The sequence below is a fragment of the Flexivirga sp. genome, from assembly GCF_035551235.1.
Classification (GTDB): domain Bacteria; phylum Actinomycetota; class Actinomycetes; order Actinomycetales; family Dermatophilaceae; genus Flexivirga.
The window spans coordinates 1-51,634 of the sequence record NZ_DASZNO010000046.1; the positions used below are offsets into that span (position 1 = coordinate 1).

The following is a 51,634-nucleotide window of genomic DNA, read 5'->3' on the forward strand; positions in this document are numbered from 1 at the left end:
TGCACCCGGAGCACTACCTGGTGGCCGTCACTCGGCCAGGGGGGTGTACTGGTTGGCGGGAACGCGGCACGGGCACCGGTGCCCTATCAGGGCTGCGCGTCCTTGACCTCACCTGGGTGCTTGCCGGTCCCTATGTCACCAAGACCCTCGCCGAGCACGGCGCCGACATCATCAAGGTCGAATCCGCCCACCGCCAGGACCCGACGCGGTTCGCGCCGTCGATGCGGCTCCGGTCCGGCGCGGGTCCCGACGACAGCGGCTACTTCGTCAACTTCAACCGCAACAAGCGCAGCCTTGCACTGAACCTACGCAGCGCCGAAGGCCCAGAGCTGCTGCGCCGCCTCGCCGCCGAGGCCGACGTCGTGGTGGAGAACTTCTCCCCCGGCACACTCGCCAAATGGGGGCTCGACCCCGCGAACCTGCGCCTGTTGAACCCGAACTGCCTGCTGGTGTCGATGTCCGGCGTCGGAGCGAGCGGCCCATGGCAGTCCTCGGTGACTTTCGCCGACACGCTCGCTGCCTGGTCGGGCCTCAGCCATGCGACGACCGGATCCGACGGTGTCCCACAGGGATTCACCTTCGGACTCGGTGACATGGTCGCCGCGAACGCCGCCGTCGTCGCAATCCTGGAGCACCTGCTGCGTGGCGACGGCGGGTATGTCGATCTGTCCCAACTCGAAGCGTTGACAGCCCACCTCGGTCCTGCGGTGCTCGGGATGCCCGCTCACAACGCCAGCGACACCATCGGTCCGTTCACCCTGCGCGCACCCGGTGACGACCGCTGGCTCGCCGTCGGCATCGCCGCCTGCGCCGCGCTCCGATCGCTCGCCGGCGACCGTGATCCGGTGTCCTGGCTGAGTGAGTATGCCGCCACGACCGATGCCGATGAGGCTGCAACAACGTTGCAGCAGCACGGGATTGCGGCCTACCCGGTCCGCGACGGCCGCGACCTGGTCGAGCTCGACCCACAACTGGCGGCCCGAACCTTCTATCCGACACAGCACCACCCGATCGCGGGCGACATACGTGTCGAGGGTCCGGTCCACCACCTCGCCGGCACACCCCCGGTGCTGGACCGACCCGCGCCGTTGCTCGGCGAACACACCGACGAGTTGCTCACCGAGCTGCTCGACCTCGACCACACGCAGCTGCGCCGGCTTCGTGACGAAGGAGTCCTGCAATGACTGAACCCGGCTTCCGGATCGAACACGATGGTGCCGTCGCCACGCTGGTGCTGGACAACGGCCCGGTCAACACCGTCGACCCGCCGCTCATCGAGGCGCTCATCGCGGGCCTGCCGGAAATCACGGAGGACCCGACCGTGCGCGCATTGGTGGTCCGGGGCAAGGGAAAGGTCTTCGTCGGCGGGGCGGACATCCGGGTGATGCGCCGGCTCGACCCCGACACCTACACCGAGATGCGCCGGTGGACCGAGGTGCAGCAGCTGCTGGCCCGCGCAGCCAAGCCGGTGATCGCCGCGCTCAACGGCCACGCCCTCGGCGGTGGAGCCGAACTCGCGCTGGCTTGTGACCTGCGAATCCTGCATGAACGAGCGCTTTTCGGCTTTCCGGAGTCGAACCTGGGCATCTTCCCCGGCGCCGGCGGCAGCCAGCGACTCCCCCGCCTCATCGGTGCGCATCGGGCCAAGCGGCTGATGATGGACGGCACCCGGCTGACCGCGGCCGAGGCCCTCGACCAGGGGCTCGTCGACCTCGTCGCCGGCGACGACTTCGACGAGGTGGTGCGGCGGGAAGCCACCCGCCTTGCCGCGCGGCCGACCGCCACCATCGGTCTGATCAAGCGGGTCGTCGACGAGGGCATCGAGTTGCCCCTGGAGGAGGCGCTCGCCTGCGAGGGGCGTTACGTGCGGCGGAACCTCGACGTCGCAGACGCGGCCGAGGGACTGCAGGCGTTCCTCGACAAGCGCGAGCCGTGCTTCGAGGGCAGTTGAGCAGGGCTGCTCAGAAACGCTGCGCAGAAAACTCTGATCAGTTCACCAGGTTGGACGAGGACAACCGCTGGCTCGCTTCCAGCAACGCTGCGGCGAACCGCTGCACGTCGGCACGGTAGGTGGGCGCGGTGATCGACAGAGCACCGAGCAGCAGCCGGGTGCCGCTGAACAGCGGCACCGCGACCGAGCAGTACCCGAGGGTCACCTCGTCCTCCTCCAACGCATAGCCGACCTCGCGGACCCGTTGGACCTGCTTGAGCAGCAAACCCGGTGCGACCGTGGTGTGCTGGGTGAAGCGCTCCAGTTCACGACTGACGACCTCCGAGAGCACCGAGGGCGGCGAGAACGCGATCAGCACCTTGCCGGTCGCAGTGGCGTGCAACGGCATCCGCCCGGCGATGCGGGAGGGTTTCGCCGACTTCTCGCTGGCAGCGACCTTCTCCAGGTAGATGGCCTCAAGACCGTCCTTCACGACCAGGTGGACCGCTTCGCCGGTCGTGAAATGCAGCCGCTCCATCGTCGGCCGGGCTGCGTCGCGCAGCACACGGAATCGCGGTACGCGGGACCCGAGCTCGAAAGCCCGCATGCCCAAACGGTATTCGAAGCCGGAGCGCTCCAGCATGCCCCACTCGACCAGTTCCTGCGCGAGCCGGTGCACGGACGCCTTGGAGACGCCGGTCCGGCGGGAGAGCTCGGAGAGGGACAGCTCGACGTCGTCGTGCTGGAAAGCCTCCAGGATCAGCCGGGCCTTGCCCAGCACACTGTTGGCACCGTGGCCCTGGCCTTCGCCGTAGGCCTTCTCATGAGAGGCGGTTGTCATCATCACTCCTGCCGCGATCCCCAGACACCCCTCACAGAACGCACCAGCACCTCGACGAGGCGCCGCATCTCCCTGACGTCGACGGCATTCATACCCAGCGTGAAATCGACCGGGCGGCCGTCTGGTCCCTGCTGGACCTTGGGCATCCCGACCCGTGCGGTCGGAACACCGCGCATCCGCAGGATGTTGGCGTCGGTCGCGCCGCTATTGGCAAGGACCGGCTCGTGGCGCTCACCAGCCACCGCTTCCCAGGCGGCAACCGTCGCTCGCACGACCGGGGCGGCCGGGTCGGTCCGGCTCGCCGGAACCGAGGCGATCTGGCGCACCGTGAAGCACGCACCCAGCTGGGTCTCCAAAGGTGCCAAGGCTGTTCGCACTTCGCGCACGACTGACGGTGCGGTCTGCTCCGGAGTCATCCTGATGTCCATTCGCACCCGAACGGACGCCGTCGTGGACGCGGCCAACCGCTCAAAGCCGCCGTGCACGGACGACACGACGCCCTGCGGCCGCATGGTGCCGGTCTCGTGATGCTCGGCATACGTCTCGCACCAGTCCTCGAGGACCTCGATGACGCGGGCGGCGTCGCGTGCCGCGTTGCGGTAGGGCATCCGGTGGCGGCTGCCGACGTAACTGTGCTGACCAGGGATCTCGACCTCGACCCAGGTAAGTCCGACCTCCTCGTGCGAGACGGTCCAGCCCGGCTTGGCGATGATCGCGTGGTCGGTGGCGAAGCCGCGCTCGAGCAGGAACGTCGCGCCGACACCGTGTCCGGTGTTGGCACGACCCGGAACGCCGACGCCGTCGACCGCGAAGCTGGGCATGCCGCCGGCGCCGAAGCCGGCGACGACATCACCGGGCAGGTCCACTCCCGCACGTCGCATCGCCTCGATCGCGACCAGGATGCAGGCGGCGTGGCCCTTGGGGTTGCCCGCGGCGAGGCCGACGATGATGTCGTCATAGACCGTCGCGTGCGGTTGCATATCCTCCCGCAGCCGCGGCCCGGCGTCGGGGATGTCGAGGGCTTCGATGCCCGTGGTGTAGGTGTCCAGCGGCGCGTAGAGCAGCACGGTGTCGCCGTCCGGGTCACCGGGGAGCACACCGACCGCATTGGCCTGCTCGTCGTCGATGACCTGCAGGGTGGCGTCCACCCCGGCGTCCGCCAGGTGGTCGACCAGCCAGGACGCGGCTGGTCGTTCGGCGCCGGTCGGGCTCGGTATGTCGATCAGCCCGCACACCGCGTCCAGCAGGTGGTCGCGGTCGACCTGCTTCATGACCTCGGTGACGAACTGCTCGTCCTGGACGGTCACGACGACACTCCGGCTTCGCGCGCAGCGACGCTGGAGCGGAACTGCACCGAGACCGGTGGCAAGTCGCCGATCACGGCGCTGAACGAGTCGTCCTCGTGCACGTCGACCATCGGTCCGAGCGCCCCGGCGAGCACGATCTGACCGGCGCGTAGCGACAACCCGCGCCGGTGCGCCTCATTCGCCAGCCACGCCAATCCGTGCAACGGGTCGCCGTGGAAGTTGTCGGCTCCGGAGCCCCGGGAGACCACCTTGCCGTTGCAGCGCAACTCCATGGCGAATTCTCCGAGCCTCAGATTCCCGATCGGGCGTCCCTCCGGCGCGAGTACGAACAAGCCCGCGGAGGCGTTGTCGGCAATCGTATCGACTCTGGTGATGTCCCACTCGTGGATTCTGCTGTCCACGACTTCGATACCGGCGAGTACCTCGGAAACAGCAGATCGGGCGCGGTCAGCATCGATGTCCGGCTCGTCGAGGTCTTCTCCCAATCGGAAGACGACCTCGGCCTCGACCAGCGGCTGCAGCAGCCGGCGCACCGGGACCACGGCACCGTCGTGGACCTGCATGGTGTCCATCAGTGTGCCGATGGTCGGCTCGTGCACCCCGAGCTGGTCCTGCACCGCACGTGCGGTCAAACCCACCTTGCGACCCACCACCCGATCGCCGCTGATCTCGCGCAGGGCCACCACGTGCTGCTGGACGGCGTATGCCGCTTCGACGTCGGTCCGGCCGATGAGGTCGCGGACCGGCGCGCAGGTGCGACGCAGGGTCTCGGCGTGCCGCAGCCGTTCGGCCGCCTGCCCCACCGCCGGGCTGACATCCCGGATCATGCCGGCGCTCCCTCCGGCGCGGCCGGAGGACGCAGCACCGCACGGCCGGTGAGATCACCTGTCGCCATACGGTCGAAAATCGTTGCTGCTTCGTCGAATCCGAACTCCTCCACTGTCAGGGTGAGCTCTCCGGAGACGAGCAGCGGCGCGAGCTCCTCGGCATACTTCCGGGCTTCGCGGTTGCGCCGCATCATGTTGGTGGGCAGCAGAGCGACGTCCTGCAACAGCCAGTTCGGCAGGTCCAGGGTGGCGTCCTCGCCGGCGACGTACCCGATCAGCACTGCTCGGCCACCGGCCCGGACCCAGTGCATCCGGTCGCTCAGGTGTTGTCCGCCGAGCGTGTCGACGAGCAGGGTCGCCGGGCGCTCCTTGCCCAGTGTGGCGGCCCGCTCGGCGTCGGCCAGCAGCGGCTCGACGCCGTCGGGCAGCCGGTCCGCCTGCGCCTTGTCCAGCACCAGGCCCAGAACGCGAGCGCCTTCGCGCAGCGCCAGCTGGGCGACCATCGAGCCGACGGCTCCGGCCGCGCCCGCGACGATGACGACCTCGTCGGCCGCGCTCTCGACCTCGGGCACGCCCCAGTCCCCGAGCCGGCCGATGGACTGCAGAGCACACGCCGCGGTCGTGAGCGGCACGAAGTACGTGGCACCGAGGGCGGGGCCCATGCCGTCAGGTACCACTACGAGGTTCTTCTCCGGCAGTCGCACGTATTCGGCCCAGGTGCCGTCCCGGGTGAGTCCGAGACCGCCGCCGCGCAGCATCACGCGGGTCCCCGCGGCGAGCGCTGCCGACGCGACGACCGTGCCGCAGCCCTCGACTCCGCCGACGTAGGGCAGCTGCGGCTTGACTCCGAAGTCGCCGCCGGCGACCGTGCGGTCGAGGTGTCCCACTGCTGCGGCCTCGATGCGGACGAGGGACTCGCCCTCCTGATGCTCGGGCGCCGAAACCTCTTCTGCGACAGGTGGTTTACCCCAGTCGTGGACACGGACGGCCCTCATGGTCGACATCAGTGGATCCGGTTCCGGCCGATGAAATCGAGACTGAGCGGGTTGTACTTGGCGGCCTGCTCGTGCTGCGGCCAGTGCCCGCAGTCCTCGAAGAGCACAAGCTCGGAACCCTTGATGTTCGCGTGCATCGCATCAGCCTCCGGTGTCTCACCGAACGGGTTGTTGCGCCCCCAGACGATCAGGGTCGGGACGTCGATCTTTGCCAGGTCCTCGGGCCGCAGGATGTTGCGTTGCCGCGTCTCCATGTCCTGCAGGCTCAGCAGGTTCTCGACGTTGGCGACGAAGTCGGGCTGGTGGTAGATGGCGTAACGGGTCGTCACCAGCTCCTCCGTCGCGTCGGCGGGGTCGGCCATCAGCAGTTGCAGGCGCTTGCGGGTCAACTCGACGTCGTTCGTCGACACCGCCTGCCGGGTGCTGGTCCGGATACGGTCCATCACCTTCGGGTTCGCGACCGTGCCACCCGCGCACAGTAGTTGCAGACTCGCGATGCGGTCGGGGTCGTCGATGGCGGCGCGGGCACCGACCCAGCCGCCGAGCGACTCGCCGCCGATGTGTGCCTTGTCGATGCCGGCGGCGTCGAAGTAGGCGAGCAGGTGGTCGCGGTACTTCGGGATCTCGTACGGGTAGTCCGGCTTGCCGGTGTAGCCGTGGCCCAGCATGTCGATCGCGTGCACCGTGTAGTGCTCCGCGTGCGCCCGTATGTTGCGGATGAAGGCCTCCAGGTGACCGCTGGTGCCGTGCAGGAACACCACGTGCTCGTCGCCGTGGCCGGCCTGCAGCGAGCGGGTCGGCACACCGCCTGCGTCGACGGTGGTGACCTTGAAGTCGAGCCCGGCGAGCTCGGTCCAGATGGTTTGCCCGAGTGTGTCGGGCAGATCGTTGCTCATGCGAGATCCTTTGCTGGTAAAGACGATTCAGTGCAGCTTCAGTGCAGCTTCAGAGCTGGTTCAGGGCTGGTTGATGCGGTGGACCTGGGTGTTCAGATGCGCGGTCAGCTGCGGCACCAACCGCTGGTGCAGGGCGAGCCGCTGGCTCAGACGCAGTAGTCCCGCCGCGCCGGCGACGCCGGCGAGTGCGACGTAACGGGTTTTCATCGGTTGCCTCTCGTGTCTTGCTCGTATGGCGAGTTACTGGTGGTCGACCGAACGGAGGAACCCGTCGACCACGGCGTGGTAGGCGGCTGGGCGCTCCTCCTGCAGGTGGTGCGACACGTGGTCCATCACGTGCAGGTTGCCGCGCGGCACCATCCGGGAAAGCATCAGCGGGTAGTCAGGCGTCAGGAACGCGTCCTCCCGGCCCCAGATGAACAGCGTCGGTGCCTGCACCTTGCCGAGCTGCTCGGTCAGGTCCTGCCAGTCGCCCCGCGGCGAGTCCGACATGGCGGCGAGTTCGCGCTCCTCCGGGTCCAGGCTCTGCTGGTAGCGCAGGTCGAGCGTCTCCTCGGGCAGCCGCTGCGCGTCATACCACTCGAGCCGGGTGATGAGTTCGCGCATCTTCTCCCGGGTCGGGCCCTCACCGCCGTAGTAGACGTCGCGTGCCGACCGGCCGCGGTGACCCTGCTCGGGCAGGGGGGCGAGTGGCCCGTAGAAGACCGGCATCGAGCCGGTGATGACCAGCGAGCGCACCCGGTCCGGGTAATAGGCCGCGGTTGCGAGCGCGATGGTGCCGCCCCACGAGTTGCAGATCAGGTCCGCGCGCTCGATGCCGAGCGCGTCCATGAACCCCACCGTCTTGGCGGCGTGGAAGTCCCACATCGGTCCGGTGATCCGGCACTTGTCCGACTTGCCGTACTGCAGCAGGTCCAGCAGGACACAGCGCCGGTCGGCGGCGAACAGCGGTGACACGGCACCGAAGTCGCTCCACGCGGTGCAGCCGGGGCCACCACCATGCAGGAAGATCGTGTCCGCTCCCCGGCCGACATCGTGATAGTGGAAGGTCACGCCGTCCGCATCGACGAAGTGACTCTCGGGAGCCGGTCCGGCGGCGGGCGAAGTCCGAAGATCTCGAGTAGAGCTCGTTCCGCGCCCCACTCGCTCCATTGGTTCGGTGGTCATGACTTTCCTCCTGCGGGCTCGATGACGGCTGCGCCCATGCCGGTGAGCCATTCGGGCATCGGCGAGTAGCCCAGGCTGGTTCCAGGTGCGAAGCCGAGGGCCGCGGCCATCACCAGCCAGGTGCGCAGCTCCTGCCCGCCGTTGCCGGCGATCTTCTCCAGCTCGGCGGTGGTCAGTTTCGTGTACTTCTCCAGGTCGCCGGCCTCGAGGTCGGCGAGGAACTGCACGTCGAACTCCTCGAAGATGCACGGCTGGGCAGCGACGATGATCTCGCGGCGGCGCTTGTCGTAGCGCTCCCATTCGCCGCGGCCGTTGAGCCAGGCGTCGACCATGAACTCCTCGTCGTCGTCCTGCGGCTGCGACCAGTCGCTCGGCCAGGGCAGCTGATGTGACAGGCCACCCGAGGCGATGACGACCACCTTGCGGCCGTCGGCGTTTGCCTCGATCGCTTCGGCCAGACGCCGGCCGAGCGCGGCACACCGTTCGATGGTGGGCAGCGGCTGAGCGAAGACGTTGACGACGAGCGGGACCACCGGGATGTCGATGCCGTCCAGCAGGTACTGGATGGCGTGGGACTGGCCGTGGTCGATCTGCAGGCGCGCCGAGATCGCGACCTCGGACCCGGCCTCCACCAGATGAGTGGCGAGCTGCTGAGCGAAGACCGGGTCGGTTTTCTGCGGGCCCTTCGGTGTGCCCGATTCACCGGATGCGATGACGTCACCGACGCCCATCGTGAATGACGGGATCAGGTCCAACCAGAAGCCACGGAAGTGATTGGAGCCGATGATCACCGCGATGTCGGGCTGGATGTCCCGCAGCCGACGATTGATGTGTTCCAAGGACTCGCGGAATGCCTCGGCGCGCTCGGTATGCACCACCTTGTCCCAGTGGGTATTCATCAGGGTGGAGTGAGATGCGCCTATTCCCAACGAGATTGCAGTCATGTATGTCGCTCCTCTCAGCTGTCTTCTTGTTGGGCGTCGGCCGGGGCGAGACCCAGCTCGGCCAGTCGCTCGATGCGCTCCTCGGTCACGTCCTCAGCCAGCTTTCGCCACTGCAACAACGACGCGTCCGGGCGATAGAGCTTCTCCGGCGGGGCGTCGGTCATCTCGACCATCCACTTGTCCTGGCTGGAGAACTGCCCGTGGAAGAGCCACCGCACGGCCCCGAGGTACTTCACGTAGAAGGGAATCGTCTGAATTCCCTTGCTGAAGTTGGCCATCACGCCGACATACAGATGGTTGTCCTCGTCGACCGGCGTGTAGAACTCGTAGTGGATGAAGGTCGGGTAGACGACCCGAAGGATGCCGGGCATCGCCACCGACACGAAGCCGGGGAAGCCCTGTTTCGCGATCACCGGGTTGGGCTCGCGCTGCGAGCCCACATTGCCGATGTTGGAGACCTTCCCGGACGGCTTCTGCTTGTACCAAGCCAGGCTCGTCCACTTGCCCACGCCCGGGAAGTCGGCCTCCCAGTGCTGCTCCTCCTGCACCCGGAAGATCCAGCGACCACGCTTCTCGATCCGGGTGATGTTCCAGACGGGCATCGCCTTGAAGAGCCTCCACAGGGCGGTGCGGTGCAGGAACTTGGCGTGCCCCTCGTCATACCCGTTCTCACAGGCGAAGCGCCAATTGCCTTCGCGCGGCTGGATTCTCGAGCCGACGACGGCCGGGTTCTCCACGAGCTCCTCGGGCAGCTGGTCGTCGATCGGGTGCGGCTCCTCGCCGTCGCCGACGTAAATCCAGACCATGCCGAGTCGTTCCTCGACGTCATACGTGGGCTGCGTGACCTTGCCGCACAGTCGCGACTCCGGACCATCGGTGATGACCGCGCACAGATCGCCGGACTTCAGGTCGAAGGTCCAGCCGTGGTAGACGCAGGACAAGGTCCCGGGGAACTGCTTGTTGCCGTAGGTCAATGGCACCCCGCGGTGTGGGCACCGGTTGGCGAGCGCGTAGACCGTGCCCTTGTCACGGACAATCGCGATGTCCTCGCCGAGCAGTTTGATCCGGACGGGCCGGTCCCCGACGTGGGACGAGTACGTCACCGGATACCAGTAGCCCCGGAAGCCTGCCTTCGCCGCGTTGTAGTGCGGCCAGGTGGACCAGTCCTGGCGGCCGGGCAGCTTGCCCGCCCGGTGTCGTGGTGCGGGCATTTCGGTGCGGCGATCGGCCGGGGATCCGGCAGCGCCGGCAGCCTCCGGATTCGCAGTCTGCGTCATGGTTTCACTCCAGTCCTCGTGGTCTGGACCGAGCAGACCACCGCTGTGGAGCGGGTCACAACCGCATCGGTTCGTCCACCGGAACACGACCTCGCGGAGGACGGGATCACGTCTCCGACCAGCGGGTATTCCGGTGAGCGGTCCACGCCGCGAGACGGCGGCACCCGCACCTTCTTACATTCCTGGTCTTCCACAGAACCAGGAGGTCAGCGTGAGCAAGGCTCAGAAACTGGCGACCGACATCCTCATCCTCGGGGCCGGCCCGACCGGGCTGTATGGCGCCTACTACGCGGGATTCCGCGGCCTGTCGACGATCGTCGTGGACGTCCTTCCCCAGGTGGGCGGCCAGGTGATGGCGCTCTACCCGGAGAAGCAGATCCGCGATGTCGCCGGGCTACCCAGCATCCGCGGTCGCGACTTCGTAGCCGCGCTCAAGGAACAGGCCGATGCCTTCTCCCCCACCTACTTGCTGGGTCGGCAAGCGGTGACCATCGAGTACCTGCAGGATGCTCCCGTCGTCACGCTCGACGACGGGACGCAGATCGAGGCCGGCGCGGTTGTGGTGACCGCCGGTATCGGCACACCGAAACCCCGTCCACTGGAAGCGGGTTCGGAGTGGTTGGAGCGAGGACTGTCGTACTTCGTCGTGGACCCGGAGGCCCACCGCGACCAGGACGTGGTGATCGTCGGCGGCGGCGACTCGGCTCTCGACTGGGCCGATGCGTTGTCCTCCATCGCGGCGTCGGTGACGCTCGTGCACCGACGTGCGAGCTTCCGCGGCCACGCCGCGACCCTGGCCCGCGTCGAGACTGCACCGAACACCACGGTGCTGACCGAATGCCAGGTGACCGCGATCGAGGGCGACCTCGCCGCCGGACAACTGCAGAAGGTGACGCTGAGCCACGTCTCCGGTGACGAGCAAGTGGTCGCGGCCGATCATGTGATCGCGGCGCTCGGTTTCATCTCCGACATCGGACCGCTGCGCCAGTGGGGTCTGACACTCGCAGGCCGGTCCATCTCCGTCGACCGGTCCATGCGCACGAACCTCCCCCGCGTCTACGCAGCCGGTGACGTCGCCGACTTCGACGGCAAGGTGAAACTGATGTCGGTCGGCTTCGGCGAGGTCGCTCTCGCGGTCAATCACGTCGCGGTCGATCTCGACCCGGAACTGAATCTCTTCCCCGGTCACTCGACCGACGAGTCCTGAAACCTCACGGATACCTCGTGAATCCCATTGTCCCGAAAGGAAATTGACATGGCCTACGTAATCGGACCCGGCTGCACCGACATACTCGACCGGTCGTGCATCGACGTGTGCCCGGTCGACTGCATCTACGTCGGCGACCGCAAGAGTTACATCAACGGCAACGAATGCATCGACTGCGGTGCGTGCGAGGTCGAGTGCCCGGTCGAAGCGATCGTCGTGGACCGGGTCGCGAAGAAGAAGCCGGAGCTGACACCGTTCCTGGAGGATCAGGTGGCGTTCTTCGCCGACGTGCTCCCGGGTCGCGATGCGCCGCTCGGCGATCCCAACGGTGCGACGCCGCTGGGCCCGGTCGGTGTCGACACTCCCCTGGTCGCAGCGCTGCCCTCGAATCAGTGACCCTCACAGCGGGTGACGGGCCGGTTCTGGTCACCGGCGGCACCAGTGGCATCGGCCTCGGCGTAGCTTCGGCGATCCTGCGAGCCGGTCGACCTGTCGCCATACTCGGGAGGGACGCGGAGCGTGCCGATGCTGCCGCGAAACAGCTTCGCGCGCAAGGGAATCCGGACCAGGTGCTCGTTCGGTATGGCGATACTACGTCGCCGGACGACCTTGCCGGGGCGGTGCACGACGTCGTTGACCAGTGGGGGCGTCTCGACGGCTTGGTCACCACGGCCGGTCGGCTGGCCCGCGGCTCGCTGCTCACGTTGTCGCCCGACGAATTCGAGCAGGCTTGGCGGGTCAACGTGCACGGCACCTGGCTGGCGATGCGCGCCTGCGTGCCGACCATGCAGGAGCAGGGGCACGGCAGGATCGTGACCATCGGGTCCGTGCTCGGCAGCACCGGTACGCCGGAACGCGGTGGCTACGCGGCAACCAAGGGAGCCGTTGCCGCGTTGAGCCGCTCCATTGCGCTCGAGCTGGCTCGCACCGGGATCACGGTCAATTGCGTCGCACCTGGCCCGGTCCGTACGTCGATGAACGCCGACGACGCGGCCGGCAAGTTCGACGACCTGATCCCCGCGGGTCGCTGGGGTCGACCCGCGGACATCGCGCACGCCATCGTGAGCCTGCTTGACGAGGCGGCCGGCTGGACCACAGGAACCGTTGTCCACGTAGACGGCGGATACACCGCTCGCTGAGGAGAAGCATGGCTCCGACACTGCCCTTGACCGGGACGGGACTGCGATATACCGAGTCGCACCAGGGCGATCCGGGGCGCGTCCCGGTCCTGTTGCTGCACCCATGGTTCGGTTGCCGCGCCTTCTGGGACCGCACTGCGGAACAACTGGCCGCACCCACCGTGGCGGTCGACTGGTATTCGCTGAGTGACGGCGACTGGGCGCCGTGGGCCAGCCCGGAGCGGCTCGCCGAAGCGGTGATCGTGCTGCTCGACACCATGGAGGTTCCGCAGGTCGACGTCGTCGGCAACAGCGTCGGCGGGATCGTCGCCCAGCTGCTGGCAGCCCGGCATCCCGAACGCGTGCACCGGTTGGCGCTGGTCGGCACCGGCGCAAGTCTGGATGGACCGCCCAGCCAGTTCGGCGAACTCGTGACGGCATGGGTGGAAGGTGCCGCCAACCGTCGTGAGCTTGCACCACGGATGGTCGACGCTTTGGTCGCGTGCCCCCTCCCCCGCGCCGACCGTCACGAATACGTACGCGCCGTACTCGACGCCGACCCCGACTTCATCAGTGCAGTGCTCGTGGCTGCGCGGCGGCTGGACCTCCGGCCGGAGCTTTCGCGAATCACCGCGCCAACACTCATCCTTCGCGGAGAACTCGACAGCGCGCGTAGTCCGGATCATGTCACCGAACTGCTCCACGGCATCCCCGACTCACGAGCCGTGGAGATCCCCGGGTGTGGGCATTCTCCGATGATCGAGCGCCCAGGCCTCTTCAACGCCCTGGTCGAGGGTCACCTGATGCTTGGCGCCGCTTCATCCGGCCCGAAGATTCCCAGCACCACGAAGAAATGGAAATGACCCATGTGGGCCCAAAAGCTTGTACGGCCAGGCGTGTTCGAGCAGGTCGACGTGGCAGCGCCCGACCTCACCACAGCTTTACCTGGCCAGACCATACTTCGAGTCGAAGCCGGCGCAATTTGCGGTAGCGACCTGCCCTACTTCAACGGCGAGACCTGCATCCACTTCGATGATGAGGCTCCGTTCGCCGCGAACGTGCCCGGCTTCCCTCTGCATGAGGTTGTCGGTGAGGTCGTCGCGAGTGATGACCCGGAGCTGCCGGTCGGCACCCGTGCGGTGGGCTGGGCGACCGGCTTCTCCGCGCTGGCCGAGTTCACCGTGACCGACAGTGACAGCTTGCTCGCGATTCCCGACGACCTGGATTCGGCACACGCGCTGACCCTGCAACCGCTCGCCTGCGTCACGGAGACGGTGCACTCGCTCGGCCCGGTCGACGGCCTGCGTGTCGCGGTGCTGGGGCTCGGACCGTTCGGACTGCTGTTCTCGCACGTACTCGCCGACGCGGGTGCAGCGGAAGTGATCGGGGTCGATCGCCTGGATCGCTCGGCCATCGCAGACGACTTCGGGATCGACACGTGCGTGCACAGTTCAACCGGCCGGTGGGCAGGTTCGCTCACCGACGACGAACGCCCGGATCTGGTCATCGAGGCGATCGGGCACCAGACGGCGACGCTCGCCGATGCTGTCGAAGCCGTGGCCGAGAACGGGCGGATCTTCTGCTTCGGTGTCCCCGATGAGCCGGTCTATCCGCTGCCGATGCAGGACCTGTTCCGCAAGCACGCCACGTTGACCGGTGGGATCGTCGCGGAGCGTCGTCGTTGCCTGCAGTTCGCCCTGGGTTACCAGCGCCGGTACCCCGAGCTGCAGAAGCAATTGGTCTCGCACACCTTCGATTTCACCGAGGCGCAGCTGGCGTTCGAGCTGGCTTCACGTCCGGCGTCCGGGCGACTCAAGGTCCAGCTCATCCGCTGAGATCACGCCCCGGCGGCGGTGGCCTTGCCGGCGTGCTGGGAGTACCAATCGCGGTTCATGATCGTGGCCAACTCGACGTCGCCGTCGACTGCCTTGATGGATTTCAAGAACTGCAGCAGGTCCCGGGTCGCCCGGAAGTCCGCGTCCGAGAAGCCACGCACGTCGAATTCGATGTCGGACACTGCGGATTCGGCGGTCTTCTTCGGCACGTCAACCTGCGCTGCAGTGGCCCGCACACCGAGTGCCGGCTCCTTGCGAACCCGTGCCGCGGCCTTGCCGAGCACGTCGACGACGATGCCGGCGGTCTTCTCGTTGCCCTTCAGCCAGGCCGCGTCCGCGATGATCCACTGGCTGTAGCCCGCGTGGAAGTCCTTGCTCTCGGCGACCACGCGACCGCCCTGCTTGACCGCTCGGGACACCCACGGGTCGAAGATCACGCAGCCGTCGGCATCGCCCCTGGACAGGATGGCGTCGAAGTCCGGCGGGGCCGCCTGCACCATCTTGATGTCGCTGGCCTGGCGGCCGATGCTGCGCATGTACTTCCCGGTCATGTACTGGCCGAGGCCCGGGAAGTAGACCATGCTGCGGATCGTCGCGGGCTTGACGCCCTTGCGCAGGACCACCTTGAAGTAGGTGTCCGAGTGCTCGAAGCTGGCGATGGCCGCGATCTTGTCGCTCTTGGCGGCAACCGGGAGCACCGTGGCGTCGGCGTTCACCGACAGCTGGGTGGTGCCGGCCGAGACGTTCTGCACACCGGCCGCACCGCCCTCCACCTGCACGAATTCGACGGACACACCGGCGTCCTCGAACATGCCGTCCCGCTGCGCCAGATAGATCGGGGCGTATGACGGGTCGACACCGACCGAGAGCCGAACCTTCGGCTTCCCGGCCTTGCCGCCGCTCGTGCTGCCCGAAGAACATGCCGCGAGGCCGAACGCGGTCGCGGCGAGCCCGGCCGAGCGCAGCACGCCGCGCCTGGTGAAAGTGCTGGTCATCATGCTCCTTGAAGGTTTGTTCAGAACAGACAGGCGGGGTGCCGGCGCGGGGTCAGACCTTGACGCCATACCGGCGCAGGGGCCGCACGCACAGTCGCAGCACCCGGTCGAAGAGGAAGCCGAGCGCACCGAGCACGATGATGCCGACGAAGACCCAGTCGATGTGTCCGTAGTTGCGCGAGGTCCAGATCAACGCACCCAGGCCTTCCTGCGCGGCCACGATCTCTGCGGACACGATCGTCAGGAAGCTGTTGCCCATCGCCAGGCGAGCGCCGGTGACGATGTGCGGAATCGTCGAAGGCAGCACGATGGTCCGCAGGATCTGCACCTTGCTGGCGCCGAGGCTGGCCGCCGCCCGCAGCTTGGTCTCGTCGGTCGACACCGCGCCCGAGATGGTGTTGATCACCACGACGAAGACCGAGGTGTAGAAGATCAGCACGATCTTCGACGACTCGCCGATGCCCAACCAGATGATCGCCAGGGTCACGAACGCGATCGGTGGGATGAACCGGAAGAACTCGATGTACGGGTCGAGCAACTCGCGGACGATGGTGATGCGTCCCATGAGCAGGCCGAGCGGAGCACCGACCACGACACCGAGTGCCCAGCCGATGAAGATCCGTCGGCTCGAGGCCCAGATCGACTGCCACAGTGTGCCGTCCGACCACAGATCGACGGCGCCGTGCCACGTCTCGGAAGGAGACGCGACCAGCGCCGGCCCGAAGTGTGAGGCCAGCAGCTGCCAGACCAGCAGCCCGAGTGCGATCGAGACGACGAAGAGTCCGGCGCGACGCAGCGGCCCGGTGAGCTTGGACTGTTGCCCACGCCGGCGTGCCTTGTCCGTGGCCGGCGTCGTGGTCGCCGGCTTGGTCTCTGCGAGTGTCATGACTCCTCCTGGGTCAATCCCTGGCCCTGCAATGCCTTGCGCACCTCGGCGCCGATGTCGTCCCGCAGTTTTCGGTGCAGGGCGATCGCCTGGTCACTCGCTTCGTCGCGGGGGCGTGGAATGTCGACCTCGTAACTCGACTTGATGGTGGCTGCCGGACCTGCCGTCATCACCAGAATGCGGTCGGCGAGGACGATCGCCTCGTCGATGTCGTGCGTCACGAAGATCACCGTGCAACCGCTGCTGCGCCAGATCCGGTCGAGCTCCTGCTGCATGACCTGCCGGGTCTGTGCGTCGAGGGCGCCGAACGGTTCGTCCATCAGCACCACCCGAGGCTCGTTGGCGAGCACCCTTGCGATCTGGGCACGTTGGCGCATGCCGCCGGACAATTGACGTGGCAATTTGTCCGCGGCATGGGCCAGCCCGACGAGCGAGAGGAACTCATCGGAGATCGCCTCGCGTTGCTTCTTGCCGACGCCGCGCATCTTCGGCCCGTACTCGATGTTCTGCCGAATGGTCAGCCAGTCGAACAACGCTTCGCTGCTCTGGAAAACCATCCCGATATCGAGGCTCGCGCCACGTATCTCGTTGCCCTCCAGGTGAATCTGTCCTTCGGCAGGCTTCTCGAACCCCGCCACTGCGGAGATCAGCGTGGACTTTCCGCAACCGCTGGGTCCGAGCAGGCAGACGAACTCACCCGCCCGGACCGAGACATCGACACTGTCGACAGCCGTGAAGTCGCCGAATTTGATCGTCACGCCGTCCAGCTCGAGGGCTGCGCCCCGGGCCTCGACATCCGGGGCGGTCGAGGAGGGTGTGTCGGGTTTCGCTGTGCTTACAGCCATTTGTTCACTCACTCAATTCCGTCGGTCGCTCAAGGCTTCGCGACGTGCTCGTCGTACCAGCCGTTGAGGATGTTCGGCTTGATGTCCAACGCCTTGTTCAGCGTTCCCTTCTTCACGAAGTACTTGATCTGGTCCTGGTAGGACGTCATGTCCTTGCCGTTGAAGTCACGCACCTTCCAGTCGACGAGTTCGATCGCCTGCTTCGCATCGGCCTTCTTGATCTTGGCTTCGGCCTGCACGGCCACAGCCGCACGATCGGGGTCCTTCGCGGTGATCTTGGATGCCTTGTCGAGCACCTTGGCCACCTTGGCTGCCTCCTTCTCGTGTCCCTTGAGCCACGTGGAGTCGGCAACCGCCCAGTGGACGTAGGAGTAGCCGTATGAGCCGGTGTCCGTCAGTTCCTTCAGGCCGAGCTTGACGCCGTTCGAAGGCCACGGCTCCCAGAGGAGATAGGCGTCGACCGTCCCCTTCTTGGTGAGCGCAGGAAGCGAGGACGGGTCCGACTCAACGAACTTCACCGAGTCGAGCGGCACCTTGTTGGCCTCGAAGTACTTCTGGGCCATGTAGTCGCTGAGGCCCTGCGTCACGCCCATCTTCTTGATCTGGCTCGCCTTGGTGATGCCGGGCTTGGCCACGACCTTCAAGTACTTGCCGGACTGTTCGTAGATGAACATCGCCCGCAGGTCGGGGTTCTGCTTCAGCAGGGTGAGGGTCGTCGTGTCCGAGTTGCCGGCCATCTCCACCTGGTCACCCGCGATGGCCTGCACGGCGTCACCGCCTCGGCCGAACTGCACCAGCTTCACATTGAGTCCGGCGTCCTTGAACATCCCGTCCGTGTCGGCCAGGAAGAACGGCGCGTATGCCGCGTCGATCCCGACACCGATACGGATCGTGTCGCCACTGCCTCCGCCCGCTGCACCCTTGCCGCCGGCACCGGATCCGCCACACGCGGCGAGCCCCACGGCCGCGCTCATCACGATGCCGACGCCGATCCAACGTCGATTGCTGGCTCGTCGCATGTCTACCTCTTTCTCGCGTGGAGCGCTGCTGCCGCGTCCATGTGCGTGGTGACGCTAGTCACGTTCCGGGGGCCGGCCTACTGTCCAGGTTCGCTGAGCGAACCACCGTCGGATCAGCCGTTCAGCACGCCGGGGTCCACGCGCGGATCCGCCCGGACATCGATCACCACGGGCAGTTGTCCCTGCGCCACGAGTGCCGCCGCTTCGCGCAGTTCGGCCACGCTGGTGGCCCGCACAGCCGTACAGCCGAGGCTGCGCGCGACGTCATACAGATCCGGCGAATCCAGCAGCGAATACTGCGGATCCAGACCCGACTCCGCCAGCTTGGTGTACTCCGCGCCGTAACAGCCATCGTCGAGGATCACCACGACGAGCGGCAGCCTCTCCCGTGCGGCGGTCGCCAGTTCCATGTACGACATGGCGACTCCACCGTCACCGGCGACCGCCACGGTCAGACCGCTTCGGTCCGCGAAGGCGGCCCCGAGCGCGGTGGCCAGACCGAGCCCGATGGAGCCGAAATTGACCGTGTGGTGGAACCGTCCTCCGCCACCGGTGTGCAGGTACTTCCACGGCGCGCCCATGAATCTGCCGGTGTCGGTGACCACCGACCGGTCGCTCGGCAGCGCCTCATCCAACTCGATCATCGCTGTACGCATGTCGAGCACACCCTGCGTGCCTGCATCGGTGAACTCGCTGCGGGGATCACGCTCCTCGAGGCGACGCCGCAACTTCTCCGAGTTGAAACCGCGCGGCGCGATCTCGGCCTCCGCGAGCATGCTGCGTATGGCGGCGGCGGTGCCCTGCGCGTCGCCGACTATCCCGGCGTCCACCGGGAAGTGCCGACCCAGGGCGGCGGGGTCCACGTCGCACTGCACGATGGCCTTGTCACGGACGAGGTCACCATGCGCGGCGGTGTACTGGTTCAGACTCGCCCCGAAGACCACCAGACAATCGGCCGAAGAGATGGTCTCGATGCCGACGTCGTGCGACACCGTGCCGCACACACCGACGTGCCCTGGCACTCCGGCGAAGTAGTCCTTCGCCAGCAACGTGGTGGCCAGCGGTGCACCCAATTGCACTGCGAGCGCAGCGAGTTCGTCGCGCGCACCCGAGCGCACCGCGCCGGCGCCGGCGAGCACCAGGGGGCGCTGCGCCGCGGCGAGTATGCCGACGGCTCTGTCGAGCGAGTCCTCGTCCGCCGCGGGGCCCGATGGCACGGCCCGGGACGTGATGAATCGTGAGATTTCGTAGTCGATTTCGACGTTGAGTAGAGCGTAGGGAATATCGAGCAGCATCGGCCGGCCAGCCGTCTCGACCGTGATCAGCGCCTTCGCGACGTCGTCGATCACGTGCTCCGGACGCAGCACCTGGCGATACGACGCCCCGGCGAGCGAGGCCGCTGCACGCAGGTCGATGTGCTGCACGAAGTCTCGCTTCTCCGGCGTCTCCCCACTCAGGAGCAGAACGGGGCTTCCTGCGCGAACCGCCTCTGTGAACGCCGTCAGCGTGTTCGTGACGGCAGGCCCATGGGTGACGGATACGACTGCAACCCGATCTGTTTCACGCGCGTAGCCGTCAGCCATCGACACGGCATTTCCTTCATGCACTGCACCGATGAACCTGCCGCCGAGGTCCATGTAGTTCGCGCAGTACTGCATGTTGCCGTCGCCGAGCAGTCCGAAGATGGTGTTCTGACCTGCCGCCAGCAGGGTCCGGGCGACTGCCTCATGAACTGTGATGGTCTCCATCACCGGACCCTAGGCGGCTTCCCGGAGCCGCCAGCCACATGCGTTCCGCTCAGCGGTCCGGAAATGCCGAAACGAGAGCAATCCGAGGTCCTTTCGCCGCTTCTCCCCGAATGACTCAGCGCAAATGGAGACTGAGGAAGTCAGCCACGACACCGGAGAACTGCTGCGGATCCTGGTCGACGGTGGGAACACCAACCCGAGGCAGAGTCACTGACTTCGTGCCCTCCGGCAGTGCCTCGAGCAGACGCGGAACATCCGGGAGTGAGAATTCGTCGAGCTCACCGCAGACGACCAATGTCGGCGGCGATACCCGACTGATCCGATCCTCCATGTGATACGCATTGACCGCGAGATGCCCCTCCTCGATCCTCGGCCCGACCCGCACACCATCCGCGACAAGACGACGGAGCAGATCGGAGTGTCCGGCCGGGTAGTACGGTGCGCGCTTTTCCCAGAGATGCTGGTAGTGACTTCCGTCATCGGACAGGGGCACGCCGTCGATGCTGGGTCGGGATTTCACCGCCTCTCGTCGGTCGGCATCGACATACGGGACCCCGGACAGAACGAGTGCCGACACGAGATCCGGCCTCCGCGCCGCGACCTCCATGGCCACCACGCCGCCGGTGTGATGGCCGACGATCGCACAACTCTCGAGACCCAGTGCATCGATGAGATCCTCGATGCCATCCGCGAACAACTCGATCGACCACGGCACATCAGGACTGTCGGAGGACCCGAAACCCAGTGTGTCGACAGCGATCACGCGAAAAGCCGTCGCCATCGCCGGGATCACGTCTCGGTACTCATCCCATGAGCGTGGCGTCTGATGGAGGAGCAGTACCGCCGGACCGTCGCCGGCCGTGACGTAGTGGATCTGACCCCACCTGGTGTCGGCATAGTGCTTGCGCGTCATCGGATCGTTCCATTCTCGTGAGGGCACAGCACCAACCGGCCGCGAACCCCGCCCCGCCGGAGGCGGTCGACCGCTGCACGGGCGTCGCCGAGTCGCACGCGCTGGACGGGTACGGCGATGTCTCCGGACGTCGCGAGTCGGTCCGCCGCCGAGAGCAGGTCGGCCGACTGGCCACGCCGCCGAAGCATGTTGACGGGCAACAGCGAAACGTCGTTGTACAACCAGCTCGGCAGGTCCAGCTCGAGACCGGTGCCTGCCGTGTAACCCACGATCGCCACGCGGCCGCCCGGCTGAATTCCCGCTCGCAACAACACGTTCAAGACATCTCCACCAACGGTGTCCACCGCGACCGTGCCTCGGCCGGCCCTCGCCAAGGCCGCGGCCAGTACGTCTCCACGGCCGACCACGGGCTCCACCCCGGCCGGAAGCGCCGCCGCGCTCTCCGCCCGGGACACGATGCCGAGCACCCGCGACACGCCCGCACGTATGGCGAGCTGTGCCACCACGCTGCCCACTGCTCCGCCAGCACCCGTGACGATCAAGGTGTCGTCCGACGACACCCTGGCGACCTCATGCAATGCGACATGGGCGGTGGCGGCGACGGTCGACAACGCCACTGCGACAGCAGGATCCAGCGTTTTCGGTATCGGTGACATCGCCGCCGGCGGCACACTGATCCACTCGGCCCAGCACCCGTCCCGGTCCACCCCGAGGCCCTGCCCGCTCAGCCGCACCCGCGTCCCGGCGCTCGGTCCTTCGACGACCACGCCGACACCCTGGGTACCGGGAACGTACGGAACCGACGGCGTGCGCGCGAAATTTCCGGACGCGACGGTGAGGTCCAAGTGCGTGATGGCGGCAGCGAGCACCTTGACCAACACCTCACCCGCGCGGCGTGGACACGCGATCGCTTCCAAGCGAGGAAGGGCGCCGAACTCATGGATCCGCAGGGCTGTCATCCGCTCCGCGGTCACGGCGCGAATATCCGTGGGCGCTCGGCGGACCACGGTCGCGCCATCTCGAGTTCGGCCGCGACGCGCAGCAGCAGGTCTTCTCGCCCCATTGCGGCAGCAAGCTGGATCCCGATGGGCTCATCGGCGTCCGTCAGCGTCGCTGGTACGGAGATCGCGGGCTGGCCGGTGGTGTTGAACGGCGCCGTGAAGCTCAACACGTCCACCGACCGCTGGATGCCGTCGGCCTCGTTCCACGGCCACGACACCTCTTTCGGAGGTGAGGCGAAGACCGGGCTCAGCAGGAGGTCGAAACCACCTTCCCACCACGCAGACATCCGGGACCGGAACCGTCCCTGCCACGCGAACGCGTCGGCGAGTTCGACCCCGGTGATCTCACGCCCACGCCGTTCCCAGTGACGCGTGACGACGTCGAGATCCTCGGGCTCCGGCGGGCCGATCTCCCTGGTCAGCAGTTCGATCGACTGAACGACCGTGACGCTGAGAGCATCGAAGAACATCGGAAGACACTTGGGGTCGTCCATTGCTTCGGGGTAGTCATCGGCTACCTGGTGCCCGAGGGAACGCAACAGGTCCGCGGTCTCGTCGACCGCCTTCCGGACCGGCGCCGTCACTTGCGGGGCGTGCCGCGGAGCATTCCGCATCACGCCGATGCGAAGCCTCCGATGCGGTGCGTTCAGTTGCGCGACCAGACCATCCGCGGGAAGCGGGCGTGGTTGGCCGCGATCGGCCGGCGACGTGACGGAGACCGCATCAAGGATCGCGGCCGTGTCGCGGACGGTACGCGTCACCACCGCCGGGACGCTGTGACCCCAGCGGTCGGCTGCGCCGGGCCCGGCGCTGATCCGCCCGACGGTGGGCTTCAACCCCACCAGGTGGCAGAACGCCGCCGGCATACGTATCGAACCGCCTCCGTCACCGCCCTGTGCCACCGGCACCATCCCTGCTGCCACAGCTGCCGAGGCTCCGCCGGAGGATCCGCCTGGCGTGAGGTCAGGACGCCACGGATTGCGAGTGATGCCATGGGTTTTCGACTCGCTGACAGACAACACACCGAACTCGGGCGCCGACGCCTGGCCGATCATGATGAACCCTGCTCGACGTAGCCGACCGACAAGCAGCGAGTCCTTCGTCGCCACCCGGCGGTGCCGCGCCGGCCAGATGCTCGCCACCGTCGCCGGGTCGCCGGCACTGTCGCTCAACGATTTCGTCAGGCAGGGCACGCCGGCGAACGGCGCCGCCCGGTCGATCCGGTCGGCCTCGGAGCGAGCCTGCTCGTAGCGGCGATACGTGATCGCGTTGAGCCGCCCGTCGACGGCCTCGATCCTCTCGATCGCGGCGTCGACGAGCTCGCGAGGGCTGACCTCACCACGACGAACGAGCTCGGCCTGCCCCGTGGCATCCACGTCGGCCAGGGTCACCGGGCAAACTCCCCTTCGTGTTCAGCTGCCGGTTGCGCGGGGTGATGGCACGACACGTAGTGACCGTCCACGTCGCGGAGCAACTGCGGGTGGGATGTCCGGCAGGTCTCGTCTGCTCGCGAGCACCGGCTGGCGAACGCGCAGCTGTCGAGGTGCGTCTGGACACCGGCCGACCCGCCGGGGCTCGACGATCTGGCGGGCACGAGCCGCTGCCGCGGGTCCGGGGAAGGCACCGCCGACAGCAACGCCTTCGTGTACCAGTGGCGTGGATTGGCGAAGAGCTCGGCCGCCTCACCCACCTCCACGATCTCGCCTGCGTACATCACCGCGACCCGATCGCTGATCTGCCGCACCACCGCCAGGTCGTGCGAGATGAAGATGTAGGTCAAGTGGTGCTTGGCCTTCATTTCCGCGAGCATCTCCAGGATCTGCGCCTGGACCGAGACGTCCAACGCCGACGTCGGCTCGTCGAGGATGACCACGCCGGGACGTGCGACCAGGGCTCGCGCGATCGCGATCCGTTGCGCCTGGCCACCGGAGAACTCGTGCGGCAGCCGTCGGCCCGCCTCTTCGGGCAGGCCGACCTCTTTGAGGGCATCGCGCACACGCTGCCGCCCCTGCGCGGAGCGCCGGGCCGCCCCGAGCGGCTCGCCGACCGACTGCTGGATGCGCATCTTCGGATTCAACGATCCCAAGGGATGTTGGAAGACCATCTGTAAGCGGCCCTTGAGGGTCTTGCGCCCTCGCGGATCCACCTTCGCGCCCTCGAAGTTGATCGCGCCGTGAGTGGGCCCGTCGAGTCCTGCCAGCATGCGAGCCAATGTCGATTTGCCGGAGCCGGATTCGCCGACGATCGACAACACTTCGCCCTCCCTCACCTCGAGGGAGACGCCACGCACCGCAGCAATGTGTTGGCCCTTGCTCCGAAAGACCTTCTGCACATCCTCCAGCGCATAGATCGCCCGCTCCACGGCCCGGCCCTCCGGGACCGGCGACGGTGCTGCCGGATTGGGCTCGAGCCGCGGCATTGCCGCGAGCAGCTTGCGGGTGTAGTCCACCTTCGGCTGCAGCAGCACATCGTCGACCGCACCACGTTCGACGATCTGTCCATTCAGCATGACCGCGACGCGATCGGCGGTCTGTGCCACGACACCCATGTCATGCGAAATGAGCAGAATTCCTACGCCGAACTCGTCCCGTACCGTCTGGAACAACTCCAGGATGCCGGCCTGCACGGTGACATCGAGGGCGGTGGTCGGCTCGTCCGCGAGCAGCAGCTTGGGGTCGCCGGCCAGGGCCAGGGCGATGGCCACCCGTTGCCGCAGCCCGCCGGAGAGCTGGAACGAATACTGGCGGGCACGACGCTGGGGCTCGGGGATGCCGACGCGATCCATCAGGTCCAACACGGCGCGACGCCGTGCGGCGCCGGACAGGCCCTGGTGTCTTGCGACGACCTCGGCGAGCTGACGGCCGATGCGCATGGACGGGTCCAGCGCCCCCATCGCATCCTGGAAGATCGTCCCGACCGTCCGGCCACGCACACCCCGCCAGCCGGCCGGGTCGAGTCCGTGCAGATCCTGACCGCACACACTCAGCCGTTCGGCGGTGATCTGTGCCGATCGCGGTAGCAGACCGGCGCAGGCCATGGCGACCGAGCTCTTCCCGCTGCCGCTTTCGCCGATCAAGCCAAGGATTTCGCCGGGCGCCATCCGTAGATCGACGCCCTTCACGGATGCCTTCGCGTCGCCATACGAGATGGAGAGGCCAGAGATCTCGAGAAGGGCTTCATCGACCTCCGCTTCCGTTCCGCCGTGCTTGGCCAAGCCGACATGGTCGGACGCATTAACGTTCATTTGCCCGATGCGTCCTTCAGGAACAGTCGCGTGTTCGATACCTCGGTCTTGAAGGTGAGACCGCGTGTCCACACTTCCCAGGCCGTGGTCGATGCGTACGGGATCAACATGTACGCCTTCTCCGCTACATAACGATTGATCTTGGCGTAGTCCTGAGTGCGTTCTTGGTCTGTAGTTGCATCGTCGACGGCGGCATCCATCATCTTCCACAGCTTCGGGTCGTTGACCTTGGTTGCTGGCCCACCTTTCGCGAACCACAACGACACGTATTGACTGGGGTCGGCGTTCAGAGCCGCCGACAGTTGCACCATGTCGGCGTTCCAATGACCAGACAGGATCGCGTCAACCAGGTGACTCCACTCGACCTGCTGGATCTTGACCTTCACGCCGATCTTTCCGAGTTGCTCCGCGACCAGTTGCGCCGTGGCGAGTTTCTCCGGGGAGTCCGCGCGGATCGCCATCGTGATGGTGATGTTCTTCTTACCCGTCTGGGCAAGTAACCTCTTGGCTTCGGCCGGATCGTGTTTGTAGTAGGGCATATCCTTGCCCACCTTGGACCCCAAAGGGTCCCCAGGGGGCACGACACCCGACGGCTCCCCTGCGCCTTGTGCACCGATCTTGATCAGCTGATCGCGATCGACTCCCAGGTTGATCGCCCGGCGAACCCGGATGTCCGACAACGGTCCCTCGGTAGTGTTCATCGCGAGCCAGTACGCGCCAGTGTTGTACGTGTCACCGATGTTGAGCCCGGCCTTCTTCAGCTGGTCACGATTCCGAGCCAGCCGTACCTCGGTCATCTGGATGGCGCCCGATTGCAATGCTTGGACCCGCGTGGCCTCGTCCGGCATCACCCGATAGGTCACGGCCTTAACCTTCGCTGCGCCGCCCCAGTACTTCTTGAACGCGGCAGTTTTGATGAACGCGCCCTCTTGGTACTTGGTCAGTGCGTACGGCCCGGTGCCGTTCTCTTGGGTCTTCAGCTGGTCGGTCGACTTGGATGAGACCCACTTCTTGTCCACGATGCCACCACTCCACGGTTGAGCAAGCAGGCGCAGTAGCGACGCCTGGGGACCGCTGAGATCGATGACGACGCGGTGCGCGTCCGGTGCAGTGACCGACTTGATCCGATACAAGGCCCGATAGGGCGAATTCTGTTTCGGGTCCATGATCCGCTTCAAGCTGAAGACGACATCCTGTGCGGTTACTAGGTCTCCGTTATGGAAAGATGCGCCATTCCGGAGCGTGAACTCATACCGTGTCGGCGTCACCTTCTCCCACTTCGTAGCGAGCGCAGGCCGCACGGTTCTTCCGTCGGGGCCGAGCTCGAGCAGGCCCTCGTAGAACTGGGAAACCATGCGCTTCGCATCGAATGCCTGAGCCATGATTGGGTCCAAGCCGCTGCTCGGTTGGGCTTCGTCCGCGATGACGAGCGCTTCGCCCTTGGAGAAGTTCGAGCCCTGCTTAGCGCCGGTACCCGAACCACTGGCGCATGAAGAGAGCACCATGCCCACCGACACGGCCGACACTATTCCGAGCGTTTTGATACCTGTACGACGCGTAGTTGTCATTCTGATCGCCTTCTTTTGTCGGGACGTCCTACTGTGGCTTTTGGACTGCACTTGCGCGGGTTCACACGATCGACTTGCGCGAAACTGCGAACCCCTCTCCGATCAGCCCCCAGCCAATGGACGAGAGAACGAGCGCACCGCCGGCCCCTAGGACCAACCAGGGCGACTGCGTCATGTAGTGCTGTGATTCGTAAATCATGCGGCCCCAGCTCGGCGTCGGTGGCTGCACGCCCAGGCCCAGATAACTCAACGATGATTCAAGAAGAATGACGATGGCGGCAGTGTTGGCGACCTGGATGGTGATCAGAGGCGCGACATTCGGCAATAGATGTTTGAAGGCAATTGTCATTCCGGAGACGCCTGAAACTCGAGCCGACTGAACGAATTCGTGTTCTTTGAGTTCGAGACAACGCCCGCGCACGACGCGTGCGAAGTGTGGCACAGTCACCAAGGCAAGAATGGCTACTAAGGTCGGCTTGTTCGGCGACAGCACAGCGACGACGCCGAGGGCCAACAGCATCGCGGGAAAGGACAAGAGCAGATCGATCGCTCCCATCAGGATCGTGTCGAACCAGCCACCCAGGAAGCCGGCGACGAGCCCGATCGTCGACCCCACCACCATGGCCAGCAAGGCGCTCGCCAGTGCCAGGGTGAGCGACACTCGTCCGGCCACACAAAGCCGCACGAAGTAGTCCCGCCCGACATCGTCCGTACCTAGCCAGTGGGCCGCGGTCGGCCCGGAGAACGGAACACCGGCGACTTCGGTCGCGGAGTAGGGGCGGATCAGACCTACACAGAACGACATGGCGAACAACAGGATCAGGAGCGACAGGCCGACCATGATGCCCGAGCGTGACCGGACGCTATTCAGGCGGCGACTGCGCCGCTGTCCAGCCGACACCGGCGCGGCCTGGGCAGAGGAGGCGTCTGACACATCAGTCATCGATTCGCACCAACCTTCGGGTCCAACAGTGGATAGATGAGATCCACCACCAGGTTCAGCAACACATAGATCGCCCCCAGCAGGAGGAGGCATGCCTGGGCGGCCGCGTAGTCCTGCTTCAGCAATGACTGCACCGTCAACTGACCGATGCCAGGAATTGCGAAGACGTTCTCGATCAGGACGGATTCCCCAATGAGCCCTGCCATCTGCAGGCCGGCGATGGTGACGACCGGGGCAGACGCGTTACGCATTCCGTGGCGCACTGTGGCGCCGAACCTGGTCGCGCCGGTCGCCAGGGCGGTACGCATGTAGTCCTGCTCGTAGATATCGAGCATCGAGGTGCGCATGTACCGACAAATCGTGGATCCCAGCGGAAGTCCGAGCGCGAGGGCAGGCAGAATCATCGCTTTCAGGTTTTCGACCGGATCGACATTGAGTGCCACGAATTCGAGCGTCGGCCATCCAGGAAACCACGTGGACGCCGCAAGCACGAGGACGACGCCGAGCACGAACACCGGCGTTGCCAGTCCGAGAAAGGTACCCGCCCGGGCAACCCGGTCCATCCAACCGCGGTGGTGCAACGCCGCTAGTGCCCCGAGAGGTACCCCCCACAAGACCGAGACAAATGTGGCTGCAACCGCCAGTTCCAGGGTATTTCCCAATCGCGCCTGAATGAGATCGCTGACCGGGAGGCCAGTGAATATCGACGTTCCAAAATTACCCTGCACTATCTGAGATACCCAGGCGAAATACTGCGTCACGATCGGTCGATCGAGACCGAGATCTGCACTGAGGCGCGCTCGGGTCGCAGCATCCGCGTACGGGCCGGCCATAACATCGACCGGGGAACCAGGAAGAGCCTGGACCAACGCGAAAGCGAGAATGGACAACAGCCACAGCACCACGATGCCGCGAAGCAGTCGCCAGAAGATTAGTGAAAGCACCGGCGGAAGCCGCACATCGCGGACCCGATTCAGGAACGGCGCTGAAGGGACAGGCATGTCTTTCATGCGCTTCCTTCCGTTGAGGAGGTCAATATTGGAGGTATGTCGTAGGTCACACCAGTTGTCCGGTTCGCTCACCGGAACGCCGTGCATCCGGCGTGGGCGTCTCGTTCGCGGAGCGGTCAGGCGGAGGTCGACGGGAGCAGATCCTTGGCGATCCGCCCGCCCTGCATCACCATGAGCACATTGCGACTGTCGGAGTAGAGACCGATGTCGTTTAGCGGATCTCCTTGGCAGACAACGAGATCCGCAATCTTTCCAACCTCGAGAGTGCCCAAGTCCTCGTCCAAACCCAACAACGCGGCCGCGTTGGAGGTCCCAGCCGTGATCGCCTCAAGGGGACTCATCCCGATGTGCGTCATGTGCAGCAACTCCTCCAAGTTGTGCCCATGTGCGCGGACGCCCGAATCGGTGCCGAGGGCGAACCTGACACCGCGACGGACGGCCTCGCTGAGCCGACCCGTCGCTACCTCGGCAAGACGCTGTTTCTTCGCCGCGGCCTCGGCAGCGAATTCGGCTGCCGGACCATGGAACGTCGACAGAGTGGGGACGAGGAACGTGCCCTTCTCGACCATGAGGTCGATCGCCTCGTCATCCAGCAGATAGCCGTGCTCGATGCTGGTGACGCCACCCCTCACGGCATTCTTGATGCCTTGCGTACCCTGCGCGTGAGCCGCCACAGGGATGCCGCGATGCCGCTTGGTCTCCTCCACGACGGCAGCAATCTCCTGTTCGGTGAGGCCTTCGTCCTCGGGCTGATCGCTCGGGCTGTTGACGCCGCCCGTGGCACAGATCTTGATGACGTCGGCCCTGTCCCGGATCAGGCGCCTGGTGGCAAGCTGCGCCTCGTCGGGGGTGTCCGCCAACTCGTTGAACGGTTCGAGTACCTCACATGGGTCGAAACCGCTCGGCAGCCGGAAATCTGCGTGCCCGCCGGTGTGGCTCATCAGTCGAACCGCGACGTGCAGCCGTGGGCCCTCGATGAGCCCGCGCTCGACGGCTTCCCGGTACCCCGCGTCGATACCGCCGAGGTCGCGCGCTGTGGTGACTCCGGCATGCAAGGTGTCGCGCATGCGCTGCGCGCGCTCGAAGACCGTGACCGTGGGGAAGTTCTTGAGGAGTCGGTTCCTGAAGTCGCCGTTGTTGTCCATCAGGAAGTGCACATGCGCATCGAAGAATCCAGGGGTGACCGTGCGCCCGGCAACGTCGATCAAACGCGCGGCTTCGGGGTCGGTCGGCGGACACTGGGCTGCCGGACCGACGTACGAGATCCGGCCGTTCTCCACCAGGATCGTTGCATCGTCCACTGGCTCGGCGCCGGTTCCGTCTATCAGCCGTGCGCCCGTGATCTTCGTGACCTGATCCGACATCATGTGATCTTCCATGGCCAAGAATTACCGCAGGCAGACGCTGCCACGCTCTCGCTTCGGTCCGTCCACCGGAACGCTTGCGGGCGCGTTGCTGAGACGCTCGGAGCGGTCGGCGATCAACCTCGGGCGATCCTGTTTGCCCATCTCAGTACTGTGCTCCGATCAGAACGAGAACTGAAATCTCCTGCTATTACGCACCTTTCACATGCGATCGCGGCTGCCAGGCGGGCTCAGGAATTGAGTTGCTGCGCCGCTGCGCGCGCCGCCCGCACGGCGGTGACGACACCCGTCAGCGTCGAATTGCCGACCAAAGCGGTCGGGACGACACCACAGCCGGAGAGGAAGAGGTTGTCGAAGCCCCACACCCGGCTGTCGGGGTCGCAGACGCTGGTGCCGTCGTCCGTCGGACCCATTCGGGACGTACCCGTCATGTGCAACGAGGTGCCCGGCGGCAACAGAACGCTGTCGGTCGCCGGGTCGAGATGACCTATCCGTGCCCCGGCCCGTTGCTGGTAGGACCGCGCCAGCTCGACCAGCTCCAGATCGCGCTCCGAGCGTTCGAAGCGGATGCGCATCCTCGGCATACCGGCGGCATCCAGCTCCGTCGCAGAGAACTCGACACGGTTCGCCCGACGGGTCTCGGTGGGGACATACATCGCCAAGCCCGCGAAGGAATCAACCGGCTCACCCTCCGGCGAGAACCTGACCGTCCCGGACAGCTGACCGTTGAACGGTTGGGCGGCATCGCTGTGCGGCAACCAGAACGACGTGTGCGACCACTCCCCCGAACGCTCCTGCGCGAGGAGTGCCGGCTCGATCCCGATCCGGTCGAGAGCGACACTTGCGCGACCGGTGAGGAAGGCGTGCTCGTTGAGATAACAGCCCAGCGCATCGGGTTTGATGTCCGACGCGAACAACAGTTGGGGAGTCCGGAAGACGTCAGCGCACACCACCGTCACATCGCTGCCCAAATCGGACACGGCTCCGGTCTGCACATCACGCAGTCGGACGCCGGACACCCTGCCGCCATCGTGCAGGATCCGGGTCACGAGACACCCGGATCGGAGTTCGAACCGTGGATCCCCGCCTTCGGAGATCGGCAGGAACATCAGGTTGGGTCCAGTGCGTACCAGGCCGCCGTTCGCATCGGGATTGACCGCCATCGGCAACGGCTGCACTTCGCGACCGCTGGCCGCGACCGGTGCGAAGATCTCGTTCAGCGCTCCGAGAAGCGCAGTCCGAAGTGCCGAGGGGCCGACGGGGTCGGGATTGACACGGAGTACGGACTGGGCGCGATCCATGTCCGCCGCCCACTCGGAGGCGTCGATGAAGTCGGGTACCTCCTGCCCCCATGCGGCGGGCGTCGCGGCAGTCCAGTGGACACCCATCCCGCCCGTGTTCCATGCGAGCGCAGCGGTCGGCATCGCCGCGCTGTCCTCGCCGAACGTGGAGAGGTGATACATCCCCGGCGCGGTCTTGGCCAACTCGGCTCCGAGATCATCAGCCGCGCCCGCCCCGACATACAGTCCCTGCACGCCGGACGCGACGCGTGCTCGGTATGCCGAGCGGAGATCACCCTCCGGTACGTCGTGCAGGTGCTGTCCCGGCGTTGGCCCGAGTGCCCGGCCCGCTTCCAGCATCACGATGTACGCCTCGGGACTTGCCTCGCGGATCAACTGCGCGACCGCGGCCCCCATGATCCCGCTCCCGACGATCGCGACGTGGCATCGATCGGTCTCGATCGCCATGGTTCCTCTCCTAGTTCTCGTCTGACTGCGCGTGGCGACCCGGATCAGGCGATGATCAACGGCCGCAGAGTCTGCTGGGCAATGACGAGGCCCGCCTTCACCTTGTCCTCGCTGCCGCCCCATACCGGATCCTCGTGTTCAACCGAGAGTGTGCCGGTGAAGCCGTGCTCGTAGAGGCCGTCGACGACTGCGTTCCAATCGACCTGGCCGCGTCCCGGCACGCGGTAGCGCCACCAGCCGACATCCCACGGATCCTCCCTGGCGACGGCCTTGCCGAAGAACCCGTATCGCTCGATGGCCCCTGGGAGCACTTCGATGTCCTTGGCCTGGGCGTGCACGATGCGGTCTGCGTATGGCGCAATCGTCGCGACCGGGTCGATGCCGATCCACGTCAGATGCGACGGGTCCCAGTTGAGGTAGAGCCCGAGGTCGAACATCCACTCCCACAGCTCCGGCGAGTATGCGAGATTTCCCGGGTATCCGTCCGGATGCCAGCCCTCCATCACGCAGTTCTCAATGATGATCCGCACACCGCGCTCGCCGGCGTAGTCCACAACAGACCGGAAGATCGGCTCCGCCATCCTCAGGTTTTCCGTCACCGATCGGGTCCAGTCCCGTCCGATGAAGGTGCCGACATACGGCACCTCGAGCAGAGCTGCGGCGTCGATCACCTTGCGCAGATGGGTATGGAACCCCGCGGCGCGGGTCGCGTCCGGGTGCAGGTTGTTCTCGTAGTAGGCGAGGGCCGAAATGGTCAGCCCGCACGCTGACATGACCGCGCGAACCTGGTCTGCCCGTGCCTGATCCATCGAGGCGATCGGCAGGTGTGCTGCCTCGAAATCGCGGCCGCCGGTCTCGGGCCAGCAGGCGACTTCGAGTGCCTCATAGCCCGCAGTGGCAGCCCACCGCGCTATCGATTCGAGCGGCAGTTCGGGCAGACATGCCGTCAGCATTCCCAGTTTCATGACACCAACTCCTCCGGTGTATCGGTGACGTCGGTCCAGCACGAACCATCGCTTGCTCGCAGGACCGCATCCACGAGTCGAGCCGATCGCACGCCGTCCGCAATCGTCGGCAGACCGATGACATCCGCACCGCCGATCGCCGCGTACGTGTCACCGACGAAGGCACGGAAACAATCGCCATACCCCTGCGCGTGTCCGGCGGGGAGCACAGCCAGCCGACGTTGTTCCTCGGACCCGACAGCAGGATCCCGAAGGACGATTCGCGAATCGCGTTCCCCACCGAGCCAAATCCGTTCAGGCTGCTCCTGGTCGAACACGGCGCTTCTCTCCGTGCCGTCCAGCTCGAACCACAGCCGGTTCTTCCGGCCCGCCGAAACCTGGGACACGGTGAGTGACCCGAGGATCCCATCTGTGGTTCGCAGCAGCACCGCTGCGACGTCCTCGGTCGCAACTGTCGAGATGCCGCCCCGGCTGGTCGCTTTCGGCCGCTGTGAGTGGTCGTCATACCCCGGTCTGCCGGGGCGAGTGACCGCCAGCCGCGCGGCGACCTCGGCGAAGCGGATGCCGGCTACCCATTCGACGAGGTCGCACCAGTGCGAGCCGATGTCGGCGAAGGCTCGGGATCGCCCGCCCTGCGAAGCATCCACACGCCAGTTGGTCGAGCGCTCCGGAAGCATCCAGTCCTGCAGGTAGCTGCCGTGCACCAGCTGCCATGTGCCGAACTCACCATGCTCGGCCCGCGCCCGGATCTCCCGCACCAGCGGGTGGTAGCGATAGACGAACGGGACGGTCAGCACCCGTCCGGTCCGGCGCGCGAGCTCCTCCAGCTCGAGAGCATCCTGCACCGAGGTGGCAACCGGCTTCTCACAGACGACATGCTTCCCCGCGGCCAACGCGGCCCTGGCCTGGCTGACGTGCAACGAGTTCGGAGTACAAACGTGGATCACGTCCACGGCACTGTCGGCCAGCGCGGCCTCGAGATCGGGATAGGCCACCGGCGTTTCCCACTCCTCGGCCAAGAGCTTCGACTTGACGGGCGACGAACCCACAACTCCACGCACCGTTGCTCCTACCGCACGTACGGACGCGGCGTGGATCCGGCCGATCATGCCAGCACCAACGATCACGGCGTTGAGTGGTGGGTACGTCATGTGTATGAACCTTCCGATGACTTCAGGACGGATCACAGCATCACCTATGCCTATTGACATACACAAGATGCCGTCTTTAGTTTGTCTGAATGCAAAAAGATACGGAGTCGCAGCGCTCGGGACCGTCCGCCGTCCCGTCGGCGATGCTGAAGGTGCTGGGCATGATCGGCACCGGGGAGGCAACCAGCCGCGCTTCGATCGCCCGGTTCACCGGGCTGGCTCGCTCCACCGTGAGCCAGCAGGTGGACGTGCTTATCGCACGCGGCGTCGTTGAGGAGACCGAGATCAACGGATCCGTCCGAGGTCGCCCGCCGCGTCGGCTCTCGATCAGCCGCGACGCGGGAGCAATCGTCACGATCGACGTCGATGTCATGGCAACGCAGGTGTCGATCGCCGATCTCGGTGCCAACCTGGTTGCTCAGGACATCGTGCGCGCCACTGTGGATGCGGGGGCCGATGAGTTGCTCGATGCCGTCATCGCCGCAGCGGATTCCCTGCTGCGCAAACACCACTGGGATCGATCCCGAGTGCGCCATGTAGTCGTCGGGCTTCCGGCACCTGTCGACTTCCATCGCCGGACCGCGGTGCGCCCGCCGATCATGCCGGGGTGGGACGGTTACCCCGTCGGCGACCACCTGCAGGACGCGTTCGGATGCCCTGTCCTCGTCGACAACGACGTCAATCTGATGGCCCTCGGCGAGGCCGTTCAAGAAGACACGGACACCCCACTGTTGTTCGTCAAGGTCGGTGCCGGGATCGGCGCGGGCATCATCACCGACGCCGGCACGATCCACCGCGGGGCCGACGGCTCCGCGGGGGACATCGGGCACATCCAGGTTCGGACGCGCCGGGACACGGTCTGCAGCTGCGGGAAGCTCGACTGTCTGGAGGCGGTGGCCAGCTATCGCGCTGTCCTCGCGGACCTGAAGATCGAACGATCCGATACCGAGGACCCGCTGCACGCGTCGCGAGAACTCGCTCAGCGGGTCACCCGCAGCGACTCCAGCGCACTCTTTCGGATCCGACAGGCCGCGACCGACCTGGGCGAGGTGGTCGCAACCCTCATCCACACGCTGAACCCGCGCACGCTCGTCCTGGGCGGACCCTTGAGCGAGTTGCACGACGAAGTTCTGTCAGGGGTCCGTGCAGCGGTGTATGCCCGCGCGTTGCCGCTGGCCACGCGCAAGCTCGTCATCACCACGAGCCAGCTCGGCGCCGGTGCCGGGACAGCCGGCGCAGTGGCACTGGCGAGGCAGGAGTGCTTCAGTGCGGAAGGGGTCGCGCGGCTGCTCGCCGCCTCGAGAACGTGAGCGGCCCTTAGCCGTCGAACTCGAAAGCCCTCCTCATCCAGTCGGCCGAGGCATCGGCGCTGGCGCGCGGGTCGGCGATGTCTGGCCGGTCGACCTCGACCATGAGATGACCATCGAAATCGTCCGGGAGTCGATCCACCAAACCTCGTATGTCTAGCCCTCCTCGCCCGGGCTCGACCCACAGGCCCTGCAGGACCGTCTGTTGGTAACCCCAGCCGAGCTCGCGACCTCGATCGGCGACCTCGGGACGACAGTCCTTGATGTGCAGGAAGGAGATCCGCTTCTGGTATTGCGTGATCAGCCCCCCGACGTCCGCCCGCGCCCAGGACAGGTGCCCGATGTCGGGAAGAAAGCCCACCAGGTCGGCGGGAAGTTGGTCGAGAACCGTTCTCGTCTCGTCCTCGGTCTCGATCCACGTCCCGACATGGGGATGGAGGTCGGGCCGGATACCGTACGTCGCCATCCGTTCGGCCGCCTGGCCGATGGCGTCGACGAACGCGCTCAAGCGGGACGGGTCATGGTCGACGCCCTGCGCCGGCGTCTGCACCCTCGGACTGCCCTTGACCATGTTCGTGCCGAGGCCCGTCGTGCTCAAGCCGAGTTCGGCGAGTTCACGTGCGCTCTCCACCGCGGTGTCCACAGCCGCCTGTGCCGATCCCGCTGACCCGTCGAATCGGAGCGTGACATAGCCCGGCGCGAGTCCCAGTCCGGCCTGCTCCACCAGGGACACATACTCCGTGCCGCTCAGTCCCGCCGGTACCGATGCCATCACGTGATCGAATCCGGCGCGTTTCACCTGATCCAGGAGTTCGGCCGGCTCCGGTGCGAGTTCGGGGTCCAACCAGCCATCGTTGGTGGCCATCCATTGGATGGGGTTCAACGCCAGCTTCATACGTGTGGTCACTGCACGGCCTCACTCTTCGTGTCCTGAATGTTCGTGACGAACGGTTCGGTCAGTTCACCGGGGAAATGACACGCAACCTGCTGGCCACTCCCCGCCCTGTCCAGCACCGGATCCACCTCGAGACAGACCGTCCGGTCCGGATGATGCAGCGGGCCGATCGGGCACCGGGTTCGGAAGCGGCAGCCGCTCGGCGGGTTGGCCGGGCTGGGCAACTCGCCCTGGAGGACGATCCGCTCACGGGTCTGCTCCCCCGGGTCCGGCACCGGCGACGACGACAACAGCGACGCGGTGTACGGGTGCTGCGGGTTGCCATAGACGCTCTCCGCCGATCCGTACTCAACGATCCGGCCCAGGTACATCACGGCGACGCTGTCGCTGAGGTGCCTGACCACCGACAGGTCGTGTGCGATGAACAGGTACCCGAGCCCGAGGTCGGCCTGCAACTGCTCCAACAGGTTGATGATCTGCGCCTGGATCGAGACGTCGAGGGCCGAAACCGGCTCGTCCAGGATCAACACCCTCGGTTTGCGAGCGAGTGCCCGCGCGATGCCTATGCGCTGCCGCTGGCCACCGGAGAACGCTTGCGGATACCGGTCCAGGTGGTCCTCACGCAGGCCCACCTGATGCATCAGCGCGCGGGCCTCGGCATCCTGTTCCGTTCCCGCGACTCCACTGAGCTCGAGTGCCTCGCCCAGGGTCTGCCGGATCGTACGACGCGGATTCAGCGAGGCATACGGATCCTGGAAGAGATACTGCACCGTCGAACGGACCGTCCGCACAGCATCGGCATCCATGCCACTGACGTCCGTGCCATCGACCACGAGTGATCCACCGGCCAGCTGATTGATGCCGACGATGCTGCGGGACAGCGTCGACTTGCCGCAGCCACTCTCTCCGACCAGACCGACGGTACGGCCCTCCTCCACCTCGATGCTCACTCCGTCCACGGCATACACCGGCGGGTCGTGTCTGAACAGGCCGCGACGACCCGATCCGACATCGACCCGAACCTCGTGCACCTCGAGAACCGGGCGGGATGAATCGCGTGCCTGCCTACGGCTCTCGGTCGACACCGGCTCCTGCGGAGTGATGTCGTCGCCACGCTGGGCGATGAAACACGCGGTCAGATGACCGGGCGCGTCGATCGTGAGCAGCTCGGGTTGCGCCTGCCGACAGCGTTCCTCGGCGAACCGGCAGCGTTCTGCGAACGCGCAGCCGGCCGGCAGCTTGGCCGGGTCCGGCGGTGCGCCCGGGATGGCCGGCAACGGCTGCCCGAGGCCCTCATCGTCCAGCCGTGGCATCGCCCGTAGGAGGGCAGCGGTGTACGGATGCCGAGGATTGCGGAACACCTCGCGCACCGGGCCGTATTCGACGGTCCGGCCGGCATACATGACCACGACGTCACTGCACAGCTGTGCCACTACCCCCATGTCGTGGGTGATGATGGCGACAGCCACGCCCAGTTCCGTCCGGAGCCGGTCCAGCAGATCCAATATCTGGGCCTGGATCGTGACGTCCAGCGCGGTCGTCGGCTCATCGGCGATCAACAGTTCCGGCTCGTTGGCCAGGGCGATCGCGATCACCACCCGCTGCCGCATGCCGCCGGAGAACTGATGGGGATAGTCGTTGATCTTGCGTTCGACATCGGGGATCCCGACGGCTTCCAGCAACTCGCGCGCTCGAACCCGGGCCGCTCGCCGGTCTCGCCCGTGCACGGTCATTGCCTCGACGATCTGGTCGCCGACGCGCATGGTTGGATTCAGGGCAGCTTGCGGGTCCTGGAAGACCATGGCGATCTTCTGCCCGCGGCGGGTGCGCATCTCCTTCTCGCTGAGCGCGAGCAGATCGGTGCCCGAGTACTCGACCGAGCCCTCCACGATGTGGCCCGGAGGTCGCAGCATCCGCATGATGGATCGTGCCGTGACGGACTTGCCCGATCCGGACTCCCCGACGATGCCCAGGGCCTGACCCGGACGTACCTCGAAACTCACGTCATTGACCGCGGTGACGGGCCCGTCCCGGAGTTGGAACTCCGTCTTCAGGCCGGCCACACGCAGCAACGGCTGCACCGCTGTCCGCATCGGGTCGGAGGCGTCTTCTGTGATCGTCATGATCGATTCACCGCTTCGTTGAAGGCATCGGACAACAGGCTGAACGCGACCGCGACCAGCAGGAGCAACAGGGCTGGCCCCATCACGTAGGTGGGTGATTCCGTGACGAATCGCAGTCCGTTGTTCAACAGCACACCCAGCGACGGTGTCGGGGGCTGAATGCCCAATCCGACGATGGACAGGCCTGCCTCGATGTACACGCCGACGACCATCCATACCGCTGCATTCACCACGCACGCATCAAGCGCATGCGGCAACACGTGCCGAGCGAGGATCTGCCTTTTCGATACGCCGAGAACCCTTGCCGCGAGTACATATTCACGGCTCTGCTGATTCAGCAGGGCGTTCCTTGCGTAACGGCCGGCCGGCGGCAACCCGCTGATGAAGATGGTCAGGAAGAGGGGGAGCCAGCCGGGTCCGAGAATCGCGACGAGGCACACGCCAAGGACAAGGCCCGGGAACCCGAGAATCATGTCGAGGACGCGTTGCAGGGCGACCCCCAGTCGTTCCGAGAGTGCACCTGCCAACCCGATCAACGTGCCGAGGGCCGCGCTCGCCGGGACAGCCGTGAGGATGAGGCTGAGGTCGATCCTCAGGCCGTAGATGCTCCTGACGAAGATGTCCCGGCCGTATTCATCGATACCGAAGATGTGATCAAGCGACGGTCCGGCCAGTGATTGGCTGCCCTGCTGGTCGTAACCGCCCGGAAAGAGGATCGGCGCCAACAAGGCCGCCAGCACCATCACACCGATGATCGTCGCCCCGATGATTCCCTTGGCACTACGGAATGCAGACAGATATCTCGCGATGGTGGGATTCAGCCGACGTTTTTGTGGCGTTGCCACGTCGTCAAGTGCAGTCATTGCTTGCTCCCGAGGCGTACGCGTGGATCGATGCTGGCAAGGACGATCTCGGTCAGGATCTGCGCGAACGCCGCCACGATGACGATGCCCAGGATGAGCACCTGCAACGTGGTGAAATCTCGCGTATCCACGCTGGTCACAGCAAGTTGGCCGATGCCGTTCCGGCTGAAGATCGCCTCGATGATCACCGCTCCGGCGATCAGGTTGCCGACCTGAAGACCGACGCCGACCACGGCGTTGCCGAGACTGTTGCGCAGCACGTGTCGCAGCGTGATCCGCCGCGGCGGAACACCCTTGGCCTTGGCCAAATCGACGAACTCTTCGTTCCGCGTCTGCAGCATCTCGGTCTGCACCATCCGACCGACCACGGCGCCTGGCGCCAGCGCGAGCGCGAAGGCCGGCAGGATGAGGTACTGAATGCCGATCGCGGGGTCCTGGAAGAGGCCCACCTCGCCACTCACTGGCAGCCAGCGGTGGAAGATCCCGAAGATGAGGATCAGGACCAATGCGATCAGGAACGACGGTATGGCGATCAGCATGCTGCTGGACAGATCGAGCACCGTCCGCGCGACGCGGCTGCGCGGCGAGCCGCCCAGGACACCGAGCGTCATGCCGATGAGGATCACCAGGACGATCGAAACCAGAGCGAGCTGCACGGTGCTTCCGAGGCGATCACCGATGAGGCTCGCCACGCTGCGGTGCGTCACGTAGGACTCACCGAGGTCTCCGTGCAGGAGGCCCCAGATCCAGTCCCAGTACTGCGCGAACAGTGGTCGGTCGAGCCCGAGCTGGGTTCGGATCGCGTCGATGTGCGCCTGAGTGGGATCAGTCCCCGCGAGCGAGACGGCCACGTCACCGGGCGCGAGCCGCGGCAGGGCGAACGCTGCGACCGAGCTGAGGATCACGACGATTGCCAGCGTGGGCAGCTTCAGGATCAGATAGCGGAGCATCGGTCGCGCCTCACTTGTTCACCCATGCGTGGGTCAGGTCGATGAAGCCCATCTGGGTCCCGGTCACACCGTGTACGTCGCTCGTGGACACCGACAGTGACGGGCGGGTGATCAGTGGCACGGCGAACGCCTGGTCCAGGAAGTACTTGTTGTATGACGAGAGCGCCTTGACCTGCGCGCCCTCGGTCGTCGCCGCCGAGACGTCACGCACAAGTTGCGTGTACTTCGGCGAACTGAAGTTCTCCGGGTTCTTCGACGCGAGCAACTCGGCCCTCCCGAGGACCGCGCTTGCCGGTGAGAGTCCATTGCTGGCCAGCAGCAGGAAGGCTGGAGCCTTCATGTTCCCGGCCGCGATCCGCGCGTCGAACTCCGTCGCGGACAGCGTCACGGCGTTGGCGTGCAACCCCACCTTGTCCAGGTTGTTCTTCACGATCTGGAAGATGCCCTTCGCCTCCGGGGTGTTGAGCGTGACCATGTCGAAGGACACGTTCCCGACGCCCGCCTTCTGCAGCAGCTGCTTGGCTTTCTTCGGGTCGTACTTGTAGTGATCGGCCTGCGACTTGTCATATCCCACAGCGCTGGTCTTCCATGGCAAGGACGTCGCCGTTCCCTGACCGCTCTCCACCTGCTTGACGATCCGGTCGCGGTCGATGGCGTACTGAGCGGCCTGCCGCACAGCCTTCTTGTCGAAGGGTTTCTGTTTCACGTCGAAGCCGAGCGGAATCGCCGATCCACCAGTGCTGATCAAGTTGTAGCCGGATTGCTTGCTGAGCGTGTACGCGTTCAGCGCACCCATTCCGACGGCGTATTGGACCCGGCCGCTGCGGATCGCCGAGAGCAGCGCCGTCGGGTCGGTGATGATATCGACCACGATCTGCTTCAGATGGACGCTCTTGGCGTCGCGGTAGTTGGGGTTCTTGGCCAGCACGATCTTGCCGCCAGGTGTCCAGGACTTCCAGGTGAACGGTCCGGTGCCGTCGACAGTCTTGCCGGCGGCATACTTCGCGTAGCTCTTCGGATTCAGAATGGGCATCGTCTCAAGCAGATCGAAGATGCTCGGCAGTGGTCGAGCAAACGTCAGCTTGATCTCCTCGTCACCGACTGCCTGCATCTTGGTGATGTCTGCGGCGATCGCCTGGTTGGCCGCGCCTGTTCCCGGGTCCTTCACCTTCTGCAGGGTGAAGACCACGTCGTTCGCTGTCAGCGGCGCTCCGCTGTGGAACTTGATGCCCGGTTTCAGCCGGATGTCCATGCTCTTGCCATTCGGCGCCAGTCGCCAGGACTTCGCGAGCACACCCTCCGGCTTGCCCGTTTTGGCACTGATCCTGGTGAGGGTCTCGAGCACGGAGTACTCCGTCAGAATGTTGCCGACCGAGGTCTTCAGGAACGATCCGGGGTCCGCATCGCTGGTCTGGGCAACGGTCAATGTGCCACCATCCTGGGCGACGCCGCCCGTGCCGGCGGCATTCGCCTGATCCTGCTGCTTAGCAGCATTGGTGCACGCGCCGAGAGCGAGCACTGCGCTCAGGCCTACCGCGACCGACATCAGGGTGTGGTGGCGCAACCTGCACTGCGAGTGGGACATCGTTACTCCTCGATCCAAGGCATCTGCGGGACAGCCGGCCGGTGAACAACACGAGAAGACACTCGGAAGGTGTGTCACCGTGGGCGGTATGGCCATCGTCGGCCTTGAGCGATGAGCATTGTCCATGCCACATGAAGTCGCAACCTGCCGGTTTAAATTTTCTGACGAGCGTAAATGGTGCCCGAACCTGACATAATCTGCCGCCGGCAAATCTCCGGTCGCGACGCAGGATTCGCGACACCTTCCCGCCGATTCGAGGTGTAGCGCGACGAAGCAAGGAGCGTTCCGTTCAACGGTCCGAACCACACGCGGTGCCACGCCGACACATCTACGGTGACGGTTCAGCAACTCATCGGAGGCTCCTGTGGCGCGCTCGACCCACCCCCGGATCACGATCGGCGTACGGGTGCCCCCGTGTCGGCCGCTGCCCGAGATCGCCGCGTTCGCAGGCACCGTCGAGGACGCCGGTTTCGACGCGCTGTATGTGCCGGACTCCCAGACGCTGTGGCGCGATAGTTACCTCAGCCTGCATGCGGCGGCTGGCACGACTGAGCGGCTGACACTCGCCACCGCCGTCTCGAACGTCGTGACCCGGCATCCGAGCGTCATCGCCGGCCTCGTGCGGACACTCGACGAGGTCGCGCCGGGCCGGATCGCGCTCGGCTTGGGCGTGGGTCACAGCTCGGTCGAGCCGATCGGGCTGCGCCCCAGCACCCGCGCCCAACTGCGTGCGGGCGTCGACGCGATCCGACGACTGCTGGCCGGCGAGGACGTCGCGTATGGCGAGGCAGTCGCGCGACTGCGGGACCCGCGCCCGAGCGGCGTGCCTGTGCATCTCGCCGCTACCGGCCCGCGCAACCTGCGCCTCGCCGGCGAGATCGGGGATGGCGCCATACTGCTGTCCGGGGTTGCCGACGCCCCGCTGCGGTCTGCCATTTCGCGGGTTCGCGAGGGAGCCGTTGCTGCGGGCCGCGCCGCAACCGACCCGCAGATCACCGTGTCCGCACACGCCTTGGTGACCGACGATCTGGAGCGGGACGCGCGGATCATCAAGCCGATCCTGGCCTCGATCGCGCAGCGCGGCGGCGCAAGCGCACTGGCAACGGCGGGCATCGAGGTGAGCGTGCCCACCACCATCACCGGTGTGGTGCCCGACTTGGTCCACGCCGAGGACTGGCAGCACGCTGTCGACATCTGCTCCCAATGGATCAGCGACGCCGACGCTGCCGCTTTCGCTCAGGCGTTCTGCCTGTTCGGCACAGCGGAACAGATCGTCGACCGGATCGCCGCCGTGGCCGACCTCGGTGTCACGTCGATCTTCCTGCAACACGTCGGGTCCTGGGACCTGCCCACGGAACTGGTCGCCTCAGTAGGCCGTGACGTCATCCCCCGGCTCGGGCAGCTCAGGACCGGAAAGGCGACAACATGACACTTCGGCGCGCGTATGCCGACACCCCGCTCGGCCAACTGCACTACGCGGAGGACGGCGCCGGCCGCACCGTCCTCATGCTCCACCAGGCGCCCCGCTCACTCGATGAGTTCGCCGAGGTGCAATGCGAGCTCTCCACCGACGTGCACACCATCGCGACGGACCTGCTCGGCTTCGGGATGAGTCCGCCACTTGCCGCCCCACAGACCATAGAGGCGATGGCCGACGGCGTCATCGCCCTGCTCGACGCGCTCGAGGTCGAGGCACCGGTGTTGCTCGGCCACCACACCGGTGCCGCAGTAGCGCTCGAGGTGGCGGCACAGGCCCCGGAGCGCGTCGATGCACTCGTCCTGTCCTCGATGCCGTGGGTCGGACCGGCGCGACGAGCGAGCGGAAAGAGCGTCGGTGTCGACGATGCACAACAACGGAACGACGGATCACACCTGACCGAGCTGTGGTCGCTGCGGCAGCCGTACTACCCAGCCGACCGACCGGATCTGCTCGACCGGTTCATCAGGGACGCGCTTGCCCCTGGAGTCGATCCCGCGGAAGGACATCGCGCCTGTGATCGATATGTCATGGACGAACGGATCGGCCTCGTGCAATGCCCCGTACTCGTGCTGACCGCGACCGACGATCCGTTCGCAGCACCTGCTCTTCCGCACATCGTCCACGGCCTGACCGGCGCCGCACAGGTCACGACGGCGAGCGTCGACGGGGCCATGATCCCCGCGATGGAGCAGTGTGCCGATCAGGTCGCGAAACATGTGCGGTCGTTCCTTGCGCAGCTTCCCTGAACGCAATGCCGTGAGCCACTGGTTTCGATAAGGAAAGTGCACGCGGCTCGTTCCTCGCCGCGTGCACTTTCCTACTCAACCCGCCCGACGCGCTCAGCCGGAGTTGCGCAGCGCCGTCGCGAGACCGTTCATGGTGAGCAGGATGCCGCGCTGGACCTGCGGGTCGTCGTCACCGCTGCGGTAGCGCCGCAGCAGCTCGACCTGCAGGTGGTTCAGGGGCTCCAGGTAGGGGAACCGGTTGAAAACAGAGCGTTTCAGTGCCGCGTTGTCCCACAGCAGATCCTCGTGGCCGGTGACCCGCGCGAACATCTGCAGCGTCCGCTGGTGCTCGTCGACGATCTTGGAGAAGACGCGCTCGCGCAGCGCCTCGTCCTCGACGAGGCGCGAATAGCGTTCCGCAATACCGAGATCCGACTTCGCCATCACCTGTGCGAGGTTCGACATCACCGTCTGGAAGAAGGGCCACCGCTCGTAGTAGCCGCGCAACGCCGCCAGCCGTGACTCGTCATCGCCGACCCACTTCTCCAGCGCGCTGCCGGTGCCGTACCAACCCGGCAACATCACCCGCGACAGCGACCACGACATCACCCACGGGATCGCCCGCAGGTCGCTGATCTCCCTGGTCGCCTTGCGCGACGACGGACGCGAGCCGATGTTCATCGCGCCGATCTCGGCGACCGGTGTCGAGGTCGTGAAGTAGTCGACGAAGCCGTCGGTGCGATGCACCAGGTCGGCATACGATTCCCTTGCCAGAGCAGCGATTTCATCGAGCGCGGCATACGCATCAGCGGTGTCGTCACCCAACCCCTCGACGTCCAGCAGCGACGCCTCCAGGGTCGCTGCCAGCAGGGTCTCCAGGTTGCGCGTCGCCAGCGGCGGCTCGGCATACTTCGCAGCGATGATCTCGCCCTGCTCGGTGAGCCGCAGCGAGCCACGCACCGCACCCGGCGGCTGGGCGAGGATCGCCTCGTAGCTCGGGCCACCGCCGCGGCCGACGGTGCCGCCACGCCCGTGGAAGAGCCGTAGCCGGATGCCGGACTCCTGTGCCACTTCGACCAGATCGAGTTCGGCCCGGTAGAGCGCCCAGTTGGCCGCCATGTAGCCGCCGTCCTTGTTGGAGTCGCTGTAGCCGAGCATCACCTCCTGCAACCCGTCCTTGCTGTCCACCAGCTGCCGGTAGACCGGAACAGCGAGGACTGCTCGCATCGTTGCAGCCGAAACCTGAAGATCCTCAATGGTTTCGAAGAGCGGCACGACATTGACCGAGCAGGTCGCACCGTCATCGCCCACTCCCGGATCGAGCAGTCCTGCCTCCTTCAGCAGCACCGCCGTCTCGAGCATGTCGGACACCGAGGTGCACATGCTGATCACGTGGTTCGGCACCGCCTCGGGCCCGAACGTCTGCACGGCACGCGCGGCCGCAGCCGTGATGGCGAGTTCCTTGGTCGTCTGCTCCGAGAACTGCGCACCCGCACCGACCAGCGGACGCCGGTTCGCCAGCTCGGCCGTCAGCAACTCGACCCTTGCGTCCTCCTGCAGCGACAGATAGTCGGGGTGCACCCCGGCCCATGCGAACAGCTCGGCGATCACCTGCTCGTGCACGTCGGAGTTCTGTCGCAGGTCCAAGCCGTAGAGGTGGAAGCCGAAAGTCCGCACGGCTTCACGCAATTGGAGCAGCTTGTCGTCGGCGATCAGCCCGCCCGAGCCTTCGCGCAGTGCCGTGTCGACGATGTCGAGATCGGCCGACAGCTCGTCCGCACTCCTGTATGGCGCAGCGCCCGCCACCTCGACCGCCGCTTCGAACCAGTCGTGGAAGATCTCCCCGTGCGTTGCGGACAGCCGGCCACGGATCCAGGCGATCACCTGCCGGTACGGCTCGTCCGTCCGGTCGTCCGTGCTGTTGAGCGCGGCCAGCTCGAGCAGCTCTCGTGAGGCGGGCGTCATCCGAATGGAGAAGGAGTACTCGTCCTCGAGCACCTTCAGCTCGCGCAGGTAGTGCTGGATCGCGGTCTGCGCGGCCCGGCCGCTGGCGGTCGACACGACGTCGGCGGTCACGTTCGGGTTGCCGTCGCGATCTCCGCCGATCCATGAACCCGCCCGCAGCACAGGCTCTTTCGCGACGTATGCCGCCGGATAGCGTGCACCCAGCTCGTCCCGGACCCGGGCATTGAGCTGCGGCATCACTTCGAAGAGGGACGCCTCGAACCAGCGCAGTCCGACTTCGATCTCGTCGGTGATGTCCACCCGCCGCAGCCGCACCAACGCGGTCTGCCACAAGGTCAGGATCTGCAGCCGAATCACCCGCTCCCCCGCGGCCAGCTCGGTCGGCGTCAGGTTGCCCTGCTCCCGACGGCGCATGACGTCCTTGATGCGCGCCTGGGTCTGAATGACCGTCCGGCGCCGCGTCTCGGTCGGGTGCGCGGTGATCACCGGCACGACCGTGGCGCCACCCAGCGCGTCCTGAACCGTGTCGTCATCCAGTCCTGCCGCGTCCAGCTTGGTGAACGTCGCCGCCAGCGAGCCGTCCTGCGGCGGCTCCCCCGCGTTGACGTGCATCGCCCGCCGCCGCTCGCGGTGCAGGTCCTCGGCCAGGTTCGCCAGCAGCGCGAAGAGGCTGAACGCGCGAACGACCTTCATCGCGTCCTTCGTCGGCAGCGCGTCGAAGATCGCCGCGAACTCGTCGCGGTGCTCCTCCCGGCGACGCACCGCGAACGCGCGCGTCCGCGCCTCCTCGACGAGTTGGAGGACCTCTTCGCCCTCCTGCTCCCGGATCACCTCCCCGAGGATCCCGCCGAGCAGGCGGATGTCCTCGCGCAGCGGTTCGGAGGCTGCGCGTCCTTGCTCAGTGACGTCGAAGGCCAGCATGTGATCGAACATGGCCACCATAGTGGTGCCTTGACGCCCATCATGTGGGCATTCGTCTCGGGACGTGAGCAATCTCGCATGCCCCGGTCATGCAGTTTGGATATGTCCGCCAACCACCAGACACCAGCTTGTCAGCGAGCGACTGCATCGAGCGACTGCTTCGAGCAGCGCCACACAGCGGTGGGGCCGCCGGGTTAATCTCGACGCAATGACTTCCACCGACGCCGCCATCACCGTAACCATCGCCCCACACCGGGTGAACGGCCTGCTGCTGCGATCGGCCGCCCGACCGGTCGTGCAGATCGATGGCGACGACCACGTCGCGCGCTGGCGGAAGCCGGTCACGGTCTCCGTGCCGCCCGGACCCCATCGCATCCGCGCGTTCCTCCGCTATCGCGGCCGGAAGTCCGAACTCGGCGCGACCGAGCGCGATGTCGACATCGCCGCGGGCGACAGCTGGCGGTTCGTCGCCACGCACGGCCTCACGAACGGCTCCGGACTCAGCTTCACCCAGGTCGACCGCGCGTGACCGTGCTTATCGATCCACCGATGTGGCCCGCGCACGGCCGGCTCTGGTCGCATGTCGTCAGCGACACGTCGTATGACGAACTGCACGCGTTCGCAAACACTCTCGGCATACCTCGCCGACTCTTCGACCTCGACCACTACGACCTGCCCGAGGACCGCTATGCCGATGCGGTTGCCGCCGGTGCGGCCGAGGTGAGTGGGTCGACGCTCATCCGCCGGCTGATCGCCAGCGGGCTGCGGGTGCCGGAACGCGAACGGCGCGGACGATGAGCCGCTGACCGCTTGGTAGGTTCGACGAAACATCCTCGGAGCAGCAAGGATTCGCATGCCAGCCAACCTCGAGGTCGCCATCGAGATCAACGCCACGCCGACGCAGGTGTGGACGGTCGTCTCCGACCTGAAACGTATGCCGCAGTGGAGCCCCCAGACACGCCGGGTCATCGCGCGTGGTGGTCCGCTGCACCTGGGAAGCACGATGATCAACGTCAACCGGCGTGACGTGCGGGTCTGGACCACGCGCAGCAAGATCGTCGACCTCGAGCCGAACAAGCGGATCGCCTGGCGGGTCACCGAGAACCACACGGTCTGGAGCTTCGACCTCGAGCCGCTCGACGACAACACACGCACCCGGCTGATCCAGCGTCGCGACGTCTCCGGCGACACCACGAAGATCTCCAAGGTGCTGATCGACAAGCTGCTCGGCGGCGAACAGAGCTTCGAGAAGGAGCTGACCACCGGCATGCGGCAGACGTTGCAGGGCATCCGTCGCTCCGTCGAATCCGACGTGTAGTCAAAGGGACCCAGGGAATGTCTGCATGTGTCTTCTGCGCCATCGCCTCGGGTGACTCGGCCGCGCACGAGGTCGCGCGCACCGACCACACGGTGGCGTTCCTCGACAACCGCCCGGTCTTCAAGGGGCACGTGCTCGTCATACCGACCGAACATGTGGTCACCCTCCCCGACCTGCCCGACGCGCTGCTCGCACCGTTCTTCGGCGAGGTGCGGCGCATCGCGGGCGTCATACCGGAGGCCCTGGGGGCACAGGGCACCTTCGTCGCGATGAACAACAAGGTGTCGCAGAGCGTCGCGCACCTGCACTGCCACGTGGTCCCCCGCACCAAGGGTGACGGGCTGCGCGGGTTCTTCTGGCCGCGTGTGCGGTATGCCGACGGCGAGCAGGCCGACTACGCCGAGCGCCTGCGCGCCACCCTGGCGGGCTGAACCGGGGCCCGCCGCCGTCGGAGCGTCGACCGGATCGTTACCAGCCTTTGCGCAGCCTTGGTGCTTAACTTGGAAGAGGCGGGGGCGCGCCCCGCGACGACGGCCGCCACCACGGCTACCGCCGCCAAGGTCGACTCGGAGGTCAACCATGGAAGGCTCAGTGCAACCCGGAAGTGTTGTCGTGGGGATCGACACCTCGACTTCATCGATCGCCGCCCTGGACTGGGCGGCCGACTACGCCAAGTCGACGCACTCACCCATCCATCTCGTCCACGGGTTCAGCCACGACAGACCCGATCTCGTCTTCAACATGGGTGCCGAGCCCGAGAAGCTGTATGCCGCCGGCGAGCGCGTCCTGACCCGCGGTCGCAACCGGGTCCTGCTGAAGGACGTGCGGCTGCATGTGACGACATCGCACCCGGACGGCTACCCGGCTGCCGCACTGGTGCGTGCCAGCACCCATGCGCAACTCGTCGTCCTCGGCTCGCACGGCGACAGCATGCTGCACATCTCCTCGCTCGGAGAGACCGCGCATCAGGTGGCCGCCCACGCCAAGTGCCCGGTGGCGGTGATCCGCAAGGACACCGACACGGCATTCGGGTGCATCACCGCCGGCGTCGACCGATCACCCCACAGCCGCAAGGCATTGGCGTGGGCGTTCGACGAGGCCGAACGCACCGGCGCGGACCTGCACGTGATCCACGTGTGGCAACCGGACGACGCCAAGGACCCCGGCCTCGGCAGCGCCGACTGGAAGTCCTACATGGCCAACGCCCGCTCCCAGATCGAGGCGTCCGTCGCCGGCCAGCAGGAACGGCACCCGTCGGTCAAGGTGCTGACCGAACTCGTCGACGGCAACCCGACCCGCGCGCTGGTCGACAAGTCGCACGAGAGCGACCTCGTCGTCGTCGGGGCACGCGGCATCGGCGGTTTCGAGGGCCTCAGCCTCGGTCGCGTCGCCGTCGACCTGTTGTCGCACGCCACCTCCCCCGTGCTGGTGATGCACTGAGTCCGTAAGCGGGTTGAGGAGCGGAGGAGCGAAGCGGAGGAGCGTCTCGAAACCCCGTGGAGGGTCTCGAGACGCTCCTTCGTCGCTACTCGACCCGCTGGGTGGCGTCCAGCCTGTCGAGCAGGAACGCGAACTCGAACGCCGTCTGCTGCCAGCCGTCATAGCGACCGCTACGGCCGCCGTGCCCGGCTGCGATCTCGGTCTTGAGCAGGATCGGACGCTCCGGGTCGGCATCGACCGTCTCGCGCAGTCGTTGCACCCACTTGGCCGGCTCGACGTAGAACACGCGCGTGTCGTGCAGGCTGGTGGTGGCCAGGATCGCCGGGTAGCGGCCCGCCCGGATATTCTCGTAGGGCGTGTAGGACTTCATGTAGGCGTAGACCTCGGGGTCCTCGATGGGGTTGCCCCACTCCTCCCATTCGCCGGCCGTCAACGGTAGGGACGGATCGAGGATCGTCGTCAGCGCATCGACGAACGGCACGTCGGCGTGCACTGCGGCATACAGCTCTGGCGCGAGGTTGGTGACCGCGCCCATCAGCAGCCCGCCGGCCGAAGCGCCTTCTGCGACAAGGCGATCCGGATGCACCCAGCCCAGCTCGAGGAGTGCGCGCGACACTGCGACGAAGTCGGTGAACGTGTTGCGCTTCGCGAGCAGCTTGCCGTCGTCATACCACTTCCGGCCGAGCTCGCCGCCGCCGCGCACGTGCGCCACGACGTAGACGACGCCGCGGTCCAGCAGCGACAACCGCGCCGCCGAGAAGTAGGGATCGAACGACATCTCGTAGGAGCCGTAGCCATAGATGAAACCCGGATTGCTGCCGTCGGCCTCGATCTCGCGGCGCCGCACCAGCGACGCAGGCACCCGCGCCCCGTCCTCGGCCTTGACCCAGACACGCTCCTCGACATACAACTCCGGCCGGTAGCCGGGCACCTCGCGTGCTTTGAGCAACGTCAGCTCGCCAGTGGTCGGTGAGTAGTCGAAGACACTGCTCGGAGTCAGCCACGATGTGAGCACCAATTGCACTGTGGCCGTGTGATATTCGGGGTTGTTGCCCAGCGCGAGCGTGTGCAGCTCGGGCTCCACGGGTATGGCGCGAGGCTCCCCCAGCGCACCGTCCTCACCCTTGGGCAGCAGTCGCAGCGTCCGTAGGCCCTCGTGCCGCATCGACACCAGCACGAAACCGGCGAAGGCGTCGACACCGAGGATGCGGTCACCCTCGACACCGGTCATCACCGGCTGCCAGTGCTCTCGACCGGGCGTGGCCAGCGGGGCCTGCGCAAGGTCGAAGTCGACCCGAGAACCGTTGTGCACCACGAGGATCCGGTCGCCATCGACCTCGACGTCGTAGTCCAGTCCGGTCACGCGCGGCTGCACGACACGTAGCTCACCCGTCGGCTCGGCCAGGTCCAGCAGGTGTGCCTCGGTCGTCGTGCTGGAGCCGATCATCACGATCAACCACCGCTCGTCCCGGGACTCCCCGATCATGAGGGAGAACTGCTCGTCGTCCTCGCGGATCAGCAGTTGGTCCCGCTCGACGGGCGTGCCGAGCTGGTGGCGCCATACCTCGTGGGCGCGCCAGGCTTCGTCCCGTCGCGTGTAGAAGAGGTGCTGCCCGTCCCTCGACCAGACGACGCCGTTGCCGATGCGGCGGACCTTGTCGTCGAGCACCGTGCCGGTCGCGGCATCCCGCACCGACAGGTCGTAGATCTCGTCGCCGGTCACGTCCAGGCCGATCGCGACGCGGCTGCCATCGTGACTCACCGCCAGGTCGGACAGCTCGAAGAAGTCGCGCCCGACCGCTTCGGCGTTGCCGTCCAGCAGCACCTGCTCACCGGCGAGCGACTCCCCCGGCTGCGGGTCCGGCCGGTCGGCGCCCGCGACATACGGCACCCGCACGTGCACGGCATACTGCTCGCCCTCGACGGTGCGGGAGAAATACCACCAGTCGCCCATGCGCACGGGTACCGACAGGTCGGTCTCCTTCGTGTGCGCCTTGATCTCGCCGAAGATGGTGTCCGCCAACGGTTTCAGGTGGTCCGTGACGGCGGCAGTGTAGGCGTTCTCGGCCTCGAGATGCGCGATGACCTCGGGCGACTCCTTGTCGCGCAACCATTCGTAGTCGTCGGTGACGGCGTCACCGTGGAAGGTGCGGGTGGTGGGCACGCGACGGGCACGTGGCGGCTGCGGAGAGGTCACCCGCCAACTCTACGAGCCCCACCGATCCATGCCGAGAGGACACCCGTTCATCGAGAGGACAGGCGATTCGGGCCGAATTCGGCCCGAATCGCCTGTCCTCTCGATGAACGGGTGTCCTCTC

The 51,634-nt window shown here is 66.2% G+C and carries 47 protein-coding genes; 15 read left to right on the top strand and 32 right to left on the bottom strand.

What is annotated here, in order from left to right:
• Both VG502_RS16375 and VG502_RS16380 read left to right on the top strand, forming a co-directional pair.
• Nucleotides 1-1,184: CaiB/BaiF CoA transferase family protein (locus tag VG502_RS16375; RefSeq protein WP_325551148.1), on the top strand; the 1,184-nt coding region annotated here is incomplete at its 5' end.
• Nucleotides 1,181-1,951 (top strand): enoyl-CoA hydratase/isomerase family protein, encoded by a 771-nt coding sequence (locus VG502_RS16380; RefSeq protein WP_325551149.1) that lies wholly within the window; start codon nucleotides 1,181-1,183, stop codon nucleotides 1,949-1,951. The genes VG502_RS16375 and VG502_RS16380, both read left to right, overlap by 4 nt.
• Nucleotides 1,952-1,988: 37 nt before the next feature.
• On the opposite strand, the gene VG502_RS16385 is transcribed toward VG502_RS16380, so the two are convergent.
• Genes VG502_RS16385 through VG502_RS16425 form a run of 9 tightly spaced genes read right to left on the bottom strand, consistent with a single transcriptional unit; the run spans nucleotide 1,989 to nucleotide 10,184 of the window.
• Complete coding sequence (locus tag VG502_RS16385; RefSeq protein WP_325551150.1) at nucleotides 1,989-2,771, bottom strand: IclR family transcriptional regulator; 783 nt, start codon at nucleotides 2,769-2,771, stop codon at nucleotides 1,989-1,991.
• 2 nt (nucleotides 2,772-2,773) lie between these two features.
• Entirely contained in the window at nucleotides 2,774-4,078 is a 1,305-nt protein-coding gene (locus tag VG502_RS16390; protein ID WP_325551151.1) for a M20 family metallopeptidase, read from the bottom strand.
• Nucleotides 4,075-4,905, bottom strand: coding sequence for a 2-keto-4-pentenoate hydratase (locus tag VG502_RS16395; protein ID WP_325551152.1), 831 nt, complete (start codon nucleotides 4,903-4,905; stop codon nucleotides 4,075-4,077). Before VG502_RS16395 ends, VG502_RS16390 begins: the two co-directional genes overlap by 4 nt.
• Nucleotides 4,902-5,909 carry a quinone oxidoreductase family protein gene (locus tag VG502_RS16400; RefSeq protein ID WP_325551153.1) on the bottom strand — a complete coding sequence of 336 codons (1,008 nt, stop codon included), beginning with the start codon at nucleotides 5,907-5,909 and terminating at the stop codon, nucleotides 4,902-4,904. The genes VG502_RS16395 and VG502_RS16400 overlap by 4 nt, the downstream gene beginning before the upstream one ends.
• Nucleotides 5,909-6,796: an alpha/beta fold hydrolase gene (locus VG502_RS16405; RefSeq protein ID WP_325551154.1), complete on the bottom strand. Its 888-nt coding sequence runs from the start codon at nucleotides 6,794-6,796 to the stop codon at nucleotides 5,909-5,911. Before VG502_RS16405 ends, VG502_RS16400 begins: the two co-directional genes overlap by 1 nt.
• A 60-nt stretch (nucleotides 6,797-6,856) precedes the next feature.
• Nucleotides 6,857-7,003: a hypothetical protein gene (locus VG502_RS16410; protein WP_325551155.1), complete on the bottom strand. Its 147-nt coding sequence runs from the start codon at nucleotides 7,001-7,003 to the stop codon at nucleotides 6,857-6,859.
• A 33-nt stretch (nucleotides 7,004-7,036) separates the two neighbouring features.
• Nucleotides 7,037-7,963: an alpha/beta fold hydrolase gene (locus VG502_RS16415; RefSeq protein WP_325551156.1), complete on the bottom strand. Its 927-nt coding sequence runs from the start codon at nucleotides 7,961-7,963 to the stop codon at nucleotides 7,037-7,039.
• Entirely contained in the window at nucleotides 7,960-8,907 is a 948-nt protein-coding gene (locus VG502_RS16420) for a DODA-type extradiol aromatic ring-opening family dioxygenase (RefSeq protein WP_325551157.1), read from the bottom strand. Before VG502_RS16420 ends, VG502_RS16415 begins: the two co-directional genes overlap by 4 nt.
• A gap of 14 nt (nucleotides 8,908-8,921) precedes the next feature.
• Nucleotides 8,922-10,184: a Rieske 2Fe-2S domain-containing protein gene (locus VG502_RS16425; protein ID WP_325551158.1), complete on the bottom strand. Its 1,263-nt coding sequence runs from the start codon at nucleotides 10,182-10,184 to the stop codon at nucleotides 8,922-8,924.
• A 211-nt stretch (nucleotides 10,185-10,395) separates the two neighbouring features.
• Here VG502_RS16425 and VG502_RS16430 point away from each other — a divergent pair, with 211 nt between their 5' ends.
• The 5 genes from VG502_RS16430 to VG502_RS16450 are packed head-to-tail and all read left to right on the top strand — an operon-like array spanning nucleotide 10,396 to nucleotide 14,344.
• Nucleotides 10,396-11,391 (top strand): NAD(P)/FAD-dependent oxidoreductase, encoded by a 996-nt coding sequence (locus VG502_RS16430; protein ID WP_325551159.1) that lies wholly within the window; start codon nucleotides 10,396-10,398, stop codon nucleotides 11,389-11,391.
• 48 nt (nucleotides 11,392-11,439) lie between these two features.
• A complete protein-coding gene (locus tag VG502_RS16435; RefSeq protein ID WP_325551160.1) occupies nucleotides 11,440-11,787 on the top strand; it encodes an indolepyruvate ferredoxin oxidoreductase subunit alpha in 348 nt (115 codons plus the stop codon).
• Nucleotides 11,784-12,530 (top strand): SDR family NAD(P)-dependent oxidoreductase, encoded by a 747-nt coding sequence (locus VG502_RS16440; RefSeq protein WP_325551161.1) that lies wholly within the window; start codon nucleotides 11,784-11,786, stop codon nucleotides 12,528-12,530. Before VG502_RS16435 ends, VG502_RS16440 begins: the two co-directional genes overlap by 4 nt.
• 8 nt (nucleotides 12,531-12,538) lie before the next feature.
• The gene (locus tag VG502_RS16445; RefSeq protein ID WP_325551162.1) at nucleotides 12,539-13,372 is read left to right on the top strand and encodes an alpha/beta fold hydrolase; all 834 of its coding nucleotides are present in this window, start codon (nucleotides 12,539-12,541) and stop codon (nucleotides 13,370-13,372) included.
• 51 nt (nucleotides 13,373-13,423) lie between these two features.
• The gene (locus VG502_RS16450; RefSeq protein ID WP_325551163.1) at nucleotides 13,424-14,344 is read left to right on the top strand and encodes a zinc-binding dehydrogenase; all 921 of its coding nucleotides are present in this window, start codon (nucleotides 13,424-13,426) and stop codon (nucleotides 14,342-14,344) included.
• Nucleotides 14,345-14,346: 2 nt separating this feature from the next.
• Here the strand turns inward: VG502_RS16450 and VG502_RS16455 are convergent, their stop codons facing one another.
• The 16 genes from VG502_RS16455 to VG502_RS16530 form a co-directional block, all read right to left on the bottom strand.
• Nucleotides 14,347-15,339 (bottom strand): ABC transporter substrate-binding protein, encoded by a 993-nt coding sequence (locus tag VG502_RS16455; RefSeq protein WP_325551164.1) that lies wholly within the window; start codon nucleotides 15,337-15,339, stop codon nucleotides 14,347-14,349.
• A gap of 52 nt (nucleotides 15,340-15,391) precedes the next feature.
• Nucleotides 15,392-16,225 carry an ABC transporter permease gene (locus VG502_RS16460; protein WP_325551165.1) on the bottom strand — a complete coding sequence of 278 codons (834 nt, stop codon included), beginning with the start codon at nucleotides 16,223-16,225 and terminating at the stop codon, nucleotides 15,392-15,394.
• Nucleotides 16,222-17,070, bottom strand: coding sequence for an ABC transporter ATP-binding protein (locus tag VG502_RS16465; RefSeq protein ID WP_325551166.1), 849 nt, complete (start codon nucleotides 17,068-17,070; stop codon nucleotides 16,222-16,224). The genes VG502_RS16460 and VG502_RS16465 overlap by 4 nt, the downstream gene beginning before the upstream one ends.
• Before the next feature lie 29 nt (nucleotides 17,071-17,099).
• A complete protein-coding gene (locus VG502_RS16470; protein WP_325551167.1) occupies nucleotides 17,100-18,089 on the bottom strand; it encodes an ABC transporter substrate-binding protein in 990 nt (329 codons plus the stop codon).
• A 113-nt stretch (nucleotides 18,090-18,202) separates the two neighbouring features.
• Complete coding sequence (locus tag VG502_RS16475; RefSeq protein WP_325551168.1) at nucleotides 18,203-19,837, bottom strand: thiamine pyrophosphate-binding protein; 1,635 nt, start codon at nucleotides 19,835-19,837, stop codon at nucleotides 18,203-18,205.
• 115 nt (nucleotides 19,838-19,952) lie between these two features.
• Nucleotides 19,953-20,750, bottom strand: a complete 798-nt coding sequence (locus tag VG502_RS16480) for an alpha/beta fold hydrolase (protein WP_325551169.1) — start codon at nucleotides 20,748-20,750, stop codon at nucleotides 19,953-19,955.
• A complete protein-coding gene (locus VG502_RS16485) occupies nucleotides 20,747-21,724 on the bottom strand; it encodes a quinone oxidoreductase family protein (protein ID WP_325551170.1) in 978 nt (325 codons plus the stop codon). Before VG502_RS16485 ends, VG502_RS16480 begins: the two co-directional genes overlap by 4 nt.
• Nucleotides 21,721-23,142, bottom strand: a complete 1,422-nt coding sequence (locus tag VG502_RS16490; protein WP_325551171.1) for an amidase — start codon at nucleotides 23,140-23,142, stop codon at nucleotides 21,721-21,723. Before VG502_RS16490 ends, VG502_RS16485 begins: the two co-directional genes overlap by 4 nt.
• Nucleotides 23,139-24,995, bottom strand: a complete 1,857-nt coding sequence (locus tag VG502_RS16495; RefSeq protein WP_325551172.1) for an ABC transporter ATP-binding protein — start codon at nucleotides 24,993-24,995, stop codon at nucleotides 23,139-23,141. Before VG502_RS16495 ends, VG502_RS16490 begins: the two co-directional genes overlap by 4 nt.
• Complete coding sequence (locus VG502_RS16500) at nucleotides 24,992-26,512, bottom strand: ABC transporter substrate-binding protein (RefSeq protein WP_325551173.1); 1,521 nt, start codon at nucleotides 26,510-26,512, stop codon at nucleotides 24,992-24,994. The genes VG502_RS16495 and VG502_RS16500 overlap by 4 nt, the downstream gene beginning before the upstream one ends.
• A 112-nt stretch (nucleotides 26,513-26,624) precedes the next feature.
• Nucleotides 26,625-27,506 (bottom strand): ABC transporter permease, encoded by an 882-nt coding sequence (locus tag VG502_RS16505; protein ID WP_325551174.1) that lies wholly within the window; start codon nucleotides 27,504-27,506, stop codon nucleotides 26,625-26,627.
• The gene (locus tag VG502_RS16510; RefSeq protein ID WP_325551175.1) at nucleotides 27,503-28,588 is read right to left on the bottom strand and encodes an ABC transporter permease; all 1,086 of its coding nucleotides are present in this window, start codon (nucleotides 28,586-28,588) and stop codon (nucleotides 27,503-27,505) included. Before VG502_RS16510 ends, VG502_RS16505 begins: the two co-directional genes overlap by 4 nt.
• Before the next feature lie 44 nt (nucleotides 28,589-28,632).
• Nucleotides 28,633-29,883, bottom strand: coding sequence for an amidohydrolase family protein (locus tag VG502_RS16515; protein ID WP_325551176.1), 1,251 nt, complete (start codon nucleotides 29,881-29,883; stop codon nucleotides 28,633-28,635).
• 227 nt (nucleotides 29,884-30,110) lie between these two features.
• Nucleotides 30,111-31,628 (bottom strand): GMC oxidoreductase, encoded by a 1,518-nt coding sequence (locus VG502_RS16520; RefSeq protein WP_325551177.1) that lies wholly within the window; start codon nucleotides 31,626-31,628, stop codon nucleotides 30,111-30,113.
• 44 nt (nucleotides 31,629-31,672) lie between these two features.
• Nucleotides 31,673-32,593: a sugar phosphate isomerase/epimerase family protein gene (locus VG502_RS16525; protein ID WP_325551178.1), complete on the bottom strand. Its 921-nt coding sequence runs from the start codon at nucleotides 32,591-32,593 to the stop codon at nucleotides 31,673-31,675.
• Nucleotides 32,590-33,744 carry a Gfo/Idh/MocA family protein gene (locus VG502_RS16530; RefSeq protein WP_325551179.1) on the bottom strand — a complete coding sequence of 385 codons (1,155 nt, stop codon included), beginning with the start codon at nucleotides 33,742-33,744 and terminating at the stop codon, nucleotides 32,590-32,592. The genes VG502_RS16525 and VG502_RS16530 overlap by 4 nt, the downstream gene beginning before the upstream one ends.
• Nucleotides 33,745-33,833: 89 nt before the next feature.
• Here VG502_RS16530 and VG502_RS16535 point away from each other — a divergent pair, with 89 nt between their 5' ends.
• Nucleotides 33,834-35,054, top strand: a complete 1,221-nt coding sequence (locus tag VG502_RS16535; protein ID WP_325551180.1) for an ROK family transcriptional regulator — start codon at nucleotides 33,834-33,836, stop codon at nucleotides 35,052-35,054.
• A gap of 7 nt (nucleotides 35,055-35,061) precedes the next feature.
• Here VG502_RS16535 and VG502_RS16540 read toward each other — a convergent pair whose 3' ends face one another.
• Genes VG502_RS16540 through VG502_RS16560 form a run of 5 tightly spaced genes read right to left on the bottom strand, consistent with a single transcriptional unit; the run spans nucleotide 35,062 to nucleotide 41,467 of the window.
• On the bottom strand, nucleotides 35,062-35,958 hold the full coding sequence (locus tag VG502_RS16540) for a sugar phosphate isomerase/epimerase family protein (RefSeq protein ID WP_325551181.1): 897 nt from the start codon (nucleotides 35,956-35,958) through the stop codon (nucleotides 35,062-35,064).
• Nucleotides 35,955-38,069, bottom strand: a complete 2,115-nt coding sequence (locus VG502_RS16545; RefSeq protein WP_325551182.1) for an ABC transporter ATP-binding protein — start codon at nucleotides 38,067-38,069, stop codon at nucleotides 35,955-35,957. Before VG502_RS16545 ends, VG502_RS16540 begins: the two co-directional genes overlap by 4 nt.
• Nucleotides 38,066-38,932, bottom strand: a complete 867-nt coding sequence (locus tag VG502_RS16550) for an ABC transporter permease (RefSeq protein ID WP_325551183.1) — start codon at nucleotides 38,930-38,932, stop codon at nucleotides 38,066-38,068. Before VG502_RS16550 ends, VG502_RS16545 begins: the two co-directional genes overlap by 4 nt.
• Nucleotides 38,929-39,882: an ABC transporter permease gene (locus VG502_RS16555; RefSeq protein ID WP_325551184.1), complete on the bottom strand. Its 954-nt coding sequence runs from the start codon at nucleotides 39,880-39,882 to the stop codon at nucleotides 38,929-38,931. Before VG502_RS16555 ends, VG502_RS16550 begins: the two co-directional genes overlap by 4 nt.
• A 10-nt stretch (nucleotides 39,883-39,892) precedes the next feature.
• Nucleotides 39,893-41,467: an ABC transporter substrate-binding protein gene (locus VG502_RS16560; protein WP_325551185.1), complete on the bottom strand. Its 1,575-nt coding sequence runs from the start codon at nucleotides 41,465-41,467 to the stop codon at nucleotides 39,893-39,895.
• Nucleotides 41,468-41,831: 364 nt separating this feature from the next.
• On the opposite strand from VG502_RS16560, the gene VG502_RS16565 reads away from it, so the two are divergent.
• Together VG502_RS16565 and VG502_RS16570 are read left to right on the top strand one after the other, a co-directional pair.
• Complete coding sequence (locus VG502_RS16565) at nucleotides 41,832-42,896, top strand: LLM class flavin-dependent oxidoreductase (RefSeq protein WP_325551186.1); 1,065 nt, start codon at nucleotides 41,832-41,834, stop codon at nucleotides 42,894-42,896.
• Nucleotides 42,893-43,693, top strand: a complete 801-nt coding sequence (locus VG502_RS16570) for an alpha/beta fold hydrolase (protein WP_325551187.1) — start codon at nucleotides 42,893-42,895, stop codon at nucleotides 43,691-43,693. Before VG502_RS16565 ends, VG502_RS16570 begins: the two co-directional genes overlap by 4 nt.
• Before the next feature lie 93 nt (nucleotides 43,694-43,786).
• Here VG502_RS16570 and ppc read toward each other — a convergent pair whose 3' ends face one another.
• A complete protein-coding gene (ppc, locus tag VG502_RS16575) occupies nucleotides 43,787-46,570 on the bottom strand; it encodes a phosphoenolpyruvate carboxylase (RefSeq protein ID WP_325551188.1) in 2,784 nt (927 codons plus the stop codon).
• A gap of 196 nt (nucleotides 46,571-46,766) precedes the next feature.
• Here ppc and VG502_RS16580 point away from each other — a divergent pair, with 196 nt between their 5' ends.
• The 5 genes from VG502_RS16580 to VG502_RS16600 all read left to right on the top strand — a co-directional run bounded on the left by VG502_RS16580 (nucleotide 46,767) and on the right by VG502_RS16600 (nucleotide 49,316).
• Nucleotides 46,767-47,087, top strand: a complete 321-nt coding sequence (locus VG502_RS16580; RefSeq protein WP_325551189.1) for a hypothetical protein — start codon at nucleotides 46,767-46,769, stop codon at nucleotides 47,085-47,087.
• On the top strand, nucleotides 47,084-47,356 hold the full coding sequence (locus VG502_RS16585) for a DUF4031 domain-containing protein (RefSeq protein ID WP_325551190.1): 273 nt from the start codon (nucleotides 47,084-47,086) through the stop codon (nucleotides 47,354-47,356). The genes VG502_RS16580 and VG502_RS16585 overlap by 4 nt, the downstream gene beginning before the upstream one ends.
• Nucleotides 47,357-47,411: 55 nt before the next feature.
• Nucleotides 47,412-47,876, top strand: a complete 465-nt coding sequence (locus VG502_RS16590; RefSeq protein WP_325551191.1) for an SRPBCC family protein — start codon at nucleotides 47,412-47,414, stop codon at nucleotides 47,874-47,876.
• The gene (locus tag VG502_RS16595) at nucleotides 47,864-48,307 is read left to right on the top strand and encodes an HIT family protein (RefSeq protein ID WP_325551194.1); all 444 of its coding nucleotides are present in this window, start codon (nucleotides 47,864-47,866) and stop codon (nucleotides 48,305-48,307) included. The genes VG502_RS16590 and VG502_RS16595 overlap by 13 nt, the downstream gene beginning before the upstream one ends.
• A 181-nt stretch (nucleotides 48,308-48,488) precedes the next feature.
• A complete protein-coding gene (locus VG502_RS16600; protein ID WP_325551192.1) occupies nucleotides 48,489-49,316 on the top strand; it encodes a universal stress protein in 828 nt (275 codons plus the stop codon).
• A gap of 85 nt (nucleotides 49,317-49,401) precedes the next feature.
• Here VG502_RS16600 and VG502_RS16605 read toward each other — a convergent pair whose 3' ends face one another.
• Nucleotides 49,402-51,513 (bottom strand): S9 family peptidase, encoded by a 2,112-nt coding sequence (locus VG502_RS16605; RefSeq protein WP_325551193.1) that lies wholly within the window; start codon nucleotides 51,511-51,513, stop codon nucleotides 49,402-49,404.
• Between the last annotated feature and the right edge of the window lie 121 nt (nucleotides 51,514-51,634).

Bases quoted from the DNA above. Each gene is read 5' to 3' on its own strand.
- VG502_RS16420 (WP_325551157.1), bottom strand. From the start codon at position 8,907: ATGACTGCAATCTCGTTGGGAATAGGCGCATCTCACTCCACCCTGATG.
- VG502_RS16530 (WP_325551179.1), bottom strand. From the start codon at position 33,744: ATGACGTACCCACCACTCAACGCCGTGATCGTTGGTGCTGGCATGATC.
- VG502_RS16515 (WP_325551176.1), bottom strand. From the start codon at position 29,883: ATGATGTCGGATCAGGTCACGAAGATCACGGGCGCACGGCTGATAGAC.
- VG502_RS16460 (WP_325551165.1), bottom strand. From the start codon at position 16,225: ATGACACTCGCAGAGACCAAGCCGGCGACCACGACGCCGGCCACGGAC.
- VG502_RS16465 (WP_325551166.1), bottom strand. From the start codon at position 17,070: ATGGCTGTAAGCACAGCGAAACCCGACACACCCTCCTCGACCGCCCCG.
- VG502_RS16550 (WP_325551183.1), bottom strand. From the start codon at position 38,932: ATGACTGCACTTGACGACGTGGCAACGCCACAAAAACGTCGGCTGAAT.
- VG502_RS16590 (WP_325551191.1), top strand. From the start codon at position 47,412: ATGCCAGCCAACCTCGAGGTCGCCATCGAGATCAACGCCACGCCGACG.
- VG502_RS16380 (WP_325551149.1), top strand. From the start codon at position 1,181: ATGACTGAACCCGGCTTCCGGATCGAACACGATGGTGCCGTCGCCACG.
- ppc (WP_325551188.1), bottom strand. From the start codon at position 46,570: ATGTTCGATCACATGCTGGCCTTCGACGTCACTGAGCAAGGACGCGCA.
- VG502_RS16410 (WP_325551155.1), bottom strand. From the start codon at position 7,003: ATGAAAACCCGTTACGTCGCACTCGCCGGCGTCGCCGGCGCGGCGGGA.
- VG502_RS16475 (WP_325551168.1), bottom strand. From the start codon at position 19,837: ATGGAGACCATCACAGTTCATGAGGCAGTCGCCCGGACCCTGCTGGCG.
- VG502_RS16555 (WP_325551184.1), bottom strand. From the start codon at position 39,882: ATGCTCCGCTATCTGATCCTGAAGCTGCCCACGCTGGCAATCGTCGTG.
- VG502_RS16525 (WP_325551178.1), bottom strand. From the start codon at position 32,593: ATGAAACTGGGAATGCTGACGGCATGTCTGCCCGAACTGCCGCTCGAA.
- VG502_RS16445 (WP_325551162.1), top strand. From the start codon at position 12,539: ATGGCTCCGACACTGCCCTTGACCGGGACGGGACTGCGATATACCGAG.
- VG502_RS16535 (WP_325551180.1), top strand. From the start codon at position 33,834: ATGCAAAAAGATACGGAGTCGCAGCGCTCGGGACCGTCCGCCGTCCCG.
- VG502_RS16570 (WP_325551187.1), top strand. From the start codon at position 42,893: ATGACACTTCGGCGCGCGTATGCCGACACCCCGCTCGGCCAACTGCAC.
- VG502_RS16400 (WP_325551153.1), bottom strand. From the start codon at position 5,909: ATGTCGACCATGAGGGCCGTCCGTGTCCACGACTGGGGTAAACCACCT.
- VG502_RS16470 (WP_325551167.1), bottom strand. From the start codon at position 18,089: ATGCGACGAGCCAGCAATCGACGTTGGATCGGCGTCGGCATCGTGATG.
- VG502_RS16495 (WP_325551172.1), bottom strand. From the start codon at position 24,995: ATGAACGTTAATGCGTCCGACCATGTCGGCTTGGCCAAGCACGGCGGA.
- VG502_RS16560 (WP_325551185.1), bottom strand. From the start codon at position 41,467: ATGTCCCACTCGCAGTGCAGGTTGCGCCACCACACCCTGATGTCGGTC.
- VG502_RS16545 (WP_325551182.1), bottom strand. From the start codon at position 38,069: ATGACGATCACAGAAGACGCCTCCGACCCGATGCGGACAGCGGTGCAG.
- VG502_RS16415 (WP_325551156.1), bottom strand. From the start codon at position 7,963: ATGACCACCGAACCAATGGAGCGAGTGGGGCGCGGAACGAGCTCTACT.
- VG502_RS16425 (WP_325551158.1), bottom strand. From the start codon at position 10,184: ATGACGCAGACTGCGAATCCGGAGGCTGCCGGCGCTGCCGGATCCCCG.
- VG502_RS16520 (WP_325551177.1), bottom strand. From the start codon at position 31,628: ATGGCGATCGAGACCGATCGATGCCACGTCGCGATCGTCGGGAGCGGG.
- VG502_RS16455 (WP_325551164.1), bottom strand. From the start codon at position 15,339: ATGACCAGCACTTTCACCAGGCGCGGCGTGCTGCGCTCGGCCGGGCTC.
- VG502_RS16385 (WP_325551150.1), bottom strand. From the start codon at position 2,771: ATGACAACCGCCTCTCATGAGAAGGCCTACGGCGAAGGCCAGGGCCAC.
- VG502_RS16435 (WP_325551160.1), top strand. From the start codon at position 11,440: ATGGCCTACGTAATCGGACCCGGCTGCACCGACATACTCGACCGGTCG.
- VG502_RS16405 (WP_325551154.1), bottom strand. From the start codon at position 6,796: ATGAGCAACGATCTGCCCGACACACTCGGGCAAACCATCTGGACCGAG.
- VG502_RS16505 (WP_325551174.1), bottom strand. From the start codon at position 27,506: ATGACTGATGTGTCAGACGCCTCCTCTGCCCAGGCCGCGCCGGTGTCG.
- VG502_RS16480 (WP_325551169.1), bottom strand. From the start codon at position 20,750: ATGACGCGCAAGCACTATGCCGACACCAGGTGGGGTCAGATCCACTAC.
- VG502_RS16580 (WP_325551189.1), top strand. From the start codon at position 46,767: ATGACTTCCACCGACGCCGCCATCACCGTAACCATCGCCCCACACCGG.
- VG502_RS16395 (WP_325551152.1), bottom strand. From the start codon at position 4,905: ATGATCCGGGATGTCAGCCCGGCGGTGGGGCAGGCGGCCGAACGGCTG.